Below are 57,181 nucleotides of genomic sequence, written 5' to 3'. Positions count from 1 at the left end.
CTCCTCGAGGTCGAAGTAGTTGTTGACGACGATCACGTCCGCGTTGGTGCGGCCGATCCGGTCCACCAGTTCGGGAGACGTGAGCACGACCTGGGCGTTCGCCGCCGCCTCCGCGATGTTGGCGGCGTCCGACGCGGTCACCTCGGCGTCGATGCCCAGCCGGTCGAGGACGCGCTCTGCGTTGACCTTCAGGATGCCCGACGTCCCGACGCCGACGCCGCAGATGGCGACGATCTTCACCGCGCCGTCTCCTCCTCGGTCAGCGTGAGGATGCGCTGCACCTCCGCGACATCGGTGGCCGCCGCGAGCGCCGGGATGGCCTCCGGGTCGTTGAAGACGTTGGCCAGCTCGGCCACGCTCGTCACGTGCGCCTCCGGCGTGGAGACGGCGAGACCGAGCACGACGGAGACGGGGTCGTTGTGGGGGTGACCGAACACCACCGGCTCGTCCAGCGTGACGACGGACAGGCCGTCCGCGTTCACGTCGGGCCCCGGACGGGCGTGCGCGAGCGCGAGCCCCGGAGCGATCACGATGTACGCGCCGAACTCCTCGATCACCTGGATCATGCGCTGCCCGTACCCCTGCTCCGTGGCCCCGGAGCGCGCCAGCGCTTCCCCCGCCAGCTCGACGGCCTGGCGCCAGTCGACGGCGTGCGCGCCGACGGTGATGGCGGAATCAGGCAGCGGTGGCAGTGACATGAGTTCAGCGTAACGCCCGGTGGGTCAGGAACCCTCGAAACCTGCTGTGATGATCTCGGCCAGCTCTTCGCGCTCCTCGAGCGGCAGGAACGCGCCAGCGGTGGCGTTCAGCTGGAAGATCTCGAGGTCGGTCCGGTCGTACGCGAAGGCGTCCGCCAGCAGGCTCAGTTCGCGCGTGAGGGTCGTGCCGCTCATGAGCCGGTTGTCGGTGTTCACCGTGACCCGGAAGCCCAGCTGGTAGAGCAGGTCGAACGGGTGGTCGAGGATGTCGTCCCCCCAGGCCGCGATGGCGCCCGTCTGCAGGTTGGAGGTCGGGCTCGTCTCGAGCGCGATCTCGCGGTCCTTCACCCACTGGGACAGGGAACCCAGCGTGACGTAGGTGTTCTCGTCGTCCTGGCGCTCGATCGTGATGTCCTCGGCCAGGCGGACGCCATGTCCCAGGCGCAGGGCGCGGCCGTCGAGGAGCGCGCTGCGGATGCTGTCCAGGCCGTCGGCCTCCCCCGCGTGCACGGTGGCCGGGAAGAACTCCGAGGCGAGGTAGTCGAACGCCGCGCGGTGGTTCGACGCCGGGAAACCGGCCTCGGGGCCGGCGATGTCGAAGCCGACGACGCCGCGGTCGCGGTGGCGGACGGCGAGCTCGGCGATCTCCAGGCCGCGGTCATTGTGACGCATTGCGGTCACCAGCTGGCCGACGCGGATGCGCCCACCGGCGCTGCGCACATCCTGGATGCCCTGCTCGATGCCCTCCTGCACGGCCTCCACCGTCTCGTCGAGCGAGAGCCCGCGCGTGAGGTGCTGCTCGGGGGCCCAGCGGATCTCGCCGTAGACGACGCCGTCCTCGCCGAGGTCCTGGACGAACTCGCGGGCGACGCGGCTCAGACCCTCCCGGGTCTGCATGACCGCGGTCGTCAGGTCGAACGTCTTCAGGTACTCCACCAGCGAGCCGGAGTTCGACTTCTCGCCGAACCAGCGGCCCAGCTCCGCGGGGTCCTGCGCCGGGAGCTCGACGCCGGCCTGGTCGGCCAGCTCCAGCACGGTCGCCGGGCGGAGCCCGCCGTCCAGGTGGTCGTGGAGGGAGACCTTCGGAAGCGGACGGATCTCCGTGCCGTCGGCCAGCTCGTACTCGTTCCAGGCGTCGCTCATGGGATTCAGCCTAGGCGATGCGGTCGGCGATCAGCGGGCCGCGCTCGAACGGGGTCCCTGCGGGCGCGATGCGGTACGCGCCCTGCAGCGCCTCCAGCGCGCGCTCGAAGCGGGCGGGCTCGTCGGCGGACAGCGTGAACAGCGGCTGGCCGGCGCGGACCTCGTCCCCCGGCTTCGCATGCAGGTCGATGCCCGCGGCGTGCTGCACCGGGTCCTGCTTGCGGGCGCGGCCGGCGCCGAGGCGCCAGGCGGCGATGCCGAACGGCAGCGCCTGCTGCTCGACCAGCACGCCGTCGCTGTCGGCGACCACCGTGTGGGTCTCCTTGGCCACCGGGAGGGCCGCGTCGGGGTCGCCGCCCTGCGCGCGGATGACCTCGCGCCACTTGTCCATCGCGCGGCCGTCCTTCAGCGCCGCCTCGACGTCCTCGTCCGGGCGCCCGGCCAGCGTCAGCATCTCGCGGGCGAGGGCGACCGTCAGCTCGACGATGTCGGCGGGGCCGCCGCCGGCGAGCACCTCGACGGACTCGCGGACCTCGTTCGCGTTGCCGATCGCGAGGCCGAGCGGCACGTTCATGTCGGTCAGCAGCGCGGACGTCGCGACCCCGGCGTCCCGGCCCAGCTCCACCATGGTGCGAGCCAGCTCGCGCGAGCGCTCGATGTCCTTCAGGAACGCTCCGGATCCGAACTTCACGTCGAGCACCAGCGCACCGGTGCCCTCGGCGATCTTCTTCGACATGATCGAGGAGGCGATCAGCGGGATGGCCTCGACCGTCCCGGTGATGTCGCGCAGCGCGTACAGCTTGCCGTCCGCCGGGGCGAGACCCGAACCGGCGGCGCAGATGACGCCGCCCTCGTTGCGCAGCTGGGCGAACATCTCCTCGTTGCTGAGGTTGGCGCGCCAGCCGGGGATGCTCTCCAGCTTGTCCAGCGTCCCGCCGGTGTGGCCGAGGCCGCGGCCGGAGAGCTGCGGAACGGCGACCCCGAAGGTCGCCACCAGCGGCATCAGGGGCAGCGTGATCTTGTCGCCGACGCCTCCCGTGGAGTGCTTGTCCGCGGTCGGCTTGCCGAGCCCGGAGAAGTCCATCCGCTCGCCCGAGGCGATCATCGCGAGCGTGAGGTCTTTGATCTCGCGGCGCGTCATCCCGTTGAGGAAAATGGCCATCGTCATCGCCGACATCTGCTCGTCGCCGACGTAGCCGCGGGTGTATGCATCCACGAGCCAGTCGATCTCGGCGGTGCTGAGCTCGCCGCGGTCGCGCTTGGTCCTGATCAGGTCGACGGCGTCGAACGCCTCGACCTCTCCTGCAAGATCGGTCACGAAGGTGTTCCTGTTCAGTCGTTCTCGTGCTCGGCCGCGTAGGCGGCGAGCTGGCGCGGCCCGAACGCGTCGGGCAGCACCTGGTCGATGGTGCGGATGCCGGAGACCGTCTCCAGCAGCATCCCCTCGGCCGAGTGCTCGTACAGCAGCTGACGGCAGCGGCCGCACGGCATCAGGATGTCGCCGTCGCCGTTGACGCAGGTGAAGGCGACGAGGTGGCCGCCCCCGGTCATCGCGAGCGACGAGACCAGTCCGCACTCGGCGCACAGCGTCACGCCGTAGCTGGCGTTCTCGACGTTGCAGCCGCTGACGATCCGGCCGTCGTCGACGAGGGCCGCCGCGCCGACCGGGAACTTCGAGTACGGCACGTACGCGTGGTGCATCGCCTCGGTCGCGGCGACGCGCAGCGCCTCCCAGTCGATCGCGTCGCTCATGCCTGCGGTTCCGCTCCTGTCGCTCATGACTTGATGTACGGCTTGCCGTCGGCGGCGGGCGCCCGCGAGAGCCCGACCAGGCCGGCCACCGCGAAGATCGTCACGACGTACGGGAGCATGAGCATAAACTCGCTGGGCACCGGCGAGCCGATGATGCCGAGCACGTTCTGCAGGTTGGAGGCGAAGCCGAACAGCAGCGCCGCGAGGGTCGCCCGGATCGGGTCCCAGCGTCCGAAGATCACGGCCGCGAGGGCGATGAAGCCCTGACCAGCGGTCATCTCCTTCGAGAAGGCGCCGACCGACCCCAGCGTGAAGTACGCGCCGCCGAGCCCGGCGACGGCACCCGCGAGGGAGACGTTCCAGAACCGGGTGCTGTTGACGTTGATGCCCACGGTGTCCGCGGCCTCCGGGTGCTCGCCGACCGAGCGGAGGCGGAGGCCCCAGCGGGTCTTGAACAGCCCGAACCAGACCGCGAAGATCGCGATGTACATCAGGTACTCGATGATCGTCTGGCGGAACAGCACCGGGCCGATGATCGGGATGTCGCCGAGCACCGGGATGGGCCACTCCGGCAGGCGCGGCGGGTGGTTGAGCAGCTGCGGGTCGCCCGCGAGCACGGTGGAGTAGAGGAAGCTGGTGAGGCCGGTGACCAGCACGTTCAGCACGACGCCGACGATCACCTGGTCGACCAGGTACTTGATCGAGAACGCCGCGAGCACGAACGACACCAGCACGCCGGCGATCAGCGCGGCCAGGAGGCCGACGACCCAGCTGCCGGTGAGCGTCGCGGTCATCGCGGAGACGAACGCTCCGGCGAGCAGCTGGCCCTCGATGGCGACGTTCACGACACCGCCGCGCTCGGAGATCACACCGCCCAGGGCGCCGAACACGAGGGGCACGGAGAGGCTGATCGTGCCGAGCAGGAGTCCGGTGACGGGCACCGGCAGCTCGCCCGACCCCGCCCAGGCGAGGAAGGCGAACATGAACAGCGCGGCGAAGACGATGACCAGCCAGATCGGCGTCTTGCGGGCGCGGTACGAGTAGTACGCGCTGAGCGCCGTCAGCACGATCAGGAGGATGGTGACGATGGTCGTCGTGACGAAGGTGTCGACGGTGAGGTTCGCCAGCTTGATCGCGTCGGAGGTCTCCGAGAAGCGGAACGTGCTCTCTCCGTGCCGGGCGAAGCCGAAGAACAGCACGATGCTGATCACGACGAAGACGGCGAGGGCGATCGGGGCCTTCCAGGACCGGATCTCCGCCTTCTCGAGGACGATCGGCGACGAGTCGGGGACGACGGGGGCGGTGGTGGTCACTTGGCCTCCACCTCCTTCGTGACGATGGGACCCGGTCTCCGGGGCGCGCTCCCCGGCTCGGGCAGACGGAAGATCGCGCGCACCAGCGGCGGCGCCGCGACGAAGAGGACGATGAGCGACTGGAGGATCAGCACGATGTCGATCGGGATGTCGTTGGCCGCCTGGATGGTGTAGCCGCCGGCCTTCAGGGCTCCGAAGAGCAGGCCGGCGATGAAGACGCCCCACGGCCGCGAGCGGCCGAGCAGCGCGACGGTGATCGCGTCGAAGCCGATACCCGCATCCACACCGGAGCTGATGCCCGCTGGGAACACGCCGAGCGCCTGGCTGGCGCCCGCGAGGCCGACCAGTCCACCGGCGATGAGCATCGCGTAGACGTAGATGTTCTTGACGTTGATGCCCGCGACGCGTGCTGCGTTCGGGTTCTCGCCGACCGCGCGGAAGCGGAAGCCGAGGCCGGACCGGTTGATCAGCCACCACACGAACACCGTCGCGGCGATGACCAGGATGAAGGCCCAGGTCAGGTTGTACTGCTCGCCGAACAGCGGCGGGAACACCGCGTTCGGGTGCACGGCCGGCGCCTTCGGGTTGTTGGAGCCCGGCGCCTGCAGCAGCCCCTGCGTGCGCAGCATGTAGGCGATCAGATAGAAGGCGATGTAGTTGAGCATGATCGTGACGATCACCTCGTGCGCGCCGGTCCTCGCCTTCAGGAGGCCGACGATGCCGGCCCAGATCGCGCCGCCGACGATGCCGGCCACGATCGCCAGCACCAGGTGCACGACGGGCGGCAGGTCGAACGAGAAGCCCACCCAGGCGGAGGCCGCGGCGGCGATCAGGATCTGCCCCTGGCCGCCGATGTTGAACAGACCGACGCGGAACGCCAGCGCGACGCCGAGGCCGCTGACGATCAGCGGGGTGGCGAACGTGAGCGTGTCGGTGAGCGGCCGGATGCCGGCGGAGAACGTCGGCCGGCGGAAGTTGTAGATCGCGCCCTGGAACATCGACACGTAGGCGTCGGACACGGAGGTCCAGATCGCCGAGAACGTGTCACCGGGCCGGGCGAAGAAGTAGCCGGCGGCCTTCTGCACGTCCGGGTCGGTGACCGCGATGAGCACGGCTCCGACGACCAGCGCGAGCACGACGGCCAGCACCGAGATGATCACCGGTCCGCTCATGATGTCGCGGACCGCCCTGCTCCAGCGCGAGGGCTCCTCGCCCCGGCCGGACGCGGGGGCCGGGGCTCCCGGCTCCACGGGCTGGGCCGGCGCGGTGTCGGTCCCGGTCATGCTGCTGCTCCTGCCTGCTCCGGCGACTCGCCGGCCATCATCAGGCCGAGGACGTCACGCGACGTGTCCCCCGGCACGATTCCTACGATCCCCCCGCGGTACATCACGGCGATCCGGTCGGCGAGGGCCGCGACCTCGTCGAGCTCCGTCGACACCACGATCACCGGGACGCCGGCGTCGCGGGTCTCGACGATGCGCTTGTGCACGAACTCGATCGATCCGACATCCAGACCGCGTGTCGGCTGCGCCGCGACGAACAGGCGCAGTTCGCGGCTGAGCTCGCGGGCGAGCACCACCTTCTGCGCGTTGCCGCCGGAGAGCCGGCCGACCTTCGTGTCGATGGACTGGGTGCGCACGTCGAACTCGCGCACCTTCTCCTCGGCGAAGTCCTTCAGGTACGAGAACTGGATGTTGCCGCCCTTGACGAACGGATCCCCGGTCGACCGGTCTAGCATCAGGTTCTCCTGGATGCTGAACTCGCCGACCAGCCCGTCCTCGTTGCGGTCCTCCGGCACGAACCCGACGCCGGCATCGAGCACCTTGCGCACGCTGTGACCCTGGATGGGCGTGCCGTCGAGGAGGATCTCGCCCTGGACGCGCGGCTGGAGGCCGATGATCGCCTCCGTCAGCTCGGTCTGCCCGTTGCCCTGGACGCCCGCGATTGCGAGGATCTCGCCGGCGCGCACCTCGAAGCTGACGTTGTTGACGACCAGCTGGCCGATCGGGTCGATCACCGAGAGGTTCTTCACGACGAGCGCGGGGGCGCCGGGGGTGGCGACCTCCTTCTCGACCGTGAGCGAGACGGCGCGGCCGACCATCATCGAGGCGAGCTCGACGTTGGTCGCGGTCGGCTCGGCCTCGCCGATCACCTTGCCGAGGCGGATGACGGTGATGCGGTCGGCGACCTCGCGCACCTCGCGGAGCTTGTGGGTGATGAAGATGATCGCGGTGCCCTGCTCCTTGAGCTGGCGCATGATCGCCATCAGCTCGTCGGTCTCCTGCGGGGTCAGCACAGCGGTCGGCTCGTCGAAGACGAGCACCTTGGCGTCCTGCGAGAGCGCCTTGATGATCTCGACGCGCTGCTGGACGCCGACCGGAAGGTCCTCCACCAGGGCGTCCGGGTCGACGTCGAAGCCGAACCGGGCGGAGATCTCGCGCACCTTCGCGCGGGCCGCGTTCAGGTCGAGGCGGCCGCCGAACTTCGTCTGCTCGTGGCCGAGCATCACGTTCTCCGCGACCGTGAAGACGGGGATGAGCATGAAGTGCTGGTGCACCATGCCGATGCCGGCCTTCATCGCGTCACCCGGACCCGCGAACCGCTGGACGACGTCGTCGAGCAGGATCTCGCCCTCGTCGGCCTGGTAGAAGCCGTAGAGCACGTTCATCAGGGTGGACTTGCCTGCGCCGTTCTCACCGAGCAGGCAGTGGATCTCGCCGGGTTCGACCGTGAGGTCGATGTGGTCGTTGGCGACCAGGGCACCGAACCGTTTGGTGATGCCGCGGAGTTCGAGCTTCATTCGGGTGGGTTCCTTCTCTTACTCGCCCGTGGGGAGCGCAGCGCCTTGTGGAGCACAGAGCCGTGTTACGGAGAGGGGCACGCGGAACGGCTGGTGGCCTCGTCGCGCCTCCTCACCCTACCTTTCTGCACATATGTCAGTGTGTGCTCAGATGAGCATCCCGGACAAGTGCGGAACGCAACGGGGAGGCCAGCCGTGGCTGACCTCCCCGTCGATGCGTTCTGGTCGCTGATTACTGCTTCGGCGACGAGGGCGACGTGACCTTGATCGAGCCGTCGATGATGCCGGCCTTGATCTTGTCGAGCTCACCCTGCAGACCCGAGTCCACCTTCGACTCGAAGTCGTGGAACGGCGCGATGCCGACGCCGTCGTTCTTCAGCGTGCCCACGTACGGGGTCGCGTCGAACTTGCCCTTGGCGGCCTGCGTGACGACGTCGTTGGTCGCCGGCTTCATGCCCTTCATGACCGAGGTGAGGAGCAGGTCCTTCACGGTCGGGTCGGACTCGTAGACGTCCGCGTCGACACCGATCATCGCGATCGGCTTGCCGGAGTCCTTGATCGCCTGAGCGGCCGACTGGTAGATCGGGCCGCCGACCGGCATGATGACGTCGGCGTTCTGGTCGATGATGCCCTGAGCCGTGTTCTTCGCGGTCTCGTTGGCGTCGAAGCCACCGGTGAAGGAGCCGTTCTGCTTGTCGACGTCCCAGCCGACGACCTTGACGGACTTGCCCTTCTGGTCGTTGAAGTACTTCACACCGTCGGCGAAGCCGTCCATGAAGATGGTGACCGTCGGGATCTGCATGCCGCCGAAGGTGCCGACGATGCCGGTCTTCGAGTAGCTGGCGGCGGCGTAGCCGGCCAGGAACGCGGCCTGGGCCGTGTCGAAGATGATCGGCTTGACGTTCTTCGCCTGGATCTCGTTGTCGTCGATGATCGCGAAGTCGACGTCCGGGTTCGCCTTCGCGGCCTTCTCCGTCGCGTCCTTGAGAAGGAAGCCGACCGTCACGACGAGGTTGCAGTTCGCGTTGACCATGCTGTCGATGTTCGGAGCGAAGTCGTTCTCGCTCTTCGACTCGGCCGACTTGTACTTCACGTTCAGCGACTTCGCGGCCTGCTGCAGACCCTCGTAGCCGAGCTGGTTGAACGAGTGGTCGTCGAATCCGCCGGAGTCGGAGACCATGCAGGGCTGGAAGTCGCTCTTCGCGGCGCCGCCGGACGAGCTGTCCGACGGGGCAGCCGAGCACGCGGCGAGCAGCGACATGACGCCGATCGCCGCCAGGCCGACGAGGCCGGCCTTACGGGCTGTGATTGTCAAGGTGATTCCTCCAAGATGCGTAGCCGCGCGGGTAATCGCAGGCTTCTGCGGTTCACGTTACCGAATGTGACGAACCACTCCGTTCGAAAATCCGGCTTCTTCATGCAAGCGTTACAAACGCTCACGCGGTTGGCACGTGCTCATTCGAGCGGCCTGTCACCCGTTCGGGAGGGGCCGGTTCAGAGCCAGCCCCGCCGCTTGAAGATCGAGTACAGCAGTGCGCTGAGGCCGACCATCGCGAGCACGGCGAGGGGGTAGCCCAGCGGCCACTCCAGCTCCGGCATGTGCGTGAAGTTCATGCCGTAGATGCTCGCGATCAGGGTCGGGGCGAACAGGATCGCCGCCCACGACGAGATCTTCTTGACCTCCTCGCCCTGCCGGTGGCTCGAGTGCGCCAGCCGGGTCATCTCCTCGTTCTGCCGCTCCGACACCAGCGTGGAGTTCACGGTGAGGATGTCGCGCAGCAGATAGCGGAACCCGTCCACCCGCTCGTTGACCTGGGTGAGGTGGTCGGCCACGTCGCGGAGGCGCCGCTCCAGCTCCTGCGTCACCCCGTACTTCGCCGACCCGCGCTCCAGCGCGAGCATGACGGCCGAGAGGGGATGCGTCGCCCGCTGGAAGTCGATGACCTCGCGCGACAGCTCGTAGATGCGCCGCGACACCAGGGCGTCGCCGCCGAACACCTGCGTCTCGATCTCGTCGATGTCGTTGGCGAGACCGGCGACGACCGGGCTGTACGCATCCACGACGGCGTCGATGATCGCGTACAGGATGGCCTGCGGGCCGAGGGCGAGCAGCTCGGGCTCCCCCTCCATCCGCTGCCGCACGTGCGAGAGGTCGGGCGACTCGCTGTGCCGGACGGTGATGACGAAGTTGCGTCCGACGAAGAGGTGCAGCTCGCCGAAGTCGACCTCCTCGGGCGCGTCCAGGTAGTTGGCCGCCTTGAGCACGACGAAGAGGACGGTGTCGTATCGTTCCAGCTTCGGCCGCTGGTGGGCGACGATGGCGTCCTCGATCGCCAGCGGGTGCAGGTTGAACTCCTCCGACAGCGAGAGCAGCTCCTGCTCGCTCGGCCGGTAGAGGCCGATCCAGGCGACGCCGCCGGGGGTGCGGTCGAGCGCCGTGTAGGTCTCGGCGAGGGTGGTCGGCGAGGCGACCCGCACGCCGTCGGCGTAGATCGCGCTGTCGACCATGCTGCGCCGGCCTGGCGCGAGGTCGGTCTGCTGCCGCGCGACCGAGGCGGATGGAGGCTCGGCCCGGCGGGTCCTGGTCACGAAGGGCATGGGGATGCCGCGTCGATTCATGTTGGCCATCGGTCACCTCCGAGGGTCGCGAGAGTGCAAGGCGGGCGGCCCGCTGGGGCCACCTAACTGTACGCTCCCACCCCGCTGACGGCACTCAGGATGACGCGCTCGTAGTGACCGGTGAGCTCGCGGCAGATCACGTCCCAGCTGCGGCCGAGCACGGCCCGGCGTCCGGCCTCACCCATCCGGCGCCGCAGCGCTCCGTCGTGGACGAGCATCGACACCGCGGCGCGGAGCGCCCGGTCGTCCGAGGGCGGGAAGAGCAGCCCGTCGACACCGTGCTCGACGAGGTCGATCGGTCCGCCCGCCCGCGGGGCGACCACCGGGAGCCCGGAGGCGTGCGCCTCCTGCACCGTCTGACCGAAGGTCTCCTCGGAGCCCGTGTGCACGAACACGTCGAAGGCCGCGTAGGCCGCGGCGAGGTCGTCGCCGCCCAGCCGGCCGAGCCAGTGGACGTTGACGCCGCGCAGCTCGCGTGCGACCGCATCCCGCGACGGGCCGTCGCCGACGATGGCGACCGAGACGCCGCCGATCCCGCGCAGGGCCCGCAGCCGCTCCACCTGCTTCTCGGGGGCGATGCGGCCGACGTAGCCGACGACCGTCTCGCCGTCCGGCGACAGGCGCTCCCGGAGCGCGGCCGCCGCGGGCGTCCTCCTCTTATTGGGGTGATAGCGCTCGAGGTCGACGCCGCGTCCCCAGCGGCCCACCCGGCTGACCCCGGCCGTGCGGAGGTCGTACTCGCTCGCCGCGGACGGGGCGAGCGTCAGGTCGGCGCCCTCGTGCACCCATCGCACGTACTTCCAGGCGATCGCCGAGGTGACCCCGAGGCCGTTGCGCCGGGCGAAGCCGGCGACGTCGGTCTGGTAGATCGCGACGGACGGGACGCCGAGGCGGTTGGCCGCGGCGATCGCCTGCGCGCCGAGGAAGAAGGGGGACGCCGCGTGCAGCACGTCCGGCCCGAACCCCGAGAGGATGCGCTGCACCTGCGGGCTCGGCAGCCCCACCGGGAACTGGCGGTAGGCGATCGACGGCACCTGGTGGATGCGGAAGCCGGCGTACTCGGCCGGGGCGCCCGCATCCGGGCAGATCACGATCGCCTCGTGCCCCTCGGCCGCGAGGTGGTCCAGCACCCGCAGCACACTCGTCGTGACCCCGTTCACCGTGGGGAGGAAGCTCTCGCTGACCACCGCGACCCGCATGGCCTCACGCTAGGTTCGGCCGGTGTCGTGACCGTGAACGGCCGGTGTCCGGCACCGCTCGGTATCCTTTCGGCATGACGCAGCAGCGCAGGATCACCCAGGGGCCTCCCATCGACCGCTTCTACAGCGTGATCCCGGCCGGAGGCATCGGCTCCCGGCTGTGGCCGCTGTCGCGCGCGGACGCGCCCAAGTTCCTCCACGATCTGACCGGTTCCGGCCAGACGCTGCTCCGCGACACCTGGGACCGGCTGGCGCCGCTCTCCGGGGAGCAGCGCATCATGGTCGTCACCGGGCGCGCGCACCGGCTGGCCGTCGAGCGCCAGCTCCCCGACCTCGCCGACCCGAACGTCGTGCTGGAGTCGGAGCCGCGGGACTCCACGGCCGCCATCGGCCTGGCGGCCGCCATCCTGGAACGCCGGGAGCCCGGTGTGATCATCGGCTCGTTCGCCGCGGACCACGTCATCAAGAACCTGCCGCTGTTCCAGTCGGCCGTGCGCGAGGCCGCGGCCGCCGCGGAAGCCGGCTACATCACGACCATCGGCATCCGGCCGACGGAGCCCGCGGTCGGCTTCGGCTACATCCACTACGGCGACCGGCTGGAGATCGACGGCGCGCCCAGCGCCCTGGCGGTGGACTCCTTCAAGGAGAAGCCGGACCTGGAGACCGCCGAGCGCTACCTCGCGAACGGCTCCTACCTCTGGAACGCCAGCATGTTCATCTCGCGCGCCGACCGGCTGCTCGAGGAGATCGGCCGCAACAAGCCGCAGCTCCACGCCGGGCTCCTCGAGCTCGCCGAGGCGTGGGACGACCCCGCCACCCGCGGGCCGGCGGTCGACCGCATCTGGCCGGGCCTGGAGAAGATCGCGATCGACTACACCGTCGCGGAGCCCGCCGCGGCGGCCGGCCGGCTCGCCGTCATCCCCGGCTACTTCGACTGGGACGACGTGGGCGACTTCGCCTCGCTCGCCAAGCTCAACTCCGGCGGCCGCAAGTCGGACCTCGCCATCCTCGGCGAGAACGCCCGCGTGCTCGCGGACTCGTCGAGCGGCATCGTGGTCAGCCAGAGCGGCCGGGTCATCAGCCTGATCGGGGTGAAGGACATCGTGGTCGTCGACACGCCCGACGCCCTGCTCGTCACCACGAGCGAGAACGCTCAGCGCGTGAAGTCGGTGGTGGATGCGCTGAAGATCACCGGGTCCACCGACGTGCTGTAGGCCGGTCGGTCAGTCGACGACCGACGGGCCGTTCTGGATCTCCTGGACCAGCCGGGAGATCTCCTCCTGCGGCAGCTCGATGCCCGTCTCCGACAGCCGCTGCTTCAGCAGCCGTTCGCTGTCCTCCGACCCGCGCAGCTGCATGTCGGCGCGCACCTGCTCGACGATGCCCGCCACCTTCGACTGGTCGCTCGCATCGGTGGCGCCCTGCATGATCGGTTCGTCCTGGCTCATGGGGTGGACGGTACGCCGGGAGCCTCCCGGCGTACAGGCCGGGTTATCTCGACATCGAGATAACTGAGGTCACCCTAAGAGGCGTCCGATGCGCACGCGGCATAGACTTGCGCTGCGCTCACCGCGCCCCGATGAAGCGAATCGCAACCAGGGAGGGTTGTCCCGTGTCAGACCAAGCGACAGGGACGCTGCAGCCGGCCAAGACCCGGCCCGGCGGCACACTGTACCGAGGCCGCGAGGGGATGTGGTCGTGGGTCCTCCACCGCATCACCGGTGTGGCCATCTTCTTCTTCCTTCTCGTCCACATCCTGGACACGTCGCTCATCCGCGTGAGCCCCGAGGCCTACAACGCGGTGATCGGCACCTACAAGAACCCGATCATGGGATTCGGCGAGATGGCGCTCGTCGCGGCGATCATCTTCCACGCCTTCAACGGCATCCGGATCATCCTGATCGACTTCTGGAGCAAGGGCGTCAAGTACCAGAAGGTCATGTTCTGGATCGTCCTCGCCCTGTGGGTCATCCTGATGGCCGGCTTCGTGCCGACGCAGCTCATCCACATCTTCTCGGAGGTGAACTGACGTGACGACCATCGAGGCGCCGCGCACCCCCGCCGCCCGTTCCTCCCGTGGCAAGAACTGGGAGAAGTGGGGCTGGATCTACATGCGGTTCTCCGGCCTGATCCTGGTGGTCCTGATCTTCGGCCACCTGCTCATCAACCTGGTGCTGGGCGACGGCGTGAAGCAGATCGACTTCGCCTTCGTGGCCGGCAAGTACGCCACCCCGTTCTGGCAGGTCTGGGACCTGCTGATGCTGTGGCTCGCGCTCATCCACGGCGGCAACGGGATGCGGACGCTCGTCAACGACTACGCGTACAACCGCGTCGTCAACCGCATCCTCAAGTGGGCCATCCTGGCCGCCGTGGTGGTGCTGATCGTGCTCGGCACGCTCGTGATCTTCACCTTCGACCCCTGCCCCGCCGGCGCTGCGGCCTCCGACCTGCCGTCGTTCTGCCCGGCGCGCTGAACGAGCCCACGCATCCTGACCCCGCGACGAATCGACACGGAAACCCTGTGACATCAGAAGCCATTGAATCCACCGTCATCGACGGCGTCCACTACCACGAGTTCGACATCGTCATCGTCGGCGCCGGCGGCGCCGGGATGCGCGCGGCGATCGAGGCGGGCCCCCACGCCCGCACGGCCGTTATCTCGAAGCTCTACCCCACCCGCTCGCACACGGGCGCGGCGCAGGGCGGCATGGCCGCGGCGCTCGCGAACGTCGAGGAGGACAGCTGGGAGTGGCACACCTTCGACACGGTGAAGGGCGGCGACTACCTGGTCGACCAGGACGCGGCGGAGATCCTCGCCAAGGAGGCCATCGACGCGGTCATCGACCTCGAGAACATGGGCCTGCCGTTCAACCGCACGCCCGAGGGCAAGATCGACCAGCGCCGCTTCGGCGGCCACACCCGCGACCACGGCAAGGCGCCGGTCCGCCGGGCCTGCTACGCCGCCGACCGCACCGGCCACATGATCCTGCAGACGCTGTTCCAGAACTGCGTGAAGCTCGGCATCAACTTCTTCAACGAGTTCTACGTGCTCGACGTGATCATGAACGAGGTGGACGGCGTCCCCCAGCCGGCCGGCGTCGTCGCGTACGAGCTGTCCACCGGCGAGCTGCACGTCTTCCACTCGAAGGCGATCATCTTCGCGACCGGCGGCTTCGGCAAGATCTTCAAGACCACCTCCAACGCCCACACGCTGACCGGCGACGGCGTCGGCATCATCTGGCGCAAGGGGCTGCCGCTTGAGGACATGGAGTTCTTCCAGTTCCACCCGACCGGTCTGGCCGGCCTGGGCATCCTCCTCACCGAGGGCGCCCGCGGCGAGGGCGCCATCCTCCGCAACGCGTCCGGCGAGCGGTTCATGGAGCGCTACGCCCCGACCATCAAAGACCTCGCGCCGCGCGACATCGTCGCCCGCTGCATGGTCCAGGAGGTCGCCGAGGGCCGCGGCGCCGGACCGCACAAGGACTACGTGCTGCTCGACTGCACGCACCTGGGCGCCGAGGTGCTCGAGACCAAGCTCCCCGACATCACGGAGTTCGCCCGCACCTACCTCGGCGTCGACCCCGTGGTGGAGCCGGTCCCGGTGATGCCCACCGCGCACTACGCCATGGGCGGCATCCCGACGAACACGGCCGCTGAGGTGCTGCGCGACAACACGACGGTCGTCCCCGGCCTCTACGCCGCCGGCGAGTGCGCCTGCGTCTCCGTGCACGGCTCCAACCGCCTGGGCACGAACTCGCTGCTCGACATCAACGTCTTCGGCAAGCGCGCGGGCAACAACGCGGTCGAGTACGTCAAGACCGCCGAGTTCGTCCCGCTGCCGGAGGACCCGGCCGGCGCGGTCCGCAGCATGATCGGCGACCTCCGCGGCTCCACCGGGACCGAGCGCATCGCCGCCATCCGCAAGGAGCTGCAGGACGAGATGGACCGGAACGCCCAGGTGTTCCGCACCGACGAGTCCCTCGCCAAGGTCACCGAGACCATCCACCAGCTGCGCGAGCGCTACCGCAACGTGCAGGTGCAGGACAAGGGCAAGCGCTACAACACCGATCTGCTGGAGGCCGTCGAGCTCGGCTTCCTGCTCGACCTCGCCGAGGTCGTCGTCTACTCCGCGCGCAACCGCAAGGAGTCCCGCGGCGGCCACATGCGCGACGACTTCCCGAAGCGCGACGACGAGAACTACATGAAGCACACGATGGCCTACCTCACCGGCGACCCGCACTCGTCGGATGCGGCAGACCACATCACGCTCGACTGGAAGCCGGTCGTGGTGACCCGCTACCAGCCGATGGAGAGGAAGTACTGATGTCGAACGCCGTGCTCGAGACTCCCCCGGCCCCCGAGGCCCCGGTCGAGTCGTTCACCGTGACGCTCATCATCCGCCGTTTCGACCCGGATGTGGACAGCGAGCCGCGCTGGCAGGACTTCGACGTCGAGCTGTTCCCGACCGACCGCATCCTCGACGCCCTCCACAAGATCAAGTGGGAGCAGGACGGCTCGCTCACCTTCCGCCGCTCGTGCGCCCACGGCATCTGCGGATCCGACGCTATGCGCATCAACGGCCGCAACCGCCTCGCCTGCAAGACGCTGATCAAGGACCTCGACATCTCGAAGCCGATCTACGTCGAGGCGATCAAGGGCCTGCCGCTCGAGAAGGACCTCATCGTCGACATGGAGCCCTTCTTCGAGTCGTACCGCGAGGTGCAGCCGTTCCTCGTCGCCAACTCCAAGCCCGAGAAGGGCAAGGAGCGCGTCCAGTCGGTCGCCGACCGCGCCCGCTTCGACGACACCACCAAGTGCATCCTGTGCGCCGCGTGCACCTCGTCGTGCCCGGTGTTCTGGACGGACGGCCAGTACTTCGGCCCGGCCGCGATCGTCAATGCGCACCGCTTCATCTTCGACTCGCGCGACGACAACTCGCAGGTGCGCCTCGACATCCTCAACGACAAGGAGGGCGTGTGGCGCTGCCGCACGACCTTCAACTGCACCGACGCGTGCCCGCGTGGCATCCAGGTCACGCAGGCGATCGCCGAGGTGAAGCAGGCCATCATGCGCGGCAAGCGCTGATCGCAGCCACCGCACGTCGACGATGGCCCGCCCCGCATCGGGGCGGGCCGTCGCTGCATCTCCGAGGGGCGCGGCCGCTCGCTATCCTGACGGCGTGGCCAAGAAGTCCCGAGGCGAGCCCTCCCCGCCGGACCCGGAGCTTCAGCGCGCCGCGGGGAACGTGGAGGCGGGCGCCGACGAGTCGCTGAAGGAACGCCTGGTGGAGCGCGCGGATCCGCTGGTCCGCCGGTTCGAGCGTCCCGTCGCCCGGGTCTCGGGGTGGGCCAAGTGGGTGAAGGCCCTGCGACCGTACCGCGTGTACATCAACTACTCGTACTCGGACGGCAACCTGCGCGCCGCCGGGATCGGCTACCAGTCGCTGTTCGCCGTGTTCGCCGCCGTCTGGGTCGGCTTCTCAGTCGCGAGCTACTGGCTCTCCGGCAACGAGGCGGTGTTCGACGCCCTCATCGCCCTGATCAACCGCGCCGTGCCCGGCCTCATCGAGACCAGCGCCACCGTCGGGGTGATCCCGCAGGAGCAGCTGCGCAACGCGTCCTCCTTCGGCTGGACGGGCGTCATCGCCGCCATCGGACTGATCTGGACCGCGATCGGGTGGCTCTACTACACGCGGCAGGCGGTGCGCGCGGTGTTCCGGCTGAGCCGCGACACCACCAGTTACGTGCTCCAGAAGGTGCGCGACCTGGGCCTGGCGCTGGTCTTCGGCGTCCTGTTCTTCATCTCCGCGCTGCTCACCATCGTGAGCACGCAGGCGCTGACACTCCTCCTCGACCTGACCGGGCTCTCGTCCGACTCGTTCTGGACCAACGCCGTCGCCCGCTTCTCGGGCCTCGTCGTGTCGGTCGCGCTCAACATCGTGACCCTGGGGGCGATGTTCCGGGTCATGTCGCGCGTCGCCATCCCGTGGCGCAACCTGTTCTTCGGCGCCCTGCTCGGCGCCCTGGTGCTCGCCGGGCTGAGCGCCCTCGGCGGCCTGCTGCTCCGCGGCGCCTACAGGAACCCGCTGCTGGCGACCTTCGCCGTCTTCATCGGTCTGCTGCTCTGGTTCAACCTCATCTCGCGCGTGATCCTGTTGTCGGCCTCGTGGATCGCGATCGGGATGTTCGACCGCGGTCTCTCGCCGCGCGCCGTCACCCCGGAGCAGGCCGCGGCGGAGCGCGCCGCCGCCGAGCACGAGGCGCGCGTGCTCGTCGCCCGGTCGGAGCTGGCGCAGGCGCAGGACGAGCTGGCGACGGCGAGCTGGTACGCGCGCCTCCCGGCGCAGCGCCGTGTCGCGCGGGCGGAGCAGCGGCTCGACGACCTCCTCGACGGCGACCCGCTGGGCCGATCCGGTGTCGCCGGCCCCCGGTAGGCTGGAGGCATGCCCACGAGCCCCCTGCGCATCGCGACGATCAACGCCAACGGCATCCGTGCCGCGTTCCGCAAGGGCATGGGATCGTGGCTCGAGGGGCGCGACGTCGACATCCTCGCGATCCAGGAGGTGCGGGCGTCGACGGAGGACCTGCAGGGCCTCCTCGGCGAGGAGTGGGATGTCGTCCACGACCCCGCGACGGCCAAGGGCCGCGCGGGCGTCGCGATCGCCAGCCGGCACCGCGCGTCCATCCACCGGGTGGAGCTCGGGCCGACCGACTTCGACAGCGCCGGGCGTTGGCTCGAGGCCGACTACGAGGTCGACGGCACGGTGGTCACCGTCGTGAGCGCCTACGTGCACTCCGGCGAGGCCGGCACCGAGAAGCAGACCGAGAAGTACCGCTTCCTCGACGCGATGGAGGCCCGGCTGCCCGAGCTGCAGAAGCACAACGAGCTCGCGGTCGTCATGGGCGACCTCAACGTCGGTCACCGCACGCTCGACATCCGCAACTGGAAGGGCAACGTCAAGCGCGCCGGCTTCCTGCCGGAGGAGCGCGCCTACTTCGACCGCTTCCTGGGCGCCGAGGGCGAGGCCGGGTACAACGAAGGCGCCGGGCTCGGCTGGGTCGACGTCGTCCGCAGGCATGCGGGCGAGGTCGAGGGGCCGTACACGTGGTGGTCGTGGCGCGGCAAGGCGTTCGACAACGATTCGGGCTGGCGCATCGACTACCAGCTCGCCACCCCCGCCCTCGCGGCACGAGTGAAGGACGTCGCGGTGGACCGCGCGGCCGCCTACGACGAGCGATGGTCCGACCACACCCCCGTGGTCGTCGACTACGCGCTCTGACGGCATCCCGCATCCACCCCTCACACTCTCGAAAGCAGATCATGACAACCAAGCCCCGCCTCTACTCGGGCATGCAGCCCTCGGCCGACTCCCTGCACCTCGGCAACTACATCGGAGCCCTCCTGCAGTGGAAGGAGCTCCAGAGCAGCCACGACGCCTTCTTCTCCGTCGTCGACCTGCACGCCATCACCGTGTCGCAGGACCCGGAGGAGCTGCGCGAGAAGACCCGCCGGACGGCCGCGCAGTACATCGCGGCCGGCATCGACCCGGACGCCTCCACGCTCTACGTGCAGTCGCACGTCCCGGCCCACGCGCAGCTGGCCTGGGTGCTGAACACGATCACCGGCTTCGGCGAGGCGTCGCGCATGACGCAGTTCAAGGACAAGTCGGCCAAGCAGGGCTCCGAGGCGACCTCGGTCGGGCTGTTCGCCTACCCGGTGCTCATGGCCGCGGACATCCTGTTGTACGAGACCGAGGTGGTCCCGGTCGGCGACGACCAGCGCCAGCACGTCGAGCTGACGCGCGACCTCGCCGAGCGGTTCAACAGCCGGTTCGGGCAGACCTTCGTCGTGCCGCAGGCGATGATCCTGAAGGACAGCGCCCGCATCTACGACCTGCAGAACCCCGAGTCGAAGATGTCCAAGTCGGCCGAGTCCGGCGCGGGCATCGTGTGGATGCTCGACGAGCCTGACGTGACGCGCAAGAAGATCATGCGCGCCGTCACCGACGCCGACGGCGTCGTGGCGTTCGACCGCGAGGGCAAGCCCGGGATCTCCAACCTGCTGAGCATCTACGCCGCCCTGACCGGCCGGTCGATCGAGTCCATCGAACTCGAGTACGAGGGCAAGGGCTACGGCGACTTCAAGAAGGGGCTCGTCGAGGTCGTGGTGGAGGAGTTCGCCCCCGTGCGGCAGCGCGCGCTCGACCTGCTGGCCGACCCGGGAGAGCTCGACCGCATCCTGGCCGTCAACGCCGACCGGGCGAGCGAGGTGGCCGAGGCCACGCTCGAGCGCGCGTACGAGCGGGTGGGCTTCCTGCGCCGGGGACGCTGATGCCGCATCCCGTCGAGCTGCGCGGCGACCGGGTCGTGCTGTCCACACCCACGGAGGCGGACATCGACCGCATCGCCGAGGTGTGCAGCGACCCGGCCATCGCGCGCTGGACGACCGTGCCCGCCCCGTACCTCCACCGGCACGCGGTCGGGTTCGTGACGAAGGTGGTCCCGGACGGCTGGGCGAGCGGACGGGTCTGCACCTGGGCGGTCCGCGACGACGCAGCGCTGGTCGGCATGATCAGCATCGGCGACATCCACGGGCACCAGGGCGAGATCGGCTACTGGCTCGCACCCGAGGCTCGCGGCCGCGGCGTGATGTCGGAGGCCGCGCGCCTGGTGATCGACTACGGGTTCGCCCCGGCGCCGCAGGGTCTCGCCCTGCAGCGGATGGTGTGGCGGGCGCTGGTCGGCAACGCCGCCAGCGCCGCGGTCGCGCGCCGCGCCGGTTTCCGCTGGGAGGGCATCGTGCCGCAGGGCGCCGAGCAGCGCGGTGAGCGGTTCGACGAGTGGCGCGGCAGCATGGGTCGGGACGACCCGCGGCAGCCCGCCGGCGACTGGCCGGACGTCTCCTTCGTCCAGGCTCCGCTGTGACGGCGGCGACACCTCCCCGGGTCGTGCTCTTCGATCTGGACGACACGCTCTTCGCGCACCGGGCGGCGGTGGAGTCCGGCATCCTCCGCTACGCCGAGACGCTCGGCGCTCCGTACGGCGCGCTCGAGGCCGAGGAGCTGACCTCCATCTGGCACGACCTCGAGGAGGAGCACTACCACTCCTACCTCGCCGGCCGGCTCGACTTCGAGGGCCAGCGCCAGGCGCGCGCCCGTGACTTCGCGGCCCGCCACGGTGTCGCGCTGACCGACGAGCAGGCGAGCGCCTGGTTCGCCGACTACTTCGAGCACTACGTCGCGGCGTGGTCGCTGCACGACGACACCACCGCCGCCCTGGATGCGCTGGAGCGCGCCATCCCCGGCGTCCGCTTCGGGCTCATCACCAACGGCGACCTCGCGTTCCAGCGCCGCAAGGTGGAGGCCGTCGGCCTGGATGCGCGGATGGAGCACCTCATCGCCTCCGGCGAGCTGGGCGTGGCGAAGCCCGACCCGGCGATCTTCCGGGCCGCCTGCGCCGCCTTCGGCGTCACCGAGGCAGAGGCGGCCTACGTCGGCGACCGGCTGCGGACGGACGCCATCGGCGCCGCTCAGGCCGGGCTCACGGGCGTGTGGCTGAACCGGCGCGACGCGGTGCCCTCCCCGGAGGACGAGAGGGATGCGATGCTCGCCGGCGTCCGCACGATCCGGTCGCTCGACGAGCTGGCGCCGCTGCTCGCCTGAGCGGACGGCGAAGCGCCGCCCGGCGATGCCGGACGGCGCTTCGTGAGGGGGACTGCTCAGGCGTTGCGGACGTCGTCGTCGACCCAGTCGAAGGTCTTGGTGACGGCCTTCTTCCAGAGCCGCAGCTGACGCTCGCGCTCCTCCGGCTCCATGTTCGGAGTCCAGCGGCTGTCCTCCTGCCAGTTCTTGCGCAGGTCGTCGAGGTCCGACCAGAAGCCGACCGCGAGGCCCGCGGCGTACGCGGCGCCCAGCGCGGTGGTCTCGGCGACCACCGGACGCACCACCGGCACACCGAGGATGTCGGCCTGGAACTGCATGAGCGTGTTGTTGGCGATCATGCCGCCGTCCACCTTGAGCTCCTGCAGGTCCACGCCGGAGTCCGCGTTGACCGCGTCCAGCACCTCGCGCGTCTGGAAGGCCGTGGCCTCCAGCACCGCGCGGGCGATGTGGCCCTTGTTGACGTACCGCGTGAGGCCCACGAGGGCGCCACGCGCATCCGACCGCCAGTACGGGGCGAACAGACCCGAGAACGCCGGCACGAAGTACGCGCCGCCGTTGTCGTCGACGGTCTTGGCGAGGTCCTCGATCTCCGGCGCGCTGGAGATGATGCCGAGGTTGTCGCGCAGCCACTGCACCAGCGAACCGGTGACAGCGATCGAGCCCTCGAGCGCGTAGTGCGGAGCGTCGTCGCCGAGCTTGTAGCCCAGCGTCGTCAGCAGACCGTTCTTCGAGTGGACGATCTCCTCACCCGTGTTGAAGATGAGGAAGTTGCCCGTGCCGTAGGTGTTCTTGGACTCGCCCGGATCGAACGCCGCCTGACCGAACGTCGCGGCCTGCTGGTCGCCGAGGATGCCCGCGACGGGCACCTCGCGGAGCAGGCTGGACGACTCGACCTGGCCGTAGACCTCGGAGGAGCTCTTGATCTCCGGCAGCATCGACTTCGGCACGCCGAACGCCTCGAGGATGTCGTCGCGCCAGGTCAGCGTCTCGAGGTCCATGAACATGGTGCGGGACGCGTTGGTCACGTCGGTGACGTGGACGCCGCCGTCGGGACCGCCGGTGAGGTTCCAGAGCACCCAGGCGTCGGTGTTGCCGAAGAGCAGGTCGCCCGCCTCGGCGCGCTCGCGCGCTCCTTCGACGTTCTCGAGGATCCAGGTGATCTTGGTTCCGGAGAAGTAGGTCGCCAGCGGGAGGCCGACGATCGACTTGAAGCGCTCGACGCCGCCGTCGGCGGCGAGCCGGTCGACGATCGGCTGGGTGCGGGTGTCCTGCCAGACGATGGCGTTGTACACGGGCTCGCCGGTGTTCTTGTCCCAGACCACCGCGGTCTCGCGCTGGTTGGTGATGCCGACCGCCGCGATGTCGTGGCGGGTGAGGTCGGCCTTGGAGAGCGCCTGGCCGATCACTTCGCGGGTGTTGTTCCAGATCTCGACCGGGTTGTGCTCGACCCACCCGGCCTTCGGGAAGATCTGCTCGTGCTCCAGCTGTCCGGTCGAGACGATCGACCCGGACTTGTCGAAGATGATCGCCCGGGTGCTGGTCGTGCCCTGATCGATGGCGACGACGTAGTCGGCCATAGGTAACTCCTTTGTTCTTTGGGGGTGGAACGGGAAGGGGCCGGCGGGATCCCTCCCGGCCGGCCCCCGGTGTCACTTGAGGATGGGGAGCAGGAGAAGCGCGAGCCATCCGGCGAGGAGGCCGCCGATGATCGGTCCGACCACCGGGACCCAGGAGTACGCCCAGTCGCTCGAGCCCTTGCCCTTGATCGGGAGGAAGGCGTGGGCGATGCGCGGACCGAGGTCACGGGCCGGGTTGATGGCGTATCCGGTCGGACCACCGAGGCTGGCACCGATGCCGACCACGAGCAGAGCGACGGGCAGAGCCCCGAGGGCAGCGAGTCCGGCTGCCTGACCGGGCTGGTGGCCGAAGGCGATCACCACGAAGACCAGCACGAAGGTGCCGATGATCTCGGTGACCAGGTTCCAGCCGTAGCTGCGGATGGCAGGACCGGTCGAGAAGACGCCCAGCTTGTTGGCGGGGTCGGGCTCCTCGTCGAAGTGCCGCTTGTACGCCAGGAACGTCAGGACGGCGCCGATGATGGCACCGATCAGCTGAGCCAGGATGTACAGCAGCACCGTGATGAAGTTCACCGGCACGAGGGTGCCCGCCGCCGCGGAGCCGAACGCCTTGGCGCCGTTGGCGACGAGACCGAGCGTCACGGCGGGGTTGAGGTGCGCACCGGAGTTGTAGGCGACGATCACACCGGCGAAGACCGCGAGGCCCCAACCGAAGTTGACCATCAGGAACCCGCCGTTGAAGCCCTTGTTCTTGATGAGGGCGACGTTCGCCACGACACCGGTACCGAGGAGGAGCAGCATCGCTGTGCCCACGAGCTCGGACAGGAAATCTACACCGATATTGTCCACGTTGACCTTCCAGTTGTTCAGTTGACGCGCACCCTGTTGTGCGTTCTGGTGTGGTTCTCGTCAGGGTGAGCCCTTGAACGCTATTGCGGTCGCGCTCACCTTGACAAGAACCGTGTCATGCACGTTCGTGCATTATCGAACAGCCGCGGCTTCGCTCCCGTCCCCCGACTTGAGCTGCACCCGATGGGCGTCGGCGAGGTCCGCTACGAACGAATCTTCCTCCTCCGCCCGCTGGTTTGGCGACCATCCGAGCGCGTTTGCCGCGATTTCGCCGATCTCGTGCACCAGAGCGGGTGTCACGGAACCGGTGAAGGCCAGGCTGGTGCGCCGCAGGAAGAGGTCGCCGAGGTGCACCACGTGCTCCGAGCGCACCAGGTGGTCGATCTCCGCGCGGGAGTATCCGGGGGCGGCGGCGAGCGGTGCGTCCTCCCCGTCCCAGCCGGCGATCGCATCCAGCACGAACGTGGCCTTGGTGCCGTAGCGGTTCAGCAGCACGGCAGCGCGCTCGGCGCCGACGTCCGCCCCGTAGCGGGCGATCCAGTCGCGCTCCGCCTGCGGGGTGGTCGGGAAGCCCGCGCCGCCGCCGATCGGCAGGCCGAGGGTCTGAACGGTGCGCTTCACGCCGAGGGCGTCGAGGGTCTCGTTCGCGAGGTGCTCGCTCAGCGCACGGAAGGTCGTCCACTTGCCGCCGACCAGGCTCAGCACGGTGGTGTCGCCGAGGCCGGCGATCGTGCCGGGCACGATGCGGTAGTCGCGGGAGACGAAGCCCGGCGCGGTGTCGTCGTGGTGCGGGAGCGGGCGGACGCCGGAGAAGGTGTAGACGATCTGCTCACGGGTGACCGGGATGCCTGGGAAAACGTGCGCGACCAGTTCGATGAAGTAGTCAATCTCGTCCTCGGTGATCACCGCGCGCTCCGACATGTCGGCGTCGATGTCGGTGGTGCCGACCATGACCCGGCCCTTGAGCGGGTAGATCAGCACGATGCGGCCGTCGTTGTTCTCGAAGAACATCTCGCGGCCCTTGCACGCCTCGAGCAGCTCGGGGTTGTCGAGCACGATGTGCGAGCCCTTGGTGCCGCCCATGTAGCGCGTCGCGGATCCGAGGGCCTCGTTGGTCAGGTCGGTCCACGGTCCGGAGGCGTTCACCACGACGTCCGCGGTGATGGCGAACTCCTCGCCCGTCTCACGGTCGCGGACGAGCACGCCGCCGTCGCGGGTGCCGATCGCCTCGACGTAGTTGACGGCGCGGGCGTGGGGGCCGGCGGCGAGGCTGTCGGCGAGCACGTCGAGCGCCAGGCGCTCCGGGTCGTGCACCGAGGCGTCGAAGTAGGTGGCGGTGTACTTGAGGCCCGGGTTGAGCGCCGGAAGGATCTCGAGGGACTTCTTGCGCCCGTGGAAGCTGTGCCGCGGCACCGAGCCTCCGTCGCGCGAGAAGGAGTCGTAGATGGTGAGGCCGGTCTTGATGAGGAACGCGCCGCGCTCCTTCGGCTTCCCCTGCTTGTGCGTGAGGAAGCGGAGCGGGGCGGCCAGGATGCCCGAGAAGGTCGAGAAGATCGGGATGGTCGTCTCGAGCGGCTTCACGTAGTGCGGGGCGATCTTCAGCAGGCCGTTGCGCTCGGTGACCGACTCCTTGACGAGCCGGAACTCGCCGTTCTCGAGGTAGCGGATGCCGCCGTGGATCATGTGGCTGGAGGCCGCCGACGCACCCGAGACGAAGTCGTTGCGCTCGACGAGGACGACGTCGACGCCCTGGAGCGCCAGGTCGCGGAAGGTGCCGAGGCCGTTGATGCCGCCGCCGACGACGAGCACCTGTGCTCGGGGGCGTTCGCGGAGGCGCTGGACCCCGGTGCGGGTGTTCGACTTCGTCGTCACGATTCTCTCCTGTGCTTCTGTCTTGCGGATGCCGTGTGGCTATAGTCTTCGTGGCAGCACAACTTCGATCAAGCGCCCTGCACATACGTGCAGCACCGGATCGGTCCCGAGAAGCCGTCACACCGAAGAAGGCCCCCCAATGCCCCAGCCCGACACCGAGCATCTGCCCGAGAAGGTCCGCGACGCCCTCAAGGCCGGCCACCTCTATTACATGCAGGACCTGACGATGGAGGCGATCGCGCACGAGATGCACACGTCGCGCTCGTCGGTCTCGCGCCTGCTCAGCTATGCGCGCTCGTCCGGTCTGGTGACCATCCAGATCGCCGAACCGCACGAAGGTGCAACGCGCATCCAGCAGACGATCCACGAGCGCTTCGGCATCGCGGCGCACATCGTCCCCATGCCGAGCGCGATCAGCGACGTCGACCGGCTGGAGCGCGTCGCGATCTCCGCCGCGCGCATCCTCGACCGCTTCATCGACTCCAACCAGACCGTCGGCATCGCCTGGGGCTCGACGATGAGCGCCCTGAGCAGGCACCTCATCCCCAAGGAGCTGCACAACGTCGAGTTCGTGCAGCTGAACGGTGCGGGCAACACGTACACGACGGGCGTGCTCTACGCGTCGGAGATATTGCGCCGGTTCGGCGACACCTACTCGGGCACGATCCAGGAGTTCCCCGTCCCGGCGCTCTTCGACGACCCGCAGACGAAGATCGCGATGTGGCGCGAGCGCAGCACCCGCCGCATCCTCGACATCCAGGAGCGGATGGACGTCGCGCTGTTCGGCCTCGGCTCGCCGTTCTCGGAGGTGCGCTCGCACGTCTACGCGGGCGGGTACCTCGACCAGGCCGACTACGCGTCGCTGGACGACTCGGGCGTCGTGGGCGACGTCGCGACCGTGTTCTTCCGCGAGGACGGCAGCCACCACGGCATCCCTCTGAACGAGCGGGCCAGCGGCCCGGACATCGACCTCATCAAGCGCGTGCCCCGCCGTGTCTGCATCGTGTCGGGCCCATCGAAGGTGCACAGCCTCCGCGGCGCCCTCGCCGCCGGGCTGATCACGGACCTCATCGTCGACGAGGGGACCGCCCGCGCCCTCGTGCAGCTGACCCAGCCGGTCGCCCCGGCGGCGGAGGCCGCAGAGGCGGCCTGACCGCGCTCCTACGCCGCCGCCCGCCGTCATCCGGCGTCGCACGACGCCCGGGAATAGTCGGCGCGCGTGCGCGTTGATCTAGACTCGACAACGAAATACGTGCTCCGGGGTCGGTGAGAGTCCGAACCGGCGGTGACAGTCCGCGAGCGGTGCGCCCAGGCGCCCTGCTGAGCCGGTGGAATTCCGGCACCGACGGTAATGCGTGCAGGCGACAGCCTTCGCGCTCAGTCCGGATGGGAGGAAGCACGGTGGGCGGCTCACGCGAGCCTGCGCCCACGCGACCCCGGCGACACGTCTCGACGAGAGACAGGATGGCAACCGGATGACGTGGGACGCCGCAATGCGCACGGCGCTCGAACTCGCCGCCAACGGGCCTGCGACGGGCGTGAACCCGCGCGTCGGCTGCGTCCTCCTCGACGCCGAGGGGGGCATCCTCGCCGAAGGCTGGCATCGCGGTGTCGGCACGCCGCACGCCGAGGTGGATGCGCTGAGCAAGCTGCCCGAGGGCGGAGCCCGCGGCGCGACCGCCGTCGTCACCCTCGAGCCCTGCAACCACTGGGGTCACACGGGCCCCTGCTCCGAAGCGCTCATCGCGGCCGGCGTCTCCCGCGTGGTCTACGGCACCGACGACCCCGGGCACCACTCCGGCGGAGGCGCCGAGCGCCTGCGCGAGGCCGGCGTCGAGGTGGTCGCGGGCGTGCTGCGCGACGAGATCGACGTCTTCCTCGGCGACTGGCTGACCGCCGCCCGGCTCGGCCGCCCGTACATCGTGGTCAAGTGGGCCAGCAGCCTGGACGGCCGCGCGGCGGCCGCGGACGGCAGTAGCAAGTGGATCACCGGAGCGGCGGCGCGGCAGCGCGTGCACGAGCAGCGGGAGGCGTCCGACGCGATCGTGGTCGGAACCGGCACGGTGCTCGCCGACGACCCGAGCCTGACCGCTCGGGGCGACGCCGGCGAGCTGATGGGCACGCAGCCGACACCCGTCGTCATCGGCACCCGCGCGGTGCCCAAGGACGCGGCAGTGTTCTCGCACCCCAACCCGGTGGTCTTCGAGGGGACGCACGACCTGCACGAGGCCGTCGCCGACCTGCACCAGCGCGGCTTCCGGCGGGTGTACGTCGAGGGCGGCCCGACCCTCGCCAGCGCGTTCATCGCCGCCGGCCTCGTCGACGAGTACGCGATCTACCTCGCCCCGACCCTGCTCGGCGGCCCCCGGGTCGCGATCGGCGACGTCGGGGTCGGGAGCATCGGCGAGCAGCGCCGGCTCCGCATCCTCGACATCGAACGGCTCGGCGGCGACCTGCTGGTTCGTGCCGTGCCCATCCCGGCGCCGGCCCTGCGCGCAGACCGCGCGCCGGCCGGCGAGCACGTCCCCGTCGACGTCGGCGGGGCCGACATCTTCCCCGCACCCCCGATCCCCACCGGCCAGGAGGGCTGACATGTTCACCGGAATCATCGAAGAGCTCGGCGAGATCACGGCGGTCGAGCGCAGCGCCGACGCCGCCCGCGTGACCGTGCGCGGCCCGCTCGCCGTCAGCGACGCGCGCCACGGCGACTCCATCTCGGTGAGCGGCGTGTGCCTCACCGTGATCGACAGCGACGCCGAGAGCTTCACCGCGGACGTCATGGCCGAGACCCTCGCCATCAGCACCCTCGACGACGTGCAGCCCGGCCGCCGGGTCAACCTGGAGCGCGCCGCGCAGGTCGGCGACCGCCTGGGCGGCCACATCGTCCAGGGCCACATCGACGGCACCGCGACCGTGCTCTCGGTGACCGACGGAAGCGCCTGGCGCGTCGTGCGGCTCTCCCTCGACCCGGAGCACGCGCCGCTCGTCGCGCGCAAGGGCTCCATCGCCATCGACGGCGTCTCCCTCACGGTCAGCGAGGTCGGCGGCGGCCGCGAGGACGGCTGGTTCGAGGTGTCCCTGATCCCGGAGACCCTCGCCGCCACCACGCTCGGGGACCGCGTCCCGGGCGATCGCGTCAACATCGAGACGGACATCCTCGCCCGTCATGTCGAGCGCATGCTGGCGCTCGAACCGGCCGCGTTCGGCGCGGCCCTGAGCGAACGGAGCTCCTCATGAGCCTGGCCACCATCCCCGAGGCCCTGTCCGAGCTGCGCGCCGGCCGTCCGGTCATCGTGGTGGACAACGAGAGCCGCGAGAACGAAGGCGACGTCGTCCTGGCCGCCGAGCTGGCGAGCCAGGAGTGGATCGCCTGGACGGTGAAGAACTCCTCCGGCTTCATCTGCGCGCCGATGACCAACGAGATCGCGGACCGCCTGGAGCTGCCGGTCATGGTCGCCCACAACGAGGACGCGCGCGGCACCAACTACACCGTGAGCGTGGATGCGGCCGACCGTCTCTCCACCGGCATCAGCGCCGCCGACCGCGCGCACACACTGCGCGTGCTCGCCGACCTCGACTCGACGCCGTCGAGCCTGCACCGGCCGGGCCACATCCTCCCCCTGCGCGCCGTCGAGGGCGGTGTGCGCGAGCGCGACGGGCACACCGAGGCCGCGGTGGACCTGCTGAAGCTCGCCGGGATGACCCCCGTCGGCGCGATCGCGGAGATCGTCGCCGACGACGGCGAGATGATGCGCCTGCCCGGTCTCATCGAGCTCGGTCAGCGCGAGGGCGTCCTCGTGGTCACGATCGAGTCTCTCATCGCCTACCTGCAGGAGTTCCACTGCGACCAGCCTCTGGAGACGGTGACGCCCATCCCGGAGACGTCGCGGGTGATCTTCGAGGTGGAGACCACGGTTCCGACCACCCACGGGCCGTTCCGGATGCGCGCCTACCGCGACCGCATGACCGGCGCCGACCACGTGGCGATCGTCGCGGGCACCCCGCAGCGCGACGGCACGCTGGTGCGCGTGCACTCGGAGTGCCTGACCGGCGAGGCCTTCGGGTCGCTGAAGTGCGAGTGCGGGCCGCAGCTCGACGCCGCCATGGACACCATCCAGCGCGAAGGCGGCGTAGTGGTGTACCTGCGCGGCCACGAGGGACGCGGCATCGGCCTGATCAACAAACTGCGCGCCTACAAGCTGCAGGAGGAGGGCCTCGACACGCTCGACGCCAACCTCGCCCTCGGCCTGCCGATCGACGCCCGCGACTACGGGGCGGCCACGGCCATCCTGCAGGATCTCGGCATCGAGTCGGTGCGCCTGCTCACCAACAACCCGGAGAAGGTGCGCCAGCTGGAGGAGCACGGCATCGAGGTCGAGGAGCGGGTGCCCCTCGTCGTCGGCGTCGGCGCCTTCAACGAGGGCTACCTGGAGACCAAGCGCGACCGGATGGGTCACGCGATCGGGGACATCGACCCGGTGTCCGCGACGAACGAGACGGCCGCGGGGATCGCGGCGGGGAGGACCACACGATGAGCGGAGCGGGAGCACCGGACGCGCAGGAGCAGATCGACGGGAGCGGCCTGACCGTCGTCGTCGTCGCCGGCAGCTGGCACGAGACGATCAGCGAGGCGCTCATCGCGGGCGCCCAGCGGACGCTGGACGCCTCCGGCGCCACCCATTCGCTGGTCCGCGTACCGGGCAGCTTCGAGCTGCCGGTGGTGAGCAAGGCCGCGCTCGAGGCGGGCGCGGACGCGGTGGTCGCGCTCGGCGTCATCATCCGCGGCGGGACACCGCACTTCGAGTACGTCTCCGCCGCCGCGACGGACGGCCTCACCCGCGTCGCCCTCGACACCGGCAAGCCGGTCGGCTTCGGCGTGCTCACGCTCGACGACGAGGCCCAGGGCATCGACCGCTCCGGCCTGCCCGGCTCCAAGGAGGACAAGGGCGCCGAGGCGGCCCACGCCGCTCTCGCGACCGCGGTGGCCCTGCGCGAACTGCGCGACTGACGCCGCGGGCCCGACGGCGGTCCGGTCGCTTCGGCGACCGGACCGCCGTCGTCTATGCCCTCCAGGGCATGTGCTGCAGCGCCCAGGTGTTCCCGTCGGGGTCGGCGAACCACGCGTAGAACACGCCGCCCATGTCCTGGACGGGCGACACGTCGATGCCGCGCTCGACGAGAGCGGCGCGGGCCGCCTCGATGTCGGCGACCACGAGGTGCAGACCCCGCACGGACCCCGGCTCCGACGGCGCCTGACCGATGCCGGCAGTCATCGTGATCGAGCAGTACGACCCGGGCGGGGTCAGCTGCACGACGCGCACGCCGTCGGCGGGCCGCACATCCACATCCAGCGTGAAGCCGGCCTGGTCGCGGTAGAAGCCGATGGACCGGTCGATGTCGGACACCGGTAGCATCACCAGTTCGAGCATCATCGCCCCGGCGGGGACGGGCGGGGTCGGGTTCTCGGACATCATGCCTCCTGATCGGTGCTGAGCGCCGCGGGTCCGCGGCGCACCGGGTAGCGCAGGTGCAGCACGCGCTCCCCCGGGATCACGACGTCCGGGTCGTCGAGCACGAGCGGTGCGCCCGTGAACGACCCGAAGTACCGCCTGCCGCGGCCGAACACGGCGGGCACGACATCCATCGCGACGTAGTCGATGAGTCCGAGCGCGAGCGCCTGCCCGCCGATGTCGCCGGCCGTGACGCCGACCTCGCCGTCGCCGGCGAGCTGCTGCGCGAGTGCGACGGCGCCCTCCACCGAGTCGACGAAGTGGTAGGACGCCTCCGGGTGCCAGCCGTCGGGCTTGGGGCGATGCGAGACGACCACCACGTGGTCGCTCGCCGGCGGGTGGCCCTGCCAGCCGTCGGTGAGATCGAACAGCCGGCGCCCGATGACGAGCGCGCTCTGCCGCGACCACATCCCGCTCACGTAGTCGACCGACGCGGCCGAGACGCGGAACGGCCCGCTGTGCACCTCGGGATGGTCCTCGACGTCCAAGGGATGGTCGCCGCCGAAGTACCAGTCGTGCAGCGGCCCGACGTCGTCGTGCTCGTCGGCGATGAAGCCGTCGAGCGACGCCACCGCATGGAGGTACGTCGTGCCCACGGCGTTACGCCCGGCCCGGGCGGAGCAGCAGCTCGTCGAGCTTCTCGTATCCCTCGCGCATACCGGTCTCCATCCCGCTCTGGATCATCTGCTCCAGAGCCTCGCGGGAGGTCATGACCGAGCGCCCGGACAGGCGGGTGCGGCCGCCGGGGAGTGCCTCGAAGCGCATCCGCTCCAGGCTCACCTCGCCCGGCGCGCCGAGGTACTCGAAGGTCTGGATGATCTGCGCATCCTCTTCGACGGTGTGGAACGTGCCCCGGAACGCGTAGACCGAGCCGTCGCTGTCGTGCGACTCGTAGGCCCACACGCCACCGGTGCGGAAATCCCACTCGGTGATGACGTTGCGCAGGCGGCGCGGGCCGATCCACTGCGCGAACAGCTCGGGATCGGCGTAGGCCTGGAATACGGCCTCGACGGGGGCATCGAACTCGCGGGTGAGGTCGGCGTAGGACGTGCCCTCGACCGCCTCGATGGTGACGGGGTTGCTCATGATTCCTTCTCCTTCACGGAGTGCTTGCTTTCTTCGAGGACGGCGTCGAGCCGGCGGAACTGCGCCTCCGCCTCGAGCCGGTAGCGGTCGATCCACGAGGTGAGCCGCTCGAGAGCGGCGGCCTCCAGGTGGACCGGCCGGCGCTGAGCCTCTCGGCTGCGCCAGACGAGGCCGGCCGTCTCGAGCACGCTGATGTGCTTGGAGACCGCCTGAAGCGAGATGGCGAACGGCTCGGCGAGCTCGTTCACGGTCGCCGGCCCTCGGCTCAGCCGGGCGATGATCGCCCGGCGGACGGGGTCGGCCAGGGCCGCGAACGCCCGGTCGAGCGCTTCCTCATCCCGCATCGTCAACCTCTCGGTTTATCAACCAATCTGTTGAATACAACGATAAGACGAATGAGCGCGGAGCACAAGCCTCGCGCAGCGAGAAGCTACGGCTTCCAGACCATGAGGACGACGACCGCCACGAGCAGCAGGCTGACGACACCCGACCCGGCGGCGATCTGCGGGTAGCGGGAGGCGGTGCCGTCGCGCAGCGACTCCCCCGCTCGACGCATCGCGGGCACCACGACGAACAGCGTCAGCCCGAGGGCGACGACGTAGAGGATGATCGACCACAGGATCCACGGCGTCGTGACGCTCAGGTCGTACTTCTTGTCGGCCAGCCCCATCACGCCGAAGCCGAACAGGACGACCAGCAGCGAGAGCAGCGACAGCAGATTCGTCGACTTCGCGAGCGTCTCCACCTGCCGGGCGTCGCCGGCGCGGACGGCGCGCATGGCCGTCATCGGGAGGATGGCCATCGGCCCGACGATGAAGACGGCGGTGACCACGTGCAGGACGGCGAAGAGCGTTTCCATGCCCTCAGCGTACCGAGCGGCCCCGATTCGGCGGACTCCCCGACCACGCATAGGGTAGAAGGTGCGCCACAAGCGCTTTCCGTCCTCCCCGCCCCCGCGCGCTCTCCGCCCGACCGACGCCGCGCACGAACCGCGGGCGTCCCTCGCACTCCGGAAGCCCTTCACACGCATGTCTACGACGGCCCCCGTCACCACCACCCCCGCGACCGCGAACACCCGCGGCAGGGTCATCCTCGCCAGCCTCATCGGCACGTCCATCGAGTTCTACGACTTCTACGTCTATGCGACCGCGGCCGTGCTGGTCTTCCCCTCGCTGTTCTTCACTAGTGAGGACCCGACGACCGCGCTGCTCTCGTCGTTCGCCGTCTTCGGCGTCGCCTTCATCGCGCGGCCGGTCGGCTCCATCCTGTTCGGCCACTTCGGCGACCGCATCGGCCGCAAGGGCACGCTCGTCGGCTCGCTGCTCACCATGGGCATCGCCACGGTGCTCATCGGCTGCCTGCCCACCGCTCAGGTGCCCGGGTGGGAGTTCTGGGCGCCCTTCCTGCTCGTGGTGATGCGCTTCTGCCAGGGCCTCGGCCTCGGCGGCGAGTGGAGCGGCGCAGCCCTCCTCGCCACCGAGAACGCGCCCGCGGGCAAGCGCGCCATCTACGGGACGTTCCCGCAGCTCGGCGCCCCGATCGGCTTCATCGTCGCCAACGTGCTGTTCCTCATCCTGAGCCTGACGATCTCGCCCGAAGCCTTCGCGGCGTGGGGCTGGCGCATCCCGTTCCTGCTGAGCGCCGTGCTCGTGATCGTCGGGCTGTACGTGCGGCTCAAGCTGGTCGAGACTCCCGCCTTCCAGAAGGTGGTCGACACCGGCGAGGTCGCGAAGCTGCCGCTGGCCCGCGTCTTCCGCACCAGCTGGTGGCAGATCGTGCTGGGCACGTTCATCATGCTCGCGACCTACGTGCTGTTCTACCTGATGACCGCGTTCACCCTGACCTACGGAACCACCGCGGCCACCCCGGAGCAGGCGCAGGCCGCCGCCGAGAAGGCCGGCAAGACGTTCTCGGCCGCAACCTTCGTGCCCGGCCTCGGCTACAGCCGCAACGACTTCCTGGTGATGCTCATCGTCGGCGTCGTGTTCTTCGGTGTCTTCACCCTCGTCGCCGGTCCGCTGGCGGAGCGCTTCGGGCGGCGCAAGACGCTCATCTCGGTCACGATCGGCATCATCGTCTTCGGTCTGCTGTTCGTGCCGCTGTTCGCCGGCGGAACCGTCGGGACCATGGCGCTGCTCATCATCGGGTTCACCCTGATGGGCCTCACGTTCGGCCCGATGGGCGCCGAGCTGCCGGAGCTGTTCCCGACCAACGTCCGCTACACCGGCTCGGCGATCTCCTACAACCTGTCCAGCGTGCTGGGCGCGGCCGTCGCGCCGACGATCGCTGTGTGGCTGTGGACCAGCGCCCACGGCAGCACCGTCTGGGTCGGCGTCTACCTGTCGCTGGCCGGAGTGCTGACGCTCATCGCGCTGCTGCTGTCGAAGGAGACCCGCGACGTCGACTTCACCGACAACGTGAGCTGACGCGTCGCCCTCTCGGGCGACGCTCTCGGGCCGTCGAGTGGTGACATGTCGTCGCAATCCCCACGGGATTCGCGCAACGACTCACTACTCGGCGGCCCTTTCGCATGTCGGAGGAGCTCAGTCGAGGAAGAGCGCGCGGAGCCGGCGGGTGGTGAGGACGAGCCCCAGCACCACCATCACGGCGAAGTACAGCACGTGCCAGAGCATCCCGGGATCCACCTGTCCCGTCGTCAGGCCGCGCACGAGTTCGACGCCGTGCCACAGGGGCAGCGCCTTGATGATCACCTGCACCGGTTCGGGATAGACGGTGATCGGGTAGAACGTCGCCGAGAGCAGGAACATGGGCAGCAGGATGAAGTTGATCCAGTCCATCTGCTGGAACGTCTTCATGTAACTGGTGACACCCATCCCGAAGCTGGCGAAGCCGAAGGCGATGAGCAGCACGGCCGGCAGCGCGAGGAGCGCCCACCACGACAGGTTGAGCCCGAGCGCCTGCATCACCAGCATGAAGCCGAGCGCGTAGAGCGCACCGCGCAGCAGCGCCAGCAGGATCTCGCCCAGCGCGACGTCGAGCGGCCCGAGCGAGGTGGCCAGCATCCCCTCGTACAGCTTGGCGAAGTGCATCTTGAAGAACACGTTCCACGTCGAGTCGTAGACGGCGCCGTTCATCGCCGCGGTCGCAAGCAGCGCGGGAGCGATAAACGCCGCGTACGGCACGGTCTGGCCCGACGACGTGGTGATGTCCCCCACCAGCCCGCCGAAGCCGATGCCGAGCGAGAGCAGGTAGAAGATCGGCTCGAAGAAGCCGGACACGATCACCAGCCAGTTGGTGCTGCGCGTCGCCGACCAGCCGCGCTGCATCACCGAGCGCGCGTTGCCCGCATAGAGCGCGCGCATCGGCCGCTGCCGCGGAGCGGATGCGGCGGTGCGCTGGTCGGTGGCGGTCACTTGTTCAGCCTCCGGGCGGCGATGCGCCGGCCCCACCGCCAGAACACCACGAAGAGAACGAGCAGGTAGAGGACGTGCACCACCGACAGCCAGAGCGGCTCGCTCATGCCGTAGGTGAACACGCGCGACAGTTCCGTCGAATGCCAGAGCGGCGAGATCCACCCGATCCACTGCAGGTAGACGGGCATGTTCGCCAGCGGGAAAAACGTGCCGGAGAACAGCGACATCGGCAGCAGCACGAAGCGCATCAGCATCGCGATCTGCCCGGTGTCCTGCTCGAGCGTGGCCACGTACGCCATGATCGGCGCCCCGAACGCGAGCCCGCCGAGGGTGCCGATCAGGATGCTGACCCACCCCCACGGGCTCGGCACCGCCCCGAACAGCACGGTGAAGACGAAGTACACCGTGCAGGTGCCCAGCAGCCGGGCGACGACCGAGATGATGATCCCGTCGATGATCTGCCCGGGTGCGATGGGCGACGCGTTGATGCCGAAGAAGGTCGGGTTCCACTTGAACCCGAGCATGATCGGGTACGTGAACTCCTCGCTCGCGACGGTCACCGCGGCCGTGCAGAGCAGGGCGGGGGCGACGAAGGCCAGGTAGCTGACCCCGTCGACGGCGTTCGGCCCGAGGTTGGCGCTGACCAGGCTGCCGAGGCCGAGGCCCATCGCGAGCAGGTACAGCAGCGGGTTGCCGAAGCCGGTGACCAGCAGCGTCTGCAGGTACGACCGCATGACGCGGAAGCGGTGCTCGGCGACGTACCAGGCTCCGAAGCGCCGCGGCCGACCCGCGGCCGCGAGCGCCGCGCGCGCATCCGCGCCCGGCCCGTGCTCGTCGCCGGCGCCCGAGGCGCCGGCCGGCCCCGCGGGCCCGACGATCGCGCTCATCCGATGGGCCTCATTCGATCAGGCTCCGTCCGGTCAGCCGCAGGAAGACATCCTCGAGGCTCGATCGCCGCACCAGGCTGGTGAGGGGGTGCAGTCCGCGCTCGGCGATCCGGACCAGCTCGGCCTCGCCGTCGTCGCTGTAGACGAGGATGCGGTCGGGCAGCACCTCGATGCGATCGCCTATGCCGTGGAGCCCCTCGGCCACCTCGGCGTTGCGCTCCGACCCGAACCGCACCTCGAGCACCTCGCGCGTCGAGTACTCGCGGATCAGCGCGGCCGGCGACCCCTCCGCCATGATGGCGCCCTTGTCGACGACGACCAGCCGGTCGCACAACTGCTCCGCCTCATCCATGTAGTGCGTCGTCAGGACCAGCGTCGTGCCCTGCTCCTTGAGCCGGAAGAGGCGGTCCCAGAGGATGTGGCGCGCCTGCGGGTCGAGACCGGTCGTGGGCTCGTCGAGCAGCAGGATGCGCGGGTCGTTGATCAGCGCCCGCGCGATCGTGAGCCGCCGCTTCATGCCGCCGGAGAGGTCGTCGACCTTCGCCTTCGCCTTGTCCTCGAGCTGGGCGAAGGCGAGCAGCTCGTCCGCCCGCGCACGCACTCGTGCCGACGGCAGCCCGAAGTAGCGGCCGTAGACGATGAGGTTGTCGCGCACGCGCAGCTCGGTGTCGAGGTTGTCGGCCTGCGGCACCACGCCCAGCTGCGAGCGGATCTCGGGTCCGTACCGGTCGGGGTCGAGGCCCAGGATGCTGAGGTCGCCCGCCGAGCGGGTGGAGACGGCGCCGATCATCCGCATCGTCGTGGATTTGCCCGCGCCGTTGGGCCCGAGCAGTCCGAACGACTCCCCCGGCTCGACCTCGAAGCTGATGCCGTCGACGGCGGGGAAGTCCTTGTACTTCTTGACCAGGTCGCGGGCGGCGATGACGGGCGGCATAGTTCTGCACTGTAGCCGCGACCACGGACATTTGGGGGTGGGATGCTGTCAACGCGACCTGCCAGCTGATCGCCCTGGCGCTCGGTGTCAGCAAACAGGCAGTTCACAAGAAGTACGGTCGGAGCTGACGGCACCGCCGCCTCCGACGCCCCTTCCTCCCCCGAACGGAGCCACCGTCATGTCGACCACCTCCACCGCCTCCCCGCGCCGCCGACGCGGCTTCGGCCGTCCCGCCGACGACGCCGGGCCCCGCGCGAGGTTCTCCCAGCTGCTGCCGTACCTGCTCGAGCACAAGCGGGTGCTGTCCGTCGTCGTCGTGCTCAGCATCCTGGGCGCAGCCGCAAGCCTCGCCCAGCCGCTGCTCGTCAGCCAGGTGATCGACCTCGTCGGCAAGCAGCAGCCGCTGAACGGCCTCGTCTGGGGCCTCGTCGCCCTGGTCGTGGTGTCCGCCCTCATCTCCGGCTACCAGCACTACCTGCTGCAGCGGACGGGCGAAGGCGTGGTGCTCTCGTCGCGGCGCAAGCTGGTCGGACGGATGCTGCGCCTGCCGATCAGCGAGTTCGACACCCGGCGCACCGGCGACCTCGTCTCGCGGGTCGGCTCCGACACCACGCTGCTGCGCGCCGTGCTGACCCAGGGACTCGTGGAGGCCATCGGCGGCGCCCTGACGTTCATCGGCGCGCTCATCGCGATGCTCATCATCGATCCCGTGCTCCTCGGGCTCACCGTGCTCGTCGTCGCGATCTCGGTCGTGACCGTCGTGCTGCTCTCCGGGCGCATCCGCGTCGCGAGCCAGAAGGCGCAGAACAAGGTCGGCGATCTCGCCGCCGCCGTCGAGCGGGCGATCAGCTCGGTGCGGACCATCCGGGCGGCGAACGCCACAGAGCGCGAGATCGCGGCGGTGGACGAGGACGCCACGGGAGCGTGGCGGATGGGCATCCAGGTCGCGAAGATCTCCGCCCTCGTCGTGCCGGTGGCGGGGATCGCGATGCAGGTGTCGTTCCTCGTCGTGCTGGGCGTCGGCGGCTTCCGGGTGGCCAGCGGCGCGATCACGATCGCGAACCTGGTGGCGTTCATCCTGTTCCTGTTCATGATGATCCTGCCGCTCGGGCAGGCCTTCGGCGCCATCGCCGCCGTGAACTCGGCGCTCGGTGCGCTGGGGCGCATCCAGGAGATCCTCGACCTGCCCGCCGAGGACCAGCACGACCGCGACATCGCCCCGCTCGCCATGACGGTCGGAGCGGCCAACGAGGGGCTCGCCCCCGAAGCGCCGGCGATCGAGTTCGTGGACGTGCGGTTCGCGTACCCGGAGGGTGCGGGAGAGGACGGGGCCGCGGACTCCGCCCCCGCTCCCGCTGGGCGGGCTGGCGCCGGCCGGGTGGACGCCGAACCGTCCCCCGAGCGTCTGGCGTTCGAGGCGCTGACCGGCGCGGACGTCGTCGCGGAGGCCGAGGCCGCCGCCGGTGCGGGATCGGATGCGGCGCAGGCGCGGCACGGCGGCGTGCTGCACGGGGTCAGCTTCCGCGTGCCGCGCGGCAAGCGCACGGCGCTGGTCGGGCCGTCCGGGGCGGGCAAGTCGACCATCCTCGCCCTCGTCGAGCGGTTCTACGACCCGCAGGGCGGCGAGGTGCGGTTCGGCGGGATGGATGTGCGCACCCTCGACCGCGTCGCGCTTCGCTCGCAGATCGGCTACGTCGAGCAGGATGCGCCGGTGCTGGCCGGAACGCTGCGCGACAACCTGACGCTGGCGGCTCCCGGTGCGACCGACGAGCAGTGCATCGACGTGCTGCACGCCGTCAACCTCACCGAGGTGCTGGAGCGCAACGAGCTCGGGCTCAGCGCGCAGGTCGGCGAGGACGGCATCATGCTCTCCGGCGGAGAGCGTCAGCGTCTCGCGATCGCCCGGGCGCTGCTCGCGGCGCCTCCGGTGCTGCTGCTGGACGAGTCCACGTCGAGCCTCGACGGGCGCAACGAGCAGCTGATGCGGGAGGCGATCGACGCGGTCGCCGAGGACAGGACGCTCCTCGTGATCGCGCACCGCCTGTCCACCGTCGTCGACTCGGACCAGATCGTGGTGCTCGACCACGGCCGCGTCATCGGCACCGGCACCCACTCCGAACTCGTCGAGACGACCCCCCTCTACCGCGACCTCGCCAAGCACCAGCTCCTCGTCTGACCCCCTCCCCCCTCCCTCGAGTACACGAAAAGTGCACGTGAATCGGGCGATTCGCGTGCACTTTTCGTGTACTCGATGAAGGGGCGCTCGACGGTGGGGTCCCGGCGCGGGGGGACGGGTCAGGCGCGGAGGTGGTAGCGGAGGGACGCGAGCTCGGCGCGGAGGGCGGCGGGGACGCGGGTGCCGAAGCGGTCGAAGAACTCGTCCGTGAGGTCGCACTCGGCCAGCCAGCTGGACCGGTCGACCTCGAACAGCGCCTCCACGTCCTCCGCCGGGAGGTCCAGTCCGTCGAGGTCGAGGTCCTCCACCCGCGGCAGCCGTCCGATGGGCGTCTCGATGCTGCCCGCCGTGCCCTCCACCCGGCGCGCGATCCACTCGATCACGCGCGCATTCTCGCTGAACCCGGGCCACAGGAAGCGCCCGTCGTCACCGCGACGGAACCAGTTCACCTGGAAGACCTCGGGAGCGTCCGCGCCCAGCGCCTCTCCCACCTCGAGCCAGTGCGCCCAGTGGTCGGCCATGTTGTAGCCGCAGAACGGCAGCATCGCGAACGGGTCGCGCCGCAGCTCCCCGACGGTGCCCTCGGCGGCGGCCGTCCGCTCCGAGGAGATCGTCGCTCCGAGGAACACGCCGTGCCGCCAGTCGCGCGCCTGCGCCACGAGCGGCACGTTGGTCGCGCGGCGTCCGCCGAACAGGATCGCGTCGATCGGCACGCCGTCGAAGGCGTCCCAGTCGTCGGCGATTGACGGGCACTGCGCGGCGCTCACGGTGAAGCGGGAGTTCGGATGCGCGGCCGGGCGACCGCTCCCGGGCGTCCAGTCCTTCCCCTCCCAGTCGATCAGGTGCGCCGGGGGCTCGTCGGTCAGCCCCTCCCACCAGACGTCTCCGTCGTCGCGCAGTGCCACGTTGGTGAAGATCGTGTTGCCCCACAGGGTGTCGACCGCGGTGCGGTTCGTGCTCTCGCCGGTCCCGGGCGCGACCCCGAAGAAGCCCGCCTCCGGGTTGATCGCCCGCAGGCGGCCGTCCGGACCCGGTCGCAGCCACGCAATGTCGTCGCCGATCGTCTCGACCGTCCAGCCGGGGATGCTCGGCTGCAGCATCGCGAGGTTCGTCTTGCCGCATGCCGAGGGGAACGCCGCCGCGAAGTGGAAGGCGCGCCCCTCGGGCGAGGTCACCTTGATGATGAGCATGTGCTCGGCCAGCCAGCCCTCGTCGCGCGCCATCACCGACGCGATGCGCAGCGCGAAGCACTTCTTGGCCAGGATGGCGTTGCCGCCGTATCCCGAGCCGTAAGACCAGATCTCGCGGGTCTCGGGGAACTGGACGATGTACTTCGTGGTGTCGCACGGCCACGGCACGTCGTCGCGGGCGACGCCGTGCGCATCGATCAGCGGGTAGCCGACGCTGTGCACGGTCGGCACCCACGGCTGCCCGGCGTCGATCAGGTCGAGCACCGTCTCGGTGACGCGGGTCATCATCCCGAGGCTGACCGCGACGTACGCCGAATCCGTGAGCTGGATGCCGACCTGCGAGAGCGGACCGCCGACCGGGCCCATCGAGAACGGCACGACGTACATCGTGCGGCCGCGCATGCTGCCGGCGAAGACGCCGCGCAGCTCGGCGCGCATGCTCTCGGGCTCCCGCCAGTTGTTGGTCGGTCCGGCGTCGGACTCGTCGACCGAGCAGATGAACGTGCGGTCCTCGACGCGGGCCACGTCACCCGGGTCTGTGCGCGCGAGGAAGCTGTTCGGGCGCCACTCCGGGTTCAGGCGGATGAGCTTGCCTTCGGCGACGAGCTGCTTGGTGAGGCGGTCGGCCTCCCCCAGCGATCCGTCGCACCAGACGACCTCGGCGGGCTGCGTGAGGGCGGCGATGTCGTCCACCCACGCGCGCACGGCGGCGATCCCGCCGGAGGGGGCGGCGTCGGTCAGGGGCAGCTCGGCGATGCTCATGGCGGAGTCCTTTTCGTGGAAAGAAGCGGCGATAGATCCAGCATCCGCGACCTTCGGCCGCTTGCACCCAGAGATTTCGATTCAAGAATCGCGATTCTTTCGCTAACGTGAAGCCATGAGCACTCCCGTGGACACCGGCGACATCGACGTCGCCACGCTCGGCCACCGCATCCGGCACTTCCGCACGCGCCGGGGCATGACCCTCGACGACTTGGGGGCCGCGGCAGGGGTCGCCCCGAGCCAGCTGTCGCTGATCGAGAACGGCAAACGCGAGCCCCGCATCTCGCTGCTCAGCGCGCTGGCGAGCGCTCTCGGCGTGCAGCCGGCCGACCTGCTCTCGGCCGAGCCGCCGGACGAGCGCGCAGCCCTCGAGATCGAACTGGCCCGGGCGCAGCGCGGCCCGCTGTACGCGTCTCTCGGTCTGCCCGCGGTGAAGCCGACGAAGGGCACGCCGACGGAGACGCTGCGCTCCCTGGTCGGACTGCATCGGGAGCTCAGCCGCCGCGCCAGTGAGGCGATCGCCACACCGGAGGAGGCGCGCCGGGCCAACACCGAGCTGCGCGAGCGGATGCGCGGCGAGAACAACTACATCCCCGAGATCGAGGAGCTCGCGGAGCAGCAGGTGCGCGAATCCGGGCACGTGCGCGGGGCGCTCACCCACCGCGAGGTCAGCGTGATGGCGGAACGGCTCGGCTTCGAGCTGATCTACGTGAACGACCTCCCCCGGTCGGCGCGGTCGATCACCGACCTCGAGAACGGGCGGATCTACCTGCCGCCGGCGTCCATCCCCGGCGGCCACGGCCTCCGCTCGATGGCCCTGCAGGCGATGGCGCACCGGCTGCTCGGGCACACGCGCCCCGCCTCCTACGCCGACTTCCTCCGCCAGCGGCTGGAGATCAACTACTTCGCGGCCTGCTGCCTGATGCCGCGCGAGGCCGCCGTCGGCTTCCTCCAGCAGGCGAAGAAGGACAAGGACCTCGCGGTCGAGGACTTCCGCGACGCCTTCGGTGTGACCCACGAGGCGGCGGCGCTGCGGCTGACGAACCTGGCGACGAGTCACCTGGACATGACGATGCACTTCCTCCGGGTCGGCGACGACGGCGCCCTCTACAAGGGGTACGAGAACGACGGGCTTCCGCTGCCGACGGATGTGACCGGCTCCATCGAGGGGCAGGTCGTGTGCCGCAAGTGGGGAGCGCGCACCGCCTTCACGCACACCAACCGCACCACGGAGCTGTACCAGTACACCGACACCCCCGCCGGGACGTACTGGTGCGCGACCCAGACCGGGACCACCGCCGAGGGCGGCTTCTCGATCACCGTCGGCGTCCCGTTCGACGAGGCGAAGTGGTTCCGGGGCCGCGAGACGACGGACCGGGCGGAGTCGCGCTGCCCCGACGAGTCGTGCTGCAAGCGCCCGCCGGCGGACCTCTCCGGGCGCTGGGCGGGCAAGGCGTGGCCGAGCGCGCGGCTGCACGCGCACATCCTGTCGCCGCTGCCCTCTGGTTCGTTCCCGGGCGTCGACGACTCGGACGTGTACGCCTTCCTGGAGGCGCACTCCGGCGCCTGACGCGCAGCACATTCGGCACGAATGTCGCCTCCGCGCGCCCCTTTCGCGACATTCGGCACGAATGTCCCGCGGGGCGTGGGGCGACATTCGGCACGAATGTGGGCCTCCCGCGGTCGTTTCGCCACATTCGGCACGAATGTCGCGTGGGCGCAGCCCGTCGCGGCTACTTGGGCTGCATGCGGATCGCGCCGTCGAGGCGGATCGTCTCGCCGTTGAGCATGGGGTTCTCGACGATCGCGCGCACCAGCGCCGCGTACTCCGCCGGCCGCCCGAGCCGCGACGGATGCGGCACCTGCGCGGCCAGCGAGTCCTGCGCCGCCTGCGGCAGCCCCGCCATCATCGGCGTCTCGAAGATGCCGGGCGCGATCGTCATCACGCGGATGAGGCTGCGCGCGAACTCCCGCGCCAACGGCAGCGTCATGGCCGCCACCCCGCCCTTGGACGCCGAATAGGCGGGCTGTCCGATCTGCCCGTCGAATGCGGCGACGGACGCCGTGTTGACGATGACGCCGCGTTCCTCGCCGACGGGCTCGGTCTGCGCGATGGCCGCCGCCGCGAGCCGGACGACGTTGAACGTGCCCACCAGGTTGACCCGGATCACCCGCTCGAAGTGCTCCAGCGGGATGAGTCCCTCGCGGCCGATGACCTTCTCCGCTGTTGCGATGCCGGCGCAGTTGACGACCACCCGGAGTGGCGCGAGCCCGGAGGCCGTGTCGACCGCCGCCTGCACCTGCTCCTCGTCGGTCACGTCCGCCGCGACGAACCGGGCTGTCGGTCCGAGGGCGATCGCTGCTTTCTCCCCCTCCGACCGCGGGAGGTCGAGGATGACGACGTGGGCGCCCGCCTCGGTGAGCGCGTGGGCGGTCGCGTTGCCGAGTCCGCTCGCCCCGCCGGTGACGAGGGCGGAGCATCCGTCGAGCTGCATGGTTCTCCTTCGTTTCGCGTGGATCCCCGGTTGTCCGGGAAGGTCATTTCGAGAAGGCGCAGGTCAGCGCAGCACTTCGATCAGCGTCGCGTTCGCCGTGCCGCCGCCCTCGCACATGGTCTGGAGGCCGTAGCGGCCGCCCCGCGCCTCCACTTCGTTGAGCAGGGTCGCGAGGAGGCGCGTGCCGGACGAACCCAGCGCGTGCCCGAGGGCGATGGCCCCGCCGCGCGGGTTCAGCTTGGACGCGTCGGCGCCGAACTCCTGCTGCCACAGCAGCGGGATGGGCGCGAACGCCTCGTTCACCTCGTACGCGTCGATCTCGTCGAGCGAGACGCCACTGCGGTCGAGCAGCTTGCGCGTCGCGGGCAGGATGCCGGTCAGCATCAGCAACGGGTCGCTCCCCGCGACCGCGAACGAGTGGAAGCGCGCGCGAGGGCGCAGGCCCAGCCGCTTCGCGGCGTCCGCACTCATGATCAGCGCGGCCGACGCCCCGTCGGTGAGGGGCGACGAGTTGCCCGCTGTGATCCGCCACTCCAGCTGCGGAAACCGCTGGGCCAGCCGCTCGGTGCGGAACACCGGCTGCAGCTGCGCGAGCTTCTCCGGGGTCGTGCCGGGCCGGATGGTCTCGTCGGCGATGACGCTGCCCGAGTCGGGCGTCGGCACGGCGATCAGCTCTCCGTCGTAGGCGCCGTTCGCCGCCGACCAGGCGGCGCGGCCGTGCGACTCGGCCGCGTAGTCGTCCAGCTGCGCGCGGCTGAACCCCCAGCGGTCGGCGATGAGCTCCGCCGCGACGCCCTGGTTCACCAGCCCGTCGGGATACCGCCCGGCGAGCAGCTCGCCGCCGAGCCGGGCGCCCTGCACGTTGGACCCCATCGGCGCCCGGCTCATCGACTCCACGCCGCACGCGATGACGACGTCGTAGGCCCCGGAGATCACGCCCTGCGCGGCGAACGCGGCCGCCTGCTGGCTGGACCCGCACTGGCGGTCGATCGTCACCGCCGGCACGCTCTCGGGGAATCCCGCGCTGAGCACGGCCGTGCGCGTGATGTTGCCGGCCTGCTCGCCCGACTGGGTGACGCATCCGCCGATCACGTCGTCGATCACGGCCGGGTCGATCCCGGTGCGCCCCACCAGTTCGAGCAGCACGCCGGCGAGGAGGTCGGCCGGGTGGATGTCGGACAGCTCCCCGTCCGGCTTCCCCCGGCCCGACGGGGTGCGGACGACGTCGACGATGACCGCTTCTGCGTTGGCCACGTCAGGCTCCGAACGGGTTCGGCGTGAGCGTGTACTTGGTGTTGAGGTACTCGTGGATGCCCTCGAAGCCGCCCTCGCGTCCGAGCCCGGACTGCTTGACCCCGCCGAACGGCGCCGCCGCGTTGGAGACGACGCCGACATTCAGGCCCATCATCCCGGTCTCCAGCCGTTCGATCATCCGCTGGCCCCGGGCCAGATCTTTGGTGAACACGTACGAGACGAGCCCGTACTCGGTGTCGTTCGCGAGCCGCACCGCCTCGTCCTCGTCGGAGAACCGCACGATCGAGAGGACCGGCCCGAAGATCTCCTGCCGCAGGATCTCGCTGCCCGCGCGCACGTCCGTCACCACTGTCGGCTCGAAGAACGTGCCGGTGCCCTCGACGCGCGAACCGCCGGTGAGCACGGACGCGCCGCGGGTGACCGCATCCTGGAGCAGCTCGGACGCCTTGTCGATGGCGCCCTCGTTGATGAGCGGGCCGATGGTGACGCCCTCCTCGGTTCCGCGTCCGACCTTGAGGCCGTTCACCCGCTCGGTCACGCGCCGGGCGAACTCGTCGGCGACCGCCTCGTGCACGATGAACCGGTTGGCGGCCGTGCAGGCCTCGCCGATGTTGCGGAACTTGGCGAGCATGGCGCCGTCGACCGCCTTGTCGAGGTCCGCGTCGTCGAAGATCACGAAGGGCGCGTTGCCGCCGAGTTCCATGGAGGTGCGGAGCACGTTCTCGGAGGCCTGCTGCAGCAGCTTCCTGCCGACCTCGGTCGAGCCGGTGAACGAGAGCTTCCGGAGGCGCGGGTCCGCGATGATCGGTGCGGACACCTTGCCGGAGGTCGTCGTCGTGACCACGTTGAGCACACCGCCCGGGAGGCCTGCATCCTCGAGGAGCTTCGCGAAGTAGAGGGTCGTGAGCGGGGTGAGTTCGGCCGGCTTGATGACGACCGTGCAGCCCGCGGCGAGCGCCGGCGCGATCTTGCGCGTCGCCATCGCGAGCGGGAAGTTCCAGGGCGTGATGAGGAAGCACGGACCGACGGGATGCTGCGACACGATCATCCGCCCGGTGCCTTCCGGATTGGCGCCGTACCGCCCGGTGATGCGCACGGCCTCCTCGGAGAACCAGCGCAGGAACTCGCCGCCGTAGGTGACCTCGCCGCTGGCCTCCGCGAGCGGCTTGCCCATCTCGAGCGTCATCAGCAGCGCGAATTCGTCGCGCCGCTCCTGCAGCAGGTCGAACGCGCGGCGCAGGATCTCGCCGCGCTGCCGGGCCGGCGTGGCCGCCCAGTCGTCGGCGGCCGCGACCGCCGCGTCGAGCGCGCGGATGCCGTCCTCGGGGGATGCGTCCGCGATCTCGGCGATCCGGTTGCCGGTCGCCGGGTCGTAGACGGGGAACGTGCCGGCCGATCCGGTCGTCCACTCGCCGCCGATGTACAGTCCGTCCGGCACGCGCTCCAGCAGAGCCTTCTCATCCATCAGTCGTGTTCCTCCTCGTTCGTCCGGTCGTCGTCCGGTGCCACGGCCGCCTGCACGAGCGGCACGGTCCGGTGGTCGATCATGGTGGTCAGCGCGATCACCGTGGTGGTGCGCGCCACCGCGCGGTCGCCGCCGATGCGGTCGATGACGCGCTGCAGGTCGCTGTTGGACCGCGCGGCCACCCGGACCATGAGGTCCCCGGGCCCGGTCACGCGGTGCACCTCCAGGATCTCGGGGATCTGGCGCAGGTGCTCGACGATCGCCGCATCCCGGCCCTCCTCCCCCGAGGCGAGCTCGACGGTCACGAAACCCGTCACCGGGAACCCGAGCTGCTCGGTGTCGACGGTGGGCGCGAAGTCGCGCACGACGCCGGACCGCTGCAGCCGGTCCAGCCGCGCCTGAACGGTCCCGCGCGCGACCCCTAGCCGCCGCGACGCCTCGAACACGCCCAGCCGCGGCTCCGCGGCCAGCAACGCGATCAGCTCGGCGTCGAGCTTGTCGACCATGCGGCCCTCCTTCGGTCCTCGCACATCGTACGACGCACGGTACGCGCGAAGCGCACGCTGACCGAAGCTCTCAGGAACGGGCGGGCAGGGTGTGCGGCTACAGCGGCGCCCCCGGTGGTCTCGTTTATCGGGTCGCCATGAGAGCAACGCCGGCAACGATGGCAATCACAGCAATCGGGACGACTATGCGCTTTGGTATGGCAAGCGGCCGTTTACCCGCAGCCTCTCACTACGGCATGTCTCTCCATTTGCATCTCGTCCTCACGATGAGCCCGGGAGGAAGGCTCCGGCGATTCCGGCTGCGGCGGTGAGGCGCTCGCCACGCGCGTCGCACTCTTCGTATGGCCCGCTGCCTTTCTCAGGGGGAACCACTCAGTATCTAGGTCCGCGGCAAACGACCGATGCGGCGAAGCTCAGCCAGCCCGAGAAACCGAACTTTGAGCACCGGTGAGCTGATTCGCCTCAGCGAAGACGGCACGCTGTCATGTGCCGACGCTTTCGCCTCGCACCGTTTTGACGATCGCGTCTCCTCGAGCTTTGGCCCACTCCGTCGACGCCGTGCGTAGCGAGGTGGCCATGGGCCCATTGACACGCACGGGCAGCTCGAACGTCCGATCGCCTGCGCGAATGCCGAAGAACAGGGTGGTGTAGTCAGCTAACAAAACCGATGTTGTATCGACTCGAACATCCGCGACCTGCTCCGCGGTGAAATCAGCTAAAACTTTCGCCTCCCGACCTCGAACGATTGTGAGGTGGCCACGGCTCGCCACCAGGGAGTACACGGACCCCGTTCTGCCATACGGGCTTCGATCTACCGCGGCGATTCTTCGCAAAGCCCAGTACGTCACTAGGGCCCCCTGTGCAGATGTCGACAGCGCCTGCGGAAACCTGCCTGAGATCGCAAGGACCTGCTTCCGAAGCGTGACCTTCGCGAGCCTTAAGATGATTGCCACACCGGCGGCGACCAGCATGAGGAAGCCCGCCCCGCCGCAGATGATGTAACTCGTCACGCGTCCCTCCTCGGAGGGGAGAATGGGGAACCCGCAGATCGAAGCACCTTCCCCGAGCGGACGTCGATATACGGCAGATGGCGCTGCCTGCCCGCGAGAGTCGTGTAGCCAGCGCGCGATTCGCGCCAGACCTGGAGACAGAATGCACCGACCGACATCGCTGTAACCAACGCGCTCGCCAACATCACGAGGGGCACCCAGACGAGGATCACGGTGGGGAGTCGCACGAGTACCGCCACACCTCCGGCCACTAGGAACGCAAGGCAGGCCGACGCGAACGCGAGGCCAATCGCTCGAAGCGAGTCAGCCGTCGGTCCCCGCAGGATCCGCCCATCGAAAGAGTCACTACTTGTCGCGGATGAGATACAGATCACCTCCGCTCAGCACCAGCCCAAGGGCGCTCCCCACACCGCCGAGAGCATCAACGACACCCTTAACGGCATCCTTCAGCCATCCCGTTACGAGTGCTTTAGTCACTCCTCCGGCGAGAGGAACGAGTGCTAGGAGTACTCCGATGATGCATGTGGTCAGCTGATCCCCGCCCATCAGGCGCGACAACAGCGGCTGCCCGGACGATGAGGCGCGCGAAGCTCGGAGAAGGCGACTTCGTTCGGATTCTTCAACTAGATTCACTTGCGCCCCGTTGTTGTGCGAGCGAGAGCTTCTGCTGCACCTTTCGGACGACCCCCTGTGTTTGGGATTCGCTAAGGAGCGACCACGAGTTTCGGCTCTTTCCACCACCGAACATGAAAAACACATCGCCGACCGTGCCGTCGAAGTCGAGGACAACCTTCATCGCGGGCTTCACCGCAATCGGTGTCGCCGCGCTTTCGCCAAGGGAAACGGAGGCAATCGCAGACTTCGGAAGCAGGAATGCGCGCCGGGGATGTCTGCTCCCGACCCACCCCTGGATCGAGTCGGCCGTAACGACGATCGACAGGCTCGAACGAGCCAGATAGCGCCTTTCCACCAAGACGGGATCGCGGATCAGGCTGCGAAAGTGATAGAGTTGGCGCCCGACCTGGTCGTTGACATTCTCGATCACAGCGTCCGGGAACATCGTTGCAAGGGCGGTCGTCCTCAGAGCCCGCGAGTGTGCGGTCGCCATCAGTCCCGCCACGCAAATCACGACCACGATGGCAAGACACGACGGAATTGCTACGACTAAGGTCCCCGAGTCAACACCTGCGGCGACGCCTTTGAACATTATTCCGACGACGTCAACGACGACCACCACAACACCAAGCGCGAGTGGAATCCATAGATTTGACGAGCGTTTCATCTCAACCTCTCGCATTGGAAGCGCAGCAAATCACGCATGAAGCTGGTCTCTGAGGCCGGCAAAGAATCCCACTAGGTCTACCTGGACACCCAGGGCGGCGAGGGCTTTGTCCAGAACTCTCGCCGAATCTTGAAGCGCATCAATCGCGACCCTGAACGCACTCGCACCGATACCCAGCACTGAACCGATCGCTCCCACAACGCAGCCGACAGGCGACTCGCCCGCAACCGCAAGGATGCAAGAAATAGCCGTCGACGCGACGTTTGCTATCAAGCCAATCCATTTCGCGATCGCAGCGGCCGCAGGCCCAACTCCGGGAGAGAATAGAAGGACTAACGAGAGAACATCTGCGGCACCGCCGATAATGCCCAAGTAGAACGAGGCGGTGCTCCAGAAGGCTACGGCTTTGTCACGCGCTTCGTCGTGTCGCTCTTGAACGTCGTTCTGGGAGTTTGGACCGACCGGCTTGGGCTTGCTCGGCGCCGGGCTCTTCCCGCTAGGTGGAGTTGGCGCTGGATTGGCGGGCGGCTTTGCGCCTGGCGAGGATGAAGTCGCGGGCGCCTTCGTGAGGCCGGGTGGGATCGGGGGAAGCAGGGCGCCCCAGCCGGGGAACAATTGCGGCATCCGTTGCTGTTTGGCTTTGAAGCCCAGCACATCCACGTCCGACGCCGGATTGTTCTCCACGTAGGCGTAGCGGTGCAGCGACTGCGGCTGCGCCAGAAGGCCGTGCCACGGGTCCGCGCTCGTCCAGCTCGCCGCCGCGGGGTCGTATGTGCGCGCGTGATAGTGGTTCAGGCCCTGCGTCGGGTCGGTGGTCTCGCCGGTGAAGTTCAGCGGGGACGACCATCCGGTGGTCTCGAACTGCTGGGCGCCCCAGTCCTCGTAGGAGGACAGCTCGGTGATCGACGCGCCCCGGGCGCCGGCGACCGTCGAGCCGAGACGGTCCAACAGGTCCCAGGTCGCCTCACCGTTCTGCGAGACGTGTTCCACCAGTACGCCGATTGCATCCCGGATCAGCGTCTCCGTGCCCTTTCCCGCGATGCTGGACTGAACCGGGCTCAGGCCGTCGAAGGCCGTGCGGGTGGTGGTCGTGCCGTACTGGCTGTGGTCCGTGGTCGTCGTGCGGCGACCCAGGCCGTCATACCCGTACGAGGTGGAGCGGCCCTCCCGCGTCGCCTGAGTGGTCTGGCCGGCGGGGTTGTACGCGAACCGCGTCGACACACCGCCGACGACCTGGTCCACTCGGTTGCCCGCACCGTCGTAGGCGTACGAGGCGACACCCTCGGGCACACCACGGCCGCGACCGGTCGTCGTGGAGCGGGTCAGCTGGTTCGCGTCGCTGAACACCGCCTTCTGCGAGAAGTTCCCGTCCTTGGCGCCTGAACGTGACCAGCTCGTGCGGTTGCCTGCCGCGTCGTAGCCGTAGATGTTCTTCTCGCCCGAGGTGGCTGTCGACCCGGTCAGGCGGTCCAGCGCGTCGTAGGCGTACGACACGGTCGACTGCTTCACGGACAACGGGTCGGTGGGCGTCGCGCTGTCGTTCGTCTCCACGCGATTCTGACCGGATGCGATCGTCCGGGTCGCGGAGGCGACGTTGCCGTCGCCGTCGTAGGTGTAACGGTAGGAGAGGACACCGCCGTCGGGGACCGGGTTCGTCGGAGTCGGCACGGTTCGACCGGCCAGGTACGGCGCCGTCCGCTCGCACAGCGGGGCCGAATTAGTCGCCGTGGCCCGGGCGCCCAGGTAGCCCGCCACACCGGAGCATTTCGCGGCCGCTGCATCGCGAGATGAGTAGGGCGCGGGCGTCGGAGTGGGCGACGGCGCCGCAGGCGCGGGAGGCTCGGGCGTTACGTGGGAGATCGTCGTCACGCGGTCGGCGGCATCGTACGCGTAGCCGGTCGCGACGCCCGTCGACCTGGTCTGGCGCGTGAGGTTGCCCGCGGGATCCCACTCGTAACTGAGCGAACCCCAGGGAGACGACTGCGAGGTCGCCCGGCCCGCCTGGTCGTACGTGTACGACAGCTTCTGGCCGGTGGGCAGGGTCACGCCGGTGGTCTGGCCTGCGGCGTCGTAGGCGGTGTGCAGCCTGCCGCCCTGCTGGTCGATCTGGGTCGTCGTGCGGCCGTCCTTGTCGTACGTGAAGCCGGTGACTCCTCCGGGGTCGGTGACGGCGATGAGCTTCTGCTCACCGTCGTACTCGAAGGTCGCGATCGCTCCCGCGGCGTCCTGACGGATGAGGTCGCCCCGCCTGTCGTAGCCGTAGGCGGTCGTTGCACCGGTTCCGGTGACCACGGACGCCGTGCGACCGGCAGCCGTGTAGGTGGTACGCGACGTGTTGCCGACGGCGTTCGTCTCGCTCGTCGTCCTGCCGAGGGGGTCCACGGTGTAACGGGTGATGTGTCCGTTCGGGTCGGTCACAGCGGTGAGGTTGCCATCGGTGTCATACGTGAACGCGGTCGCGACGTTGGTGTCGGACGACGCAGGCGCGCCGGCGCGGTGCCCCTCGACGACCTTCGTGAGCTGACCTGCCGGGTCATACGCGTACTGCGTCCGGTTGCCGTTCGGGGTCACCGTGGCGGACTGTTGCCCCGCCGCGTCGTACTCGTACGCCGTCACCGCGCCCGTCGGATCGGTGAGCGAGGTCTGGCGACCGTCCGCGTCATAAGCGGTCGAAGTCGTGTGGCCGTTCGCGTCGGTGACGCCGGTGCGGCGTCCGGCGGCGTCGTACGTGTACGTGGTGGTGTGGCCGGCCGGGTCGGTCGTGGACGCGACAAGGCCGGTGGCCGTGTAGGTCGTGGTGGTCGTCCGTCCGAGCGGGTCGGTCACCGCCGTGCGGTTGCCGGCGGCGTCGTATGCGAACGAGGTCCTCTCGCCGAGCGGAGTCGTCGTCGAGGTCATCCGGCCGGCCGCGTCGTAGGTGAAGGTGGTCGGATCGCCGCGACGATTCACGACGGAGGTCACGTTGCCGTCGGCGTCGTACGTGACGTCGGTGTGCTTCCCCGTCCCGTCCGTCACCCGGATGACCCGATCCATCACGTCGTAGGCGTAGCGCGTCGTGACGCCGTCCGGGTCGACCTGAGCGATCATCCGCCCGACGGCGTCGTAGCGGTAGCGGGTGACCGCGCCGGTGGCGTCCGTCTGGCTCGTCAGAGCGCCGTCGGCGTCGTACCGGTAGCGCGTGGTGGCCCCGCTGGGCGACGTGACGCCGGTGACGTTGCCGACGCCGTCGTACGTGCGCTTCCACACGCCGCCGTTCGGATCGGTGACCGTGGAGACGCGGTCCTGACTGTCGGTGGCGTAAGAGGTCGTCGACCCGAGCGGGTTCTTCTCCGCGAGCAGCGAGTCCTCGGAGTCGTAGGTGTACGACGTGGTGCCACCGGTCGCGGTCGTGGCAGACGTCAGATGGAAGAGCGCGTCCCAGGCGAACTGGCTCGTCGCACCGTTCGGGTCGGTGACGGAGGCGACATGGTCGTTCGGTTCGTAGCCGTACGTGGTCACCGCACCGGCCGGGTCGGTGACCGCGACGACACGGTCGCCGTTGTCCCAGCCGTAGGTCGTCGTGCGACCGTTCGGATCGGTCTTCGACGTGATCCGGCCGGCGCTGTCGTAGCCGTAGCGGGTCACCGCGCCGACCGGGTCGGTGACGACCGTGATGTTGCCGGCGGCGTCGTGGCCGTAGCTCGTCGTCGCCCCCGATGGCTGGACGGTCTTGAGGATGTTGCCCGTGGCGTCGTACACGTTGGTGACCGTCGTCCCGTCGGGCTGATGGGTGGTGACGAGGCGGCCGGCGGCGTCGTAGTCGTACGCCCACGTGCGCGGTGCTCCCTTCGGGCCGCCCGCGTCCGTCTTCGTCGCCAGCTGACCGGTGGGCGTGTACGTGTAGGCGACGACCTGACCGGACGGCTTCTTCTCGGTGAGGATGTTGCCCGACCCGTCGTACGTGTACGTCGTGATCCGGGCGTTCTCGTCGGTCGAGCTCGTGACGTTGTTCTGCGCGTCGAACGAGAAGGACGCTGTGGTGCCGTCGGGATGCTGCACCTTCGTGATGCGGAAGGCGCTGTCGTAGAAGTAGACACTGACCCGGCCGAGGGTGTCGGTGTAAGTGGTCTGCCCGGGCTTCGAATAGTCGAGTGAGCGCAGCTTGCCGGTCGCATCCCACTGCTTCACGATCCGGCCCGAAGCGTCGTACTGGTTCTTCAGGTACTGCGTGCCGGTCGCGTCGACGGCCGTGAGCAGCTGGTGCGACGAGTCGTACCCGAACCGGTGCGTCCGCCCATCCGGGAGGGTGACCGTGGTGAGGTCGCCAGCGACATCGTAGGAGAGCGACCAGCGGTCGCCTCCGGGGCGCGTGAACGCGGTCACCCGCCCGAGCGCGTCCGACGTGACCTGGATCACCTGGCCGCCCGGCACCGTGATCGACGTCAAGGGGACGAACTGCTGCACGTCGGGGTCCGGCGCGCCGTACGTCAGCGTGGTGGTGTTGCCCTGGGCGTCGGTGTGCGAGACGAGCTCGCCGATCCCCTCGATGTCGCTCGCGTCGAAGACCCAGGCTTCGCCGGAGACGTCGCGCAGGAGCAGCCGGCCGCCGGGCTGCTCGGTCAGCGTCTGATGCAGCCCTGGGACGCTCTGGTAGCCGCCGTGGCCGTCCCCCGTGAAGACGAAGCTCGCGCCGTCCGCGCGGACCACCATCACGCTGCCGTCGCTGAAGCGTTGCGCTCGGGCTCCCAGCCCGAAGGACCAGCCGGCGCCCACGCGCGACAAGCGGCCGTCCTGGGAGTTGTAGAACAGGGTCACATCGGTGGACGACCCCCCGAGGCCGGGAAGCGTGAAGAGCTTCTCCTGCTCCACCAGGTTGCCGGTGGAGAACGAGAACGGCTCTCCGCCGTAGGTGAGGTAGTTGTGCAGTCCGAGAAGCGCCAGCCGCGCGATCTCGGCGGCGGACGGCGGTGACGGCCAGCCACCGGTCACCGGGTCGGTGCAGTCGAAGCCCTGGGCCTCCAGCCACTTGCCCAAACCCGTGAACACACCGTCGGCGATGTGCGGGAATCCGCCGTCGATCCAGGCGCGATCCAGGTTGTTGTCCAGGAAGAGCGCTTCCAGGTGCGTCAGCGCTCCCGGGACCGCTGCGAATTCGTCACCGGGGAAGTTGCCGTTGTTCTCCATGTTCTTCGCGGGACGCGTCGTGTAAGTCGGCAGGTTCCCGACGAGCGAGTTCGAGAGCGCGTCGTCAGCCGCCCCTCCTCGCGAGTAGACCTGCGAGCCCCCGAGGGTCGGGTCGGCGCCTCCCCACGAGACCCCGTCAAAGGTGTTGAAGCCGATACCGAGCGTGGCCACCGGATTCGCGGCGGCGGCGATGCCGGCGCGCGTCGTGCGGCTGATGAAGGGAACTGCCGGGTCCTCCCGGGTGATCGTTACGGTCGCCCGGCAACTCTGCTGCAGGGCCCCGCGCACCAGCTGTGCCAGGCGGATGTTGTATCCGAGTTCGGTCACGGGCGGAGCCGGCGTGGAGACGTGTCCTTCGTCGTTGTCCGGGTCGAGCACGACCACCGGACCGGGCGGCGGGACGAACTTGGTGCCGATGACGACGAACTGCGAGAGGTGCGTCGATTCGCCCTTCACCGTGCCCGTCCGCGAGTCGAAGTACGACGGGAGCGCCACCCACGGCTCCCCCGCCCGCTCCCGGGTGTAGATCTTCAGCGACGCGGCGTCCAGACCCTGTGCCTTCACGGCGTCCAGATCGGGCTTCAGCGAGAGCGAGACGCCCGGGACGACGTCCGAGACGATCGGCCCCTTCTTGCCTCCGCCGCGGGTGTGGATGCGCTTGGCGGGAAACGTCGTGTGCGGGGCTCCCGATCGATCGGCCGCGGTGATCTGTACCGGATCGGAGACGGGCATTCCCCCGCCCGGCCGCTCCGCCTGCGCCGACACCAGGGCGTCCTTCGGCGCTTCGCCCACCTCGACGGTCAGTTCCTCCTCGACGTCGTTGCCCGAGAAGGTCACGGAGACGCCCGCATCCTTCGCCGAGACGGTGGATGCCGCATCCGGCCGGACGGTGCCCTCGGCTTCCGGTTCGGGCGCGTCCGTCTGCGTCGCTGCCCGCTCCTCCGACACCGCCGCCGCGGAGCGCACCTCTGCGAGCGTTGCCGCCGCCGTACGTCTCGCCTTCTCCCACGCCGACGCCTCTGCGGGCGTCGCGGTGCCGACGATCGTGACGGCCGCGACCGCGATGGTCGCGATGACCCCGAGCACTGTGCCGGAACGCATCAGGCGACGGACTCCGCATCGAGAGCCGCTGCGAAGACGTGGCGCCTGCGCGCGAGCAGCAGGCCGACCGCCACGAGCCCGGCAGCGAGGGCGGCGATCAGCCCGATGGCGATCGTGGCCCCGGTGCTGGCCAGCCCGTCCCGGCCGATCACGCACGCGGCGAGCTGGATCGCATCCGAGACGCCGTCCGCGTCGTAGTCCTCGTGGCCGGTGGCACACGTCGTGGTGCCGCAGATGACGACGGACGCCCACCGTGGGACTCCGTGGTCGTTCGTGTCGGCGTTCCCCGTGAAGCAGGTGTTCGATCCGCAGACGATGCGCCGTGCGAAGTCGGGGATGCCGTCGCGCACCGAGTCGGTGGTGGGCGACGCGCACGTGTTCGTGCCGCAGGCCCGGACCTCCACCCAGTCCGGGACGCCGTCGTGGTCGCGGTCCTTACGTCCGGTGGCGCACGTCCCCGATCCGCAGACGGCGCGTTCGACGGTGTCCGGGATCGTGTCGGCGTCCGCGTCGCACGCGGACACATCGGCGGTCGCCGGACACGGGGTCGCCGCCAGAGCGACGGCGGTCGGGAGGCTCGCAGCTTCGGCGGCAGCCGCAGAGGCCACCAATGCACCCACGCAGAGCGCGACCACGGCGGCCGCTCCGATGACGAAGCGCGCGAAGCACAAAAAGGGGGCGGAGAGACGGTGCACATCATGGAAGACGTGCAGTGTCGCTATCTATGACGCGAAATGCGACATTCCGCGCGCCCGCGTCACGCCGTGAGGAACGGCACCGCCGCCTGCTTGAAGCCGCGCGCGCTCAGCGTCGTGACGTGGTTCCGCTTGGGGAGCACCACCAGTTCGGCGCCGAGCAGCCGGGCTGCCTCGTCGGCGCCCTCGGTCACGGGGTCCACCTCGCCGACCACCAGCATCGTCGGCACGGTGCTGGCGAGCGGGAGCGGGTGGGTCGCCATCCCCGCTGCGCACGCCGCGAGGGCCTCGCGGTCGACGCCCGGCGCCTCACGGAGCGAGGCGAGCAGCGGCGCCAGAGGGCTCGCCGAGTCCAGGGTGCCCACCCCATCGCGCGGCGCCCCCTGCACGGCGGAGACGCCCCAGCGGGCGAACTGCTCCACCGTCCCCACTCCCCCGACCACGAGGCGGCGGATGCGGTGCGGGGCGAGCTCCACCAGCGCGAGCGAAACCCAGCTGCCCATCGAGTAGGCGATCGCATCCACCTGCTCCACCTCCTGCTCGTCGAGCACGGCGAGCAGGTCCTGGGCGAGCAGCTCGGGCGAGTACGCGTCGGGGTCGTGGGGCGCGTCGCTTCCGCCGTGCCCGCGCAGGTCGGGCACGATCGCTCCGCGGCCCGCCTCGGCGAGCGCCGCCACCCATCCTGTCGCCTCCCAGGTGAGGGAGCCGGTGGTCGCGAAGCCGTGCACGAGCAGCACCGGAGCGGGGCCGGGGTGCCGGTCGACGTGGATGTGCGTCATGACGCCACTCTGCCATGCCGGCCGCCGAG

General features: G+C 69.5%; 51 protein-coding genes and 1 riboswitch (1 of these 52 running past the window's edge). Of the genes, 18 read left to right on the top strand and 33 right to left on the bottom strand.

Going from position 1 to position 57,181, the window contains the following annotated elements; translation table 11 throughout:
* The 11 genes from J2W45_RS17820 to J2W45_RS17770 form a co-directional block, all read right to left on the bottom strand.
* Positions 1-240: the 5' portion of a PTS sugar transporter subunit IIB gene (locus J2W45_RS17820; RefSeq protein ID WP_310134583.1), read on the bottom strand. The gene continues 33 nt to the left of window position 1, outside the view; only the first 240 of its 273 coding nucleotides appear in the window; the start codon lies at positions 238-240; the stop codon falls past the left edge of the window.
* Entirely contained in the window at positions 237-698 is a 462-nt protein-coding gene (locus J2W45_RS17815) for a PTS sugar transporter subunit IIA (RefSeq protein WP_310134582.1), read from the bottom strand. Before J2W45_RS17815 ends, J2W45_RS17820 begins: the two co-directional genes overlap by 4 nt.
* Positions 699-722: 24 nt before the next feature.
* On the bottom strand, positions 723-1,841 hold the full coding sequence (locus tag J2W45_RS17810) for an adenosine deaminase (RefSeq protein ID WP_310134581.1): 1,119 nt from the start codon (positions 1,839-1,841) through the stop codon (positions 723-725).
* Positions 1,842-1,851: 10 nt separating this feature from the next.
* Positions 1,852-3,159 carry a thymidine phosphorylase gene (locus J2W45_RS17805; protein ID WP_310134580.1) on the bottom strand — a complete coding sequence of 436 codons (1,308 nt, stop codon included), beginning with the start codon at positions 3,157-3,159 and terminating at the stop codon, positions 1,852-1,854.
* 14 nt (positions 3,160-3,173) lie between these two features.
* On the bottom strand, positions 3,174-3,620 hold the full coding sequence (locus J2W45_RS17800; protein WP_396427098.1) for a cytidine deaminase: 447 nt from the start codon (positions 3,618-3,620) through the stop codon (positions 3,174-3,176).
* Entirely contained in the window at positions 3,617-4,906 is a 1,290-nt protein-coding gene (locus tag J2W45_RS17795) for an ABC transporter permease (RefSeq protein WP_310134579.1), read from the bottom strand. Before J2W45_RS17795 ends, J2W45_RS17800 begins: the two co-directional genes overlap by 4 nt.
* Positions 4,903-6,189, bottom strand: coding sequence for an ABC transporter permease (locus J2W45_RS17790; RefSeq protein ID WP_310134577.1), 1,287 nt, complete (start codon positions 6,187-6,189; stop codon positions 4,903-4,905). The genes J2W45_RS17795 and J2W45_RS17790 overlap by 4 nt, the downstream gene beginning before the upstream one ends.
* Positions 6,186-7,706, bottom strand: coding sequence for an ABC transporter ATP-binding protein (locus J2W45_RS17785; RefSeq protein WP_310134576.1), 1,521 nt, complete (start codon positions 7,704-7,706; stop codon positions 6,186-6,188). Before J2W45_RS17785 ends, J2W45_RS17790 begins: the two co-directional genes overlap by 4 nt.
* A gap of 232 nt (positions 7,707-7,938) precedes the next feature.
* Positions 7,939-9,021 (bottom strand): BMP family lipoprotein, encoded by a 1,083-nt coding sequence (locus tag J2W45_RS17780; protein WP_310134574.1) that lies wholly within the window; start codon positions 9,019-9,021, stop codon positions 7,939-7,941.
* A gap of 179 nt (positions 9,022-9,200) precedes the next feature.
* Positions 9,201-10,334, bottom strand: coding sequence for a magnesium and cobalt transport protein CorA (locus J2W45_RS17775; protein WP_310134573.1), 1,134 nt, complete (start codon positions 10,332-10,334; stop codon positions 9,201-9,203).
* Positions 10,335-10,387: 53 nt separating this feature from the next.
* The gene (locus tag J2W45_RS17770) at positions 10,388-11,524 is read right to left on the bottom strand and encodes a glycosyltransferase family 4 protein (protein ID WP_310134572.1); all 1,137 of its coding nucleotides are present in this window, start codon (positions 11,522-11,524) and stop codon (positions 10,388-10,390) included.
* 74 nt (positions 11,525-11,598) lie between these two features.
* On the opposite strand from J2W45_RS17770, the gene J2W45_RS17765 reads away from it, so the two are divergent.
* Positions 11,599-12,738, top strand: coding sequence for a mannose-1-phosphate guanylyltransferase (locus J2W45_RS17765; RefSeq protein ID WP_310134570.1), 1,140 nt, complete (start codon positions 11,599-11,601; stop codon positions 12,736-12,738).
* Positions 12,739-12,747: 9 nt separating this feature from the next.
* Here J2W45_RS17765 and J2W45_RS17760 read toward each other — a convergent pair whose 3' ends face one another.
* Complete coding sequence (locus J2W45_RS17760; protein WP_310134566.1) at positions 12,748-12,972, bottom strand: hypothetical protein; 225 nt, start codon at positions 12,970-12,972, stop codon at positions 12,748-12,750.
* Between the two features lie 188 nt (positions 12,973-13,160).
* Here J2W45_RS17760 and sdhC point away from each other — a divergent pair, with 188 nt between their 5' ends.
* The 9 genes from sdhC to J2W45_RS17715 all read left to right on the top strand — a co-directional run bounded on the left by sdhC (position 13,161) and on the right by J2W45_RS17715 (position 21,185).
* Positions 13,161-13,553 (top strand): succinate dehydrogenase, cytochrome b556 subunit, encoded by a 393-nt coding sequence (gene sdhC / locus J2W45_RS17755; RefSeq protein ID WP_396427128.1) that lies wholly within the window; start codon positions 13,161-13,163, stop codon positions 13,551-13,553.
* Position 13,554: 1 nt separating this feature from the next.
* Complete coding sequence (locus J2W45_RS17750; protein WP_310134563.1) at positions 13,555-13,998, top strand: succinate dehydrogenase hydrophobic membrane anchor subunit; 444 nt, start codon at positions 13,555-13,557, stop codon at positions 13,996-13,998.
* Positions 13,999-14,045: 47 nt separating this feature from the next.
* The gene (gene sdhA, locus J2W45_RS17745) at positions 14,046-15,848 is read left to right on the top strand and encodes a succinate dehydrogenase flavoprotein subunit (RefSeq protein ID WP_310134561.1); all 1,803 of its coding nucleotides are present in this window, start codon (positions 14,046-14,048) and stop codon (positions 15,846-15,848) included.
* On the top strand, positions 15,848-16,609 hold the full coding sequence (locus J2W45_RS17740; protein ID WP_310134558.1) for a succinate dehydrogenase iron-sulfur subunit: 762 nt from the start codon (positions 15,848-15,850) through the stop codon (positions 16,607-16,609). Before sdhA ends, J2W45_RS17740 begins: the two co-directional genes overlap by 1 nt.
* A 94-nt stretch (positions 16,610-16,703) precedes the next feature.
* A complete protein-coding gene (locus J2W45_RS17735; RefSeq protein WP_310134555.1) occupies positions 16,704-17,957 on the top strand; it encodes a YihY/virulence factor BrkB family protein in 1,254 nt (417 codons plus the stop codon).
* Positions 17,958-17,966: 9 nt separating this feature from the next.
* Positions 17,967-18,803, top strand: coding sequence for an exodeoxyribonuclease III (locus J2W45_RS17730; protein ID WP_310134552.1), 837 nt, complete (start codon positions 17,967-17,969; stop codon positions 18,801-18,803).
* 41 nt (positions 18,804-18,844) lie between these two features.
* Positions 18,845-19,855: a tryptophan--tRNA ligase gene (gene trpS / locus J2W45_RS17725; RefSeq protein ID WP_310134550.1), complete on the top strand. Its 1,011-nt coding sequence runs from the start codon at positions 18,845-18,847 to the stop codon at positions 19,853-19,855.
* Entirely contained in the window at positions 19,855-20,448 is a 594-nt protein-coding gene (locus J2W45_RS17720; RefSeq protein ID WP_310134548.1) for a GNAT family N-acetyltransferase, read from the top strand. Before trpS ends, J2W45_RS17720 begins: the two co-directional genes overlap by 1 nt.
* Positions 20,445-21,185: an HAD family hydrolase gene (locus J2W45_RS17715; protein ID WP_310134546.1), complete on the top strand. Its 741-nt coding sequence runs from the start codon at positions 20,445-20,447 to the stop codon at positions 21,183-21,185. Before J2W45_RS17720 ends, J2W45_RS17715 begins: the two co-directional genes overlap by 4 nt.
* Before the next feature lie 56 nt (positions 21,186-21,241).
* On the opposite strand, the gene glpK is transcribed toward J2W45_RS17715, so the two are convergent.
* The 3 genes from glpK to J2W45_RS17700 all read right to left on the bottom strand — a co-directional run bounded on the left by glpK (position 21,242) and on the right by J2W45_RS17700 (position 25,483).
* Entirely contained in the window at positions 21,242-22,762 is a 1,521-nt protein-coding gene (glpK, locus tag J2W45_RS17710) for a glycerol kinase GlpK (protein WP_310134544.1), read from the bottom strand.
* Positions 22,763-22,834: 72 nt separating this feature from the next.
* On the bottom strand, positions 22,835-23,563 hold the full coding sequence (locus J2W45_RS17705; protein WP_396427127.1) for an MIP/aquaporin family protein: 729 nt from the start codon (positions 23,561-23,563) through the stop codon (positions 22,835-22,837).
* 180 nt (positions 23,564-23,743) lie between these two features.
* Positions 23,744-25,483 (bottom strand): glycerol-3-phosphate dehydrogenase/oxidase, encoded by a 1,740-nt coding sequence (locus J2W45_RS17700; protein WP_310134538.1) that lies wholly within the window; start codon positions 25,481-25,483, stop codon positions 23,744-23,746.
* A gap of 139 nt (positions 25,484-25,622) precedes the next feature.
* Between J2W45_RS17700 and J2W45_RS17695 the strand changes: the two genes are divergently transcribed.
* From J2W45_RS17695 to ribH, 5 genes are all read left to right on the top strand, one after another.
* Positions 25,623-26,636 (top strand): sugar-binding transcriptional regulator, encoded by a 1,014-nt coding sequence (locus J2W45_RS17695; protein ID WP_310134536.1) that lies wholly within the window; start codon positions 25,623-25,625, stop codon positions 26,634-26,636.
* A 96-nt stretch (positions 26,637-26,732) separates the two neighbouring features.
* Positions 26,733-26,886, top strand: a riboswitch (FMN riboswitch).
* A 72-nt stretch (positions 26,887-26,958) separates the two neighbouring features.
* Positions 26,959-28,074 carry a bifunctional diaminohydroxyphosphoribosylaminopyrimidine deaminase/5-amino-6-(5-phosphoribosylamino)uracil reductase RibD gene (gene ribD / locus J2W45_RS17690; protein ID WP_310134532.1) on the top strand — a complete coding sequence of 372 codons (1,116 nt, stop codon included), beginning with the start codon at positions 26,959-26,961 and terminating at the stop codon, positions 28,072-28,074.
* A 1-nt stretch (position 28,075) separates the two neighbouring features.
* Complete coding sequence (locus tag J2W45_RS17685; RefSeq protein WP_310134529.1) at positions 28,076-28,720, top strand: riboflavin synthase; 645 nt, start codon at positions 28,076-28,078, stop codon at positions 28,718-28,720.
* A complete protein-coding gene (ribA, locus tag J2W45_RS17680) occupies positions 28,717-30,018 on the top strand; it encodes a GTP cyclohydrolase II (RefSeq protein ID WP_310134527.1) in 1,302 nt (433 codons plus the stop codon). Before J2W45_RS17685 ends, ribA begins: the two co-directional genes overlap by 4 nt.
* Positions 30,015-30,491, top strand: a complete 477-nt coding sequence (gene ribH, locus J2W45_RS17675; RefSeq protein WP_310134525.1) for a 6,7-dimethyl-8-ribityllumazine synthase — start codon at positions 30,015-30,017, stop codon at positions 30,489-30,491. Before ribA ends, ribH begins: the two co-directional genes overlap by 4 nt.
* Positions 30,492-30,543: 52 nt before the next feature.
* On the opposite strand, the gene J2W45_RS17670 is transcribed toward ribH, so the two are convergent.
* The 5 genes from J2W45_RS17670 to J2W45_RS17650 form a co-directional block, all read right to left on the bottom strand.
* A complete protein-coding gene (locus J2W45_RS17670) occupies positions 30,544-30,954 on the bottom strand; it encodes a VOC family protein (RefSeq protein WP_310134521.1) in 411 nt (136 codons plus the stop codon).
* Positions 30,954-31,589: a dihydrofolate reductase family protein gene (locus tag J2W45_RS17665; protein WP_310134519.1), complete on the bottom strand. Its 636-nt coding sequence runs from the start codon at positions 31,587-31,589 to the stop codon at positions 30,954-30,956. Before J2W45_RS17665 ends, J2W45_RS17670 begins: the two co-directional genes overlap by 1 nt.
* Before the next feature lie 4 nt (positions 31,590-31,593).
* On the bottom strand, positions 31,594-32,079 hold the full coding sequence (locus J2W45_RS17660) for an SRPBCC family protein (protein WP_310134517.1): 486 nt from the start codon (positions 32,077-32,079) through the stop codon (positions 31,594-31,596).
* Positions 32,076-32,423, bottom strand: a complete 348-nt coding sequence (locus tag J2W45_RS17655) for an ArsR/SmtB family transcription factor (protein WP_310134514.1) — start codon at positions 32,421-32,423, stop codon at positions 32,076-32,078. The genes J2W45_RS17660 and J2W45_RS17655 overlap by 4 nt, the downstream gene beginning before the upstream one ends.
* A gap of 86 nt (positions 32,424-32,509) precedes the next feature.
* A complete protein-coding gene (locus tag J2W45_RS17650; RefSeq protein ID WP_310134511.1) occupies positions 32,510-32,938 on the bottom strand; it encodes a DUF2269 family protein in 429 nt (142 codons plus the stop codon).
* 169 nt (positions 32,939-33,107) lie between these two features.
* On the opposite strand from J2W45_RS17650, the gene J2W45_RS17645 reads away from it, so the two are divergent.
* Positions 33,108-34,505 (top strand): MFS transporter, encoded by a 1,398-nt coding sequence (locus J2W45_RS17645; RefSeq protein ID WP_310134509.1) that lies wholly within the window; start codon positions 33,108-33,110, stop codon positions 34,503-34,505.
* Positions 34,506-34,622: 117 nt separating this feature from the next.
* On the opposite strand, the gene J2W45_RS17640 is transcribed toward J2W45_RS17645, so the two are convergent.
* Genes J2W45_RS17640 through J2W45_RS17630 form a run of 3 tightly spaced genes read right to left on the bottom strand, consistent with a single transcriptional unit; the run spans position 34,623 to position 37,274 of the window.
* On the bottom strand, positions 34,623-35,402 hold the full coding sequence (locus J2W45_RS17640; RefSeq protein WP_310135081.1) for an ABC transporter permease: 780 nt from the start codon (positions 35,400-35,402) through the stop codon (positions 34,623-34,625).
* A gap of 47 nt (positions 35,403-35,449) precedes the next feature.
* Entirely contained in the window at positions 35,450-36,340 is an 891-nt protein-coding gene (locus J2W45_RS17635; protein WP_310134507.1) for an ABC transporter permease, read from the bottom strand.
* Positions 36,341-36,350: 10 nt separating this feature from the next.
* Entirely contained in the window at positions 36,351-37,274 is a 924-nt protein-coding gene (locus J2W45_RS17630; RefSeq protein WP_310134504.1) for an ABC transporter ATP-binding protein, read from the bottom strand.
* A gap of 178 nt (positions 37,275-37,452) precedes the next feature.
* Here J2W45_RS17630 and J2W45_RS17625 point away from each other — a divergent pair, with 178 nt between their 5' ends.
* A complete protein-coding gene (locus J2W45_RS17625) occupies positions 37,453-39,450 on the top strand; it encodes an ABC transporter ATP-binding protein (protein WP_310134501.1) in 1,998 nt (665 codons plus the stop codon).
* A gap of 119 nt (positions 39,451-39,569) precedes the next feature.
* Here the strand turns inward: J2W45_RS17625 and J2W45_RS17620 are convergent, their stop codons facing one another.
* Positions 39,570-41,402, bottom strand: coding sequence for a phosphoenolpyruvate carboxykinase (GTP) (locus J2W45_RS17620; protein WP_310134497.1), 1,833 nt, complete (start codon positions 41,400-41,402; stop codon positions 39,570-39,572).
* Between the two features lie 115 nt (positions 41,403-41,517).
* Between J2W45_RS17620 and J2W45_RS17615 the strand changes: the two genes are divergently transcribed.
* Positions 41,518-42,972, top strand: coding sequence for a helix-turn-helix domain-containing protein (locus J2W45_RS17615; RefSeq protein ID WP_310134495.1), 1,455 nt, complete (start codon positions 41,518-41,520; stop codon positions 42,970-42,972).
* 163 nt (positions 42,973-43,135) lie between these two features.
* Here J2W45_RS17615 and J2W45_RS17610 read toward each other — a convergent pair whose 3' ends face one another.
* From J2W45_RS17610 to J2W45_RS17570, 9 genes are all read right to left on the bottom strand, one after another.
* Positions 43,136-43,897 carry a 3-hydroxyacyl-CoA dehydrogenase gene (locus J2W45_RS17610; RefSeq protein WP_310134493.1) on the bottom strand — a complete coding sequence of 254 codons (762 nt, stop codon included), beginning with the start codon at positions 43,895-43,897 and terminating at the stop codon, positions 43,136-43,138.
* A 63-nt stretch (positions 43,898-43,960) separates the two neighbouring features.
* Positions 43,961-45,151, bottom strand: coding sequence for a thiolase family protein (locus J2W45_RS17605; RefSeq protein ID WP_310134490.1), 1,191 nt, complete (start codon positions 45,149-45,151; stop codon positions 43,961-43,963).
* A 1-nt stretch (position 45,152) separates the two neighbouring features.
* Positions 45,153-46,616 (bottom strand): NAD-dependent succinate-semialdehyde dehydrogenase, encoded by a 1,464-nt coding sequence (locus J2W45_RS17600; protein ID WP_310134488.1) that lies wholly within the window; start codon positions 46,614-46,616, stop codon positions 45,153-45,155.
* Positions 46,616-47,122, bottom strand: coding sequence for an Lrp/AsnC family transcriptional regulator (locus tag J2W45_RS17595; RefSeq protein WP_310134486.1), 507 nt, complete (start codon positions 47,120-47,122; stop codon positions 46,616-46,618). The genes J2W45_RS17600 and J2W45_RS17595 overlap by 1 nt, the downstream gene beginning before the upstream one ends.
* 482 nt (positions 47,123-47,604) lie before the next feature.
* Positions 47,605-48,132: a hypothetical protein gene (locus tag J2W45_RS17590; protein ID WP_310134484.1), complete on the bottom strand. Its 528-nt coding sequence runs from the start codon at positions 48,130-48,132 to the stop codon at positions 47,605-47,607.
* A gap of 619 nt (positions 48,133-48,751) precedes the next feature.
* Positions 48,752-49,414, bottom strand: a complete 663-nt coding sequence (locus J2W45_RS17585; protein ID WP_310134482.1) for a hypothetical protein — start codon at positions 49,412-49,414, stop codon at positions 48,752-48,754.
* Positions 49,415-49,444: 30 nt separating this feature from the next.
* Positions 49,445-55,678 (bottom strand): RHS repeat-associated core domain-containing protein, encoded by a 6,234-nt coding sequence (locus tag J2W45_RS17580; protein WP_310134480.1) that lies wholly within the window; start codon positions 55,676-55,678, stop codon positions 49,445-49,447.
* Complete coding sequence (locus J2W45_RS17575; protein ID WP_310134478.1) at positions 55,678-56,286, bottom strand: hypothetical protein; 609 nt, start codon at positions 56,284-56,286, stop codon at positions 55,678-55,680. Before J2W45_RS17575 ends, J2W45_RS17580 begins: the two co-directional genes overlap by 1 nt.
* A 149-nt stretch (positions 56,287-56,435) precedes the next feature.
* Positions 56,436-57,152 carry an alpha/beta fold hydrolase gene (locus tag J2W45_RS17570; protein ID WP_310134476.1) on the bottom strand — a complete coding sequence of 239 codons (717 nt, stop codon included), beginning with the start codon at positions 57,150-57,152 and terminating at the stop codon, positions 56,436-56,438.
* Positions 57,153-57,181: the final 29 nt, after the last annotated feature.

It is taken from the genome of Leifsonia shinshuensis, assembly GCF_031456835.1.
Lineage (GTDB): Bacteria > Actinomycetota > Actinomycetes > Actinomycetales > Microbacteriaceae > Leifsonia > Leifsonia shinshuensis_C.
Note: the sequence above shows the minus strand (reverse complement) of the source record. Positions and strands in the feature narration are given on the sequence as shown.

Excerpts from the sequence above, each read along its gene's own strand:
- J2W45_RS17645 (WP_310134509.1), top strand. The coding sequence starts at position 33,108 with ATGTCTACGACGGCCCCCGTCACCACCACCCCCGCGACCGCGAACACC.
- J2W45_RS17815 (WP_310134582.1), bottom strand. The coding sequence starts at position 698 with ATGTCACTGCCACCGCTGCCTGATTCCGCCATCACCGTCGGCGCGCAC.
- J2W45_RS17785 (WP_310134576.1), bottom strand. The coding sequence starts at position 7,706 with ATGAAGCTCGAACTCCGCGGCATCACCAAACGGTTCGGTGCCCTGGTC.
- J2W45_RS17765 (WP_310134570.1), top strand. The coding sequence starts at position 11,599 with ATGACGCAGCAGCGCAGGATCACCCAGGGGCCTCCCATCGACCGCTTC.
- J2W45_RS17810 (WP_310134581.1), bottom strand. The coding sequence starts at position 1,841 with ATGAGCGACGCCTGGAACGAGTACGAGCTGGCCGACGGCACGGAGATC.
- J2W45_RS17685 (WP_310134529.1), top strand. The coding sequence starts at position 28,076 with ATGTTCACCGGAATCATCGAAGAGCTCGGCGAGATCACGGCGGTCGAG.
- J2W45_RS17730 (WP_310134552.1), top strand. The coding sequence starts at position 17,967 with ATGCCCACGAGCCCCCTGCGCATCGCGACGATCAACGCCAACGGCATC.
- J2W45_RS17800 (WP_396427098.1), bottom strand. The coding sequence starts at position 3,620 with ATGAGCGACAGGAGCGGAACCGCAGGCATGAGCGACGCGATCGACTGG.
- J2W45_RS17640 (WP_310135081.1), bottom strand. The coding sequence starts at position 35,402 with ATGCGCGCGCTCTATGCGGGCAACGCGCGCTCGGTGATGCAGCGCGGC.
- J2W45_RS17585 (WP_310134482.1), bottom strand. The coding sequence starts at position 49,414 with ATGAAACGCTCGTCAAATCTATGGATTCCACTCGCGCTTGGTGTTGTG.
- ribA (WP_310134527.1), top strand. The coding sequence starts at position 28,717 with ATGAGCCTGGCCACCATCCCCGAGGCCCTGTCCGAGCTGCGCGCCGGC.
- ribH (WP_310134525.1), top strand. The coding sequence starts at position 30,015 with ATGAGCGGAGCGGGAGCACCGGACGCGCAGGAGCAGATCGACGGGAGC.
- J2W45_RS17770 (WP_310134572.1), bottom strand. The coding sequence starts at position 11,524 with ATGCGGGTCGCGGTGGTCAGCGAGAGCTTCCTCCCCACGGTGAACGGG.
- glpK (WP_310134544.1), bottom strand. The coding sequence starts at position 22,762 with ATGGCCGACTACGTCGTCGCCATCGATCAGGGCACGACCAGCACCCGG.
- J2W45_RS17630 (WP_310134504.1), bottom strand. The coding sequence starts at position 37,274 with ATGCCGCCCGTCATCGCCGCCCGCGACCTGGTCAAGAAGTACAAGGAC.
- J2W45_RS17720 (WP_310134548.1), top strand. The coding sequence starts at position 19,855 with ATGCCGCATCCCGTCGAGCTGCGCGGCGACCGGGTCGTGCTGTCCACA.
- J2W45_RS17625 (WP_310134501.1), top strand. The coding sequence starts at position 37,453 with ATGTCGACCACCTCCACCGCCTCCCCGCGCCGCCGACGCGGCTTCGGC.
- J2W45_RS17595 (WP_310134486.1), bottom strand. The coding sequence starts at position 47,122 with ATGGTCGACAAGCTCGACGCCGAGCTGATCGCGTTGCTGGCCGCGGAG.
- ribD (WP_310134532.1), top strand. The coding sequence starts at position 26,959 with ATGACGTGGGACGCCGCAATGCGCACGGCGCTCGAACTCGCCGCCAAC.
- J2W45_RS17670 (WP_310134521.1), bottom strand. The coding sequence starts at position 30,954 with ATGTCCGAGAACCCGACCCCGCCCGTCCCCGCCGGGGCGATGATGCTC.
- J2W45_RS17655 (WP_310134514.1), bottom strand. The coding sequence starts at position 32,423 with ATGCGGGATGAGGAAGCGCTCGACCGGGCGTTCGCGGCCCTGGCCGAC.
- trpS (WP_310134550.1), top strand. The coding sequence starts at position 18,845 with ATGACAACCAAGCCCCGCCTCTACTCGGGCATGCAGCCCTCGGCCGAC.
- J2W45_RS17705 (WP_396427127.1), bottom strand. The coding sequence starts at position 23,563 with ATGCTGCTCCTCCTCGGTACCGGTGTCGTGGCGAACGTCGCCCTCATC.
- J2W45_RS17650 (WP_310134511.1), bottom strand. The coding sequence starts at position 32,938 with ATGGAAACGCTCTTCGCCGTCCTGCACGTGGTCACCGCCGTCTTCATC.
- J2W45_RS17635 (WP_310134507.1), bottom strand. The coding sequence starts at position 36,340 with ATGAGCGCGATCGTCGGGCCCGCGGGGCCGGCCGGCGCCTCGGGCGCC.
- J2W45_RS17790 (WP_310134577.1), bottom strand. The coding sequence starts at position 6,189 with ATGACCGGGACCGACACCGCGCCGGCCCAGCCCGTGGAGCCGGGAGCC.
- J2W45_RS17740 (WP_310134558.1), top strand. The coding sequence starts at position 15,848 with ATGTCGAACGCCGTGCTCGAGACTCCCCCGGCCCCCGAGGCCCCGGTC.
- J2W45_RS17570 (WP_310134476.1), bottom strand. The coding sequence starts at position 57,152 with ATGACGCACATCCACGTCGACCGGCACCCCGGCCCCGCTCCGGTGCTG.
- J2W45_RS17600 (WP_310134488.1), bottom strand. The coding sequence starts at position 46,616 with ATGGATGAGAAGGCTCTGCTGGAGCGCGTGCCGGACGGACTGTACATC.
- J2W45_RS17660 (WP_310134517.1), bottom strand. The coding sequence starts at position 32,079 with ATGAGCAACCCCGTCACCATCGAGGCGGTCGAGGGCACGTCCTACGCC.
- J2W45_RS17620 (WP_310134497.1), bottom strand. The coding sequence starts at position 41,402 with ATGAGCATCGCCGAGCTGCCCCTGACCGACGCCGCCCCCTCCGGCGGG.
- J2W45_RS17610 (WP_310134493.1), bottom strand. The coding sequence starts at position 43,897 with ATGCAGCTCGACGGATGCTCCGCCCTCGTCACCGGCGGGGCGAGCGGA.
- J2W45_RS17580 (WP_310134480.1), bottom strand. The coding sequence starts at position 55,678 with ATGCGTTCCGGCACAGTGCTCGGGGTCATCGCGACCATCGCGGTCGCG.
- J2W45_RS17775 (WP_310134573.1), bottom strand. The coding sequence starts at position 10,334 with ATGGCCAACATGAATCGACGCGGCATCCCCATGCCCTTCGTGACCAGG.
- J2W45_RS17695 (WP_310134536.1), top strand. The coding sequence starts at position 25,623 with ATGCCCCAGCCCGACACCGAGCATCTGCCCGAGAAGGTCCGCGACGCC.
- J2W45_RS17615 (WP_310134495.1), top strand. The coding sequence starts at position 41,518 with ATGAGCACTCCCGTGGACACCGGCGACATCGACGTCGCCACGCTCGGC.
- J2W45_RS17760 (WP_310134566.1), bottom strand. The coding sequence starts at position 12,972 with ATGAGCCAGGACGAACCGATCATGCAGGGCGCCACCGATGCGAGCGAC.